67 protein-coding genes are annotated in these 53120 nt (G+C 66.0%); 37 read left to right on the forward strand and 30 right to left on the reverse strand.

Features of this window, described 5'->3' with window-relative positions; translation table 11 throughout:
* Positions 1 to 330 precede the first annotated feature (330 nt).
* From HOV77_RS11415 to HOV77_RS11425, 3 genes are all read left to right on the forward strand, one after another.
* Positions 331 to 1074 (forward strand): uridine monophosphate kinase, encoded by a 744-nt coding sequence (locus tag HOV77_RS11415; protein ID WP_290861172.1) that lies wholly within the window; start codon positions 331 to 333, stop codon positions 1072 to 1074.
* A gap of 74 nt (positions 1075 to 1148) precedes the next feature.
* Complete coding sequence (locus tag HOV77_RS11420; protein ID WP_290861174.1) at positions 1149 to 2000, forward strand: NAD(P)-dependent oxidoreductase; 852 nt, start codon at positions 1149 to 1151, stop codon at positions 1998 to 2000.
* A 6-nt stretch (positions 2001 to 2006) separates the two neighbouring features.
* The gene (locus HOV77_RS11425) at positions 2007 to 3416 is read left to right on the forward strand and encodes a hypothetical protein (RefSeq protein ID WP_290861176.1); all 1410 of its coding nucleotides are present in this window, start codon (positions 2007 to 2009) and stop codon (positions 3414 to 3416) included.
* On the opposite strand, the gene HOV77_RS11430 is transcribed toward HOV77_RS11425, so the two are convergent.
* Together HOV77_RS11430 and HOV77_RS11435 are read right to left on the reverse strand one after the other, a co-directional pair.
* Positions 3397 to 5073 (reverse strand): carbamoyltransferase N-terminal domain-containing protein, encoded by a 1677-nt coding sequence (locus HOV77_RS11430; protein ID WP_290861177.1) that lies wholly within the window; start codon positions 5071 to 5073, stop codon positions 3397 to 3399. The genes HOV77_RS11425 and HOV77_RS11430 overlap by 20 nt on opposite strands.
* Positions 5067 to 6365: an ATP-grasp domain-containing protein gene (locus HOV77_RS11435; RefSeq protein WP_290861179.1), complete on the reverse strand. Its 1299-nt coding sequence runs from the start codon at positions 6363 to 6365 to the stop codon at positions 5067 to 5069. Before HOV77_RS11435 ends, HOV77_RS11430 begins: the two co-directional genes overlap by 7 nt.
* Before the next feature lie 143 nt (positions 6366 to 6508).
* On the opposite strand from HOV77_RS11435, the gene HOV77_RS11440 reads away from it, so the two are divergent.
* The gene (locus HOV77_RS11440) at positions 6509 to 7432 is read left to right on the forward strand and encodes a phosphotransferase (protein WP_290861181.1); all 924 of its coding nucleotides are present in this window, start codon (positions 6509 to 6511) and stop codon (positions 7430 to 7432) included.
* A 6-nt stretch (positions 7433 to 7438) separates the two neighbouring features.
* Here the strand turns inward: HOV77_RS11440 and HOV77_RS11445 are convergent, their stop codons facing one another.
* Entirely contained in the window at positions 7439 to 9064 is a 1626-nt protein-coding gene (locus HOV77_RS11445; RefSeq protein WP_290861183.1) for a carbamoyltransferase C-terminal domain-containing protein, read from the reverse strand.
* A gap of 252 nt (positions 9065 to 9316) precedes the next feature.
* Here HOV77_RS11445 and HOV77_RS11450 point away from each other — a divergent pair, with 252 nt between their 5' ends.
* From HOV77_RS11450 to HOV77_RS11470, 5 genes are read left to right on the forward strand one after another with little or no spacing between them, the layout of a single operon-like run.
* Positions 9317 to 10459 (forward strand): nucleotidyltransferase family protein, encoded by a 1143-nt coding sequence (locus HOV77_RS11450; RefSeq protein WP_290861185.1) that lies wholly within the window; start codon positions 9317 to 9319, stop codon positions 10457 to 10459.
* The gene (locus tag HOV77_RS11455) at positions 10426 to 12012 is read left to right on the forward strand and encodes a nucleoside monophosphate kinase (protein ID WP_290861187.1); all 1587 of its coding nucleotides are present in this window, start codon (positions 10426 to 10428) and stop codon (positions 12010 to 12012) included. Before HOV77_RS11450 ends, HOV77_RS11455 begins: the two co-directional genes overlap by 34 nt.
* 1 nt (position 12013) lies before the next feature.
* Positions 12014 to 13633: a class I adenylate-forming enzyme family protein gene (locus HOV77_RS11460; RefSeq protein ID WP_290861189.1), complete on the forward strand. Its 1620-nt coding sequence runs from the start codon at positions 12014 to 12016 to the stop codon at positions 13631 to 13633.
* On the forward strand, positions 13626 to 14813 hold the full coding sequence (locus HOV77_RS11465) for a glycosyltransferase (protein WP_290861191.1): 1188 nt from the start codon (positions 13626 to 13628) through the stop codon (positions 14811 to 14813). The genes HOV77_RS11460 and HOV77_RS11465 overlap by 8 nt, the downstream gene beginning before the upstream one ends.
* Positions 14810 to 15535, forward strand: coding sequence for a hypothetical protein (locus tag HOV77_RS11470; protein ID WP_290861193.1), 726 nt, complete (start codon positions 14810 to 14812; stop codon positions 15533 to 15535). The genes HOV77_RS11465 and HOV77_RS11470 overlap by 4 nt, the downstream gene beginning before the upstream one ends.
* Positions 15536 to 15538: 3 nt before the next feature.
* On the opposite strand, the gene HOV77_RS11475 is transcribed toward HOV77_RS11470, so the two are convergent.
* Genes HOV77_RS11475 through HOV77_RS11485 form a run of 3 tightly spaced genes read right to left on the reverse strand, consistent with a single transcriptional unit; the run spans position 15539 to position 17456 of the window.
* Complete coding sequence (locus HOV77_RS11475) at positions 15539 to 15802, reverse strand: acyl carrier protein (protein WP_290861195.1); 264 nt, start codon at positions 15800 to 15802, stop codon at positions 15539 to 15541.
* Positions 15799 to 16542 carry an SDR family oxidoreductase gene (locus tag HOV77_RS11480; RefSeq protein WP_290861197.1) on the reverse strand — a complete coding sequence of 248 codons (744 nt, stop codon included), beginning with the start codon at positions 16540 to 16542 and terminating at the stop codon, positions 15799 to 15801. Before HOV77_RS11480 ends, HOV77_RS11475 begins: the two co-directional genes overlap by 4 nt.
* Positions 16539 to 17456, reverse strand: a complete 918-nt coding sequence (locus tag HOV77_RS11485) for an alpha/beta fold hydrolase (protein ID WP_290861199.1) — start codon at positions 17454 to 17456, stop codon at positions 16539 to 16541. The genes HOV77_RS11480 and HOV77_RS11485 overlap by 4 nt, the downstream gene beginning before the upstream one ends.
* Positions 17457 to 17561: 105 nt before the next feature.
* Here HOV77_RS11485 and HOV77_RS11490 point away from each other — a divergent pair, with 105 nt between their 5' ends.
* The 4 genes from HOV77_RS11490 to HOV77_RS11505 all read left to right on the forward strand — a co-directional run bounded on the left by HOV77_RS11490 (position 17562) and on the right by HOV77_RS11505 (position 20160).
* On the forward strand, positions 17562 to 17801 hold the full coding sequence (locus tag HOV77_RS11490; protein WP_290861201.1) for a phosphopantetheine-binding protein: 240 nt from the start codon (positions 17562 to 17564) through the stop codon (positions 17799 to 17801).
* Positions 17802 to 17987: 186 nt separating this feature from the next.
* Positions 17988 to 18173, forward strand: a complete 186-nt coding sequence (locus tag HOV77_RS11495; protein ID WP_290861203.1) for a hypothetical protein — start codon at positions 17988 to 17990, stop codon at positions 18171 to 18173.
* 515 nt (positions 18174 to 18688) lie between these two features.
* The gene (locus tag HOV77_RS11500; RefSeq protein ID WP_290861205.1) at positions 18689 to 19327 is read left to right on the forward strand and encodes a type IV toxin-antitoxin system AbiEi family antitoxin; all 639 of its coding nucleotides are present in this window, start codon (positions 18689 to 18691) and stop codon (positions 19325 to 19327) included.
* Positions 19324 to 20160 (forward strand): nucleotidyl transferase AbiEii/AbiGii toxin family protein, encoded by an 837-nt coding sequence (locus tag HOV77_RS11505; RefSeq protein WP_290861207.1) that lies wholly within the window; start codon positions 19324 to 19326, stop codon positions 20158 to 20160. The genes HOV77_RS11500 and HOV77_RS11505 overlap by 4 nt, the downstream gene beginning before the upstream one ends.
* Positions 20161 to 20189: 29 nt before the next feature.
* Here the strand turns inward: HOV77_RS11505 and HOV77_RS11510 are convergent, their stop codons facing one another.
* From HOV77_RS11510 to HOV77_RS11530, 5 genes are all read right to left on the reverse strand, one after another.
* Positions 20190 to 20585, reverse strand: coding sequence for a Fic family protein (locus tag HOV77_RS11510; RefSeq protein ID WP_290861217.1), 396 nt, complete (start codon positions 20583 to 20585; stop codon positions 20190 to 20192).
* The gene (locus tag HOV77_RS11515; protein ID WP_290861219.1) at positions 20582 to 20800 is read right to left on the reverse strand and encodes an Arc family DNA-binding protein; all 219 of its coding nucleotides are present in this window, start codon (positions 20798 to 20800) and stop codon (positions 20582 to 20584) included. The genes HOV77_RS11510 and HOV77_RS11515 overlap by 4 nt, the downstream gene beginning before the upstream one ends.
* A gap of 296 nt (positions 20801 to 21096) precedes the next feature.
* Positions 21097 to 21939, reverse strand: coding sequence for an NAD(P)H-binding protein (locus HOV77_RS11520; RefSeq protein WP_290861221.1), 843 nt, complete (start codon positions 21937 to 21939; stop codon positions 21097 to 21099).
* Between the two features lie 84 nt (positions 21940 to 22023).
* A complete protein-coding gene (locus HOV77_RS11525) occupies positions 22024 to 22494 on the reverse strand; it encodes an SAM-dependent methyltransferase (protein WP_290861223.1) in 471 nt (156 codons plus the stop codon).
* 23 nt (positions 22495 to 22517) lie between these two features.
* Positions 22518 to 22895, reverse strand: coding sequence for a DUF4267 domain-containing protein (locus HOV77_RS11530; protein ID WP_290861225.1), 378 nt, complete (start codon positions 22893 to 22895; stop codon positions 22518 to 22520).
* 95 nt (positions 22896 to 22990) lie between these two features.
* On the opposite strand from HOV77_RS11530, the gene HOV77_RS11535 reads away from it, so the two are divergent.
* Positions 22991 to 23566 (forward strand): TetR/AcrR family transcriptional regulator, encoded by a 576-nt coding sequence (locus HOV77_RS11535; protein ID WP_290861227.1) that lies wholly within the window; start codon positions 22991 to 22993, stop codon positions 23564 to 23566.
* 18 nt (positions 23567 to 23584) lie between these two features.
* On the opposite strand, the gene HOV77_RS11540 is transcribed toward HOV77_RS11535, so the two are convergent.
* The 3 genes from HOV77_RS11540 to HOV77_RS11550 form a co-directional block, all read right to left on the reverse strand.
* Positions 23585 to 24061 carry a hypothetical protein gene (locus HOV77_RS11540; RefSeq protein ID WP_290861229.1) on the reverse strand — a complete coding sequence of 159 codons (477 nt, stop codon included), beginning with the start codon at positions 24059 to 24061 and terminating at the stop codon, positions 23585 to 23587.
* Positions 24062 to 24123: 62 nt separating this feature from the next.
* On the reverse strand, positions 24124 to 24693 hold the full coding sequence (locus HOV77_RS11545) for a GNAT family N-acetyltransferase (RefSeq protein ID WP_290861231.1): 570 nt from the start codon (positions 24691 to 24693) through the stop codon (positions 24124 to 24126).
* A gap of 125 nt (positions 24694 to 24818) precedes the next feature.
* Positions 24819 to 25628, reverse strand: coding sequence for a C39 family peptidase (locus tag HOV77_RS11550; RefSeq protein WP_290861233.1), 810 nt, complete (start codon positions 25626 to 25628; stop codon positions 24819 to 24821).
* Between the two features lie 490 nt (positions 25629 to 26118).
* Here HOV77_RS11550 and HOV77_RS11555 point away from each other — a divergent pair, with 490 nt between their 5' ends.
* Entirely contained in the window at positions 26119 to 26271 is a 153-nt protein-coding gene (locus HOV77_RS11555) for a hypothetical protein (protein ID WP_290861235.1), read from the forward strand.
* Between the two features lie 40 nt (positions 26272 to 26311).
* Positions 26312 to 26632: a DUF6596 domain-containing protein gene (locus tag HOV77_RS34760; RefSeq protein WP_363260055.1), complete on the forward strand. Its 321-nt coding sequence runs from the start codon at positions 26312 to 26314 to the stop codon at positions 26630 to 26632.
* A gap of 1 nt (position 26633) precedes the next feature.
* On the opposite strand, the gene HOV77_RS11560 is transcribed toward HOV77_RS34760, so the two are convergent.
* Complete coding sequence (locus HOV77_RS11560) at positions 26634 to 27953, reverse strand: MFS transporter (protein WP_290861237.1); 1320 nt, start codon at positions 27951 to 27953, stop codon at positions 26634 to 26636.
* 108 nt (positions 27954 to 28061) lie between these two features.
* On the opposite strand from HOV77_RS11560, the gene HOV77_RS11565 reads away from it, so the two are divergent.
* Both HOV77_RS11565 and HOV77_RS11570 read left to right on the forward strand, forming a co-directional pair.
* Complete coding sequence (locus tag HOV77_RS11565) at positions 28062 to 28889, forward strand: PIG-L family deacetylase (protein WP_290861239.1); 828 nt, start codon at positions 28062 to 28064, stop codon at positions 28887 to 28889.
* Positions 28890 to 28952: 63 nt separating this feature from the next.
* Positions 28953 to 29534: a dihydrofolate reductase family protein gene (locus HOV77_RS11570; protein ID WP_290861241.1), complete on the forward strand. Its 582-nt coding sequence runs from the start codon at positions 28953 to 28955 to the stop codon at positions 29532 to 29534.
* A gap of 33 nt (positions 29535 to 29567) precedes the next feature.
* Here the strand turns inward: HOV77_RS11570 and HOV77_RS11575 are convergent, their stop codons facing one another.
* From HOV77_RS11575 to HOV77_RS11605, 7 genes are all read right to left on the reverse strand, one after another.
* Positions 29568 to 29909, reverse strand: coding sequence for a nucleoside triphosphate pyrophosphohydrolase family protein (locus HOV77_RS11575; RefSeq protein WP_290861243.1), 342 nt, complete (start codon positions 29907 to 29909; stop codon positions 29568 to 29570).
* A 25-nt stretch (positions 29910 to 29934) separates the two neighbouring features.
* A complete protein-coding gene (locus HOV77_RS11580; protein WP_290861245.1) occupies positions 29935 to 30720 on the reverse strand; it encodes a class I SAM-dependent methyltransferase in 786 nt (261 codons plus the stop codon).
* Between the two features lie 108 nt (positions 30721 to 30828).
* Positions 30829 to 31578, reverse strand: a complete 750-nt coding sequence (locus HOV77_RS11585; protein ID WP_290861247.1) for an ABC transporter permease — start codon at positions 31576 to 31578, stop codon at positions 30829 to 30831.
* The gene (locus HOV77_RS11590; protein ID WP_290861249.1) at positions 31575 to 32513 is read right to left on the reverse strand and encodes an ATP-binding cassette domain-containing protein; all 939 of its coding nucleotides are present in this window, start codon (positions 32511 to 32513) and stop codon (positions 31575 to 31577) included. Before HOV77_RS11590 ends, HOV77_RS11585 begins: the two co-directional genes overlap by 4 nt.
* Positions 32514 to 32748: 235 nt before the next feature.
* Positions 32749 to 33174 carry a hypothetical protein gene (locus HOV77_RS11595; protein ID WP_290861251.1) on the reverse strand — a complete coding sequence of 142 codons (426 nt, stop codon included), beginning with the start codon at positions 33172 to 33174 and terminating at the stop codon, positions 32749 to 32751.
* A 33-nt stretch (positions 33175 to 33207) separates the two neighbouring features.
* On the reverse strand, positions 33208 to 33468 hold the full coding sequence (locus HOV77_RS11600) for a hypothetical protein (RefSeq protein ID WP_290861253.1): 261 nt from the start codon (positions 33466 to 33468) through the stop codon (positions 33208 to 33210).
* Positions 33465 to 33839 (reverse strand): DUF2089 domain-containing protein, encoded by a 375-nt coding sequence (locus HOV77_RS11605; RefSeq protein ID WP_290861255.1) that lies wholly within the window; start codon positions 33837 to 33839, stop codon positions 33465 to 33467. The genes HOV77_RS11600 and HOV77_RS11605 overlap by 4 nt, the downstream gene beginning before the upstream one ends.
* Positions 33840 to 33989: 150 nt before the next feature.
* Between HOV77_RS11605 and HOV77_RS11610 the strand changes: the two genes are divergently transcribed.
* On the forward strand, positions 33990 to 34454 hold the full coding sequence (locus HOV77_RS11610; protein WP_290861257.1) for a GNAT family N-acetyltransferase: 465 nt from the start codon (positions 33990 to 33992) through the stop codon (positions 34452 to 34454).
* Here the strand turns inward: HOV77_RS11610 and lepB are convergent.
* The gene (gene lepB, locus HOV77_RS11615) at positions 34451 to 35041 is read right to left on the reverse strand and encodes a signal peptidase I (RefSeq protein ID WP_290861259.1); all 591 of its coding nucleotides are present in this window, start codon (positions 35039 to 35041) and stop codon (positions 34451 to 34453) included. The genes HOV77_RS11610 and lepB overlap by 4 nt on opposite strands.
* Before the next feature lie 47 nt (positions 35042 to 35088).
* Here lepB and HOV77_RS11620 point away from each other — a divergent pair, with 47 nt between their 5' ends.
* The 7 genes from HOV77_RS11620 to HOV77_RS11650 all read left to right on the forward strand — a co-directional run bounded on the left by HOV77_RS11620 (position 35089) and on the right by HOV77_RS11650 (position 39478).
* Complete coding sequence (locus tag HOV77_RS11620; RefSeq protein ID WP_290861261.1) at positions 35089 to 35265, forward strand: hypothetical protein; 177 nt, start codon at positions 35089 to 35091, stop codon at positions 35263 to 35265.
* A 66-nt stretch (positions 35266 to 35331) separates the two neighbouring features.
* Positions 35332 to 35466, forward strand: a complete 135-nt coding sequence (locus tag HOV77_RS11625) for a hypothetical protein (RefSeq protein WP_290861262.1) — start codon at positions 35332 to 35334, stop codon at positions 35464 to 35466.
* Positions 35467 to 35518: 52 nt separating this feature from the next.
* Positions 35519 to 36253: a class I SAM-dependent methyltransferase gene (locus HOV77_RS11630; RefSeq protein WP_290861264.1), complete on the forward strand. Its 735-nt coding sequence runs from the start codon at positions 35519 to 35521 to the stop codon at positions 36251 to 36253.
* Between the two features lie 29 nt (positions 36254 to 36282).
* A complete protein-coding gene (locus tag HOV77_RS11635; protein WP_290861266.1) occupies positions 36283 to 36639 on the forward strand; it encodes a VOC family protein in 357 nt (118 codons plus the stop codon).
* Positions 36640 to 36804: 165 nt separating this feature from the next.
* Entirely contained in the window at positions 36805 to 37902 is a 1098-nt protein-coding gene (locus HOV77_RS11640) for a histidine kinase (protein WP_290861268.1), read from the forward strand.
* Entirely contained in the window at positions 37899 to 38564 is a 666-nt protein-coding gene (locus HOV77_RS11645) for a response regulator transcription factor (protein ID WP_290861270.1), read from the forward strand. Before HOV77_RS11640 ends, HOV77_RS11645 begins: the two co-directional genes overlap by 4 nt.
* A 161-nt stretch (positions 38565 to 38725) precedes the next feature.
* The gene (locus tag HOV77_RS11650) at positions 38726 to 39478 is read left to right on the forward strand and encodes a DUF2306 domain-containing protein (protein WP_290861272.1); all 753 of its coding nucleotides are present in this window, start codon (positions 38726 to 38728) and stop codon (positions 39476 to 39478) included.
* On the opposite strand, the gene HOV77_RS11655 is transcribed toward HOV77_RS11650, so the two are convergent.
* Positions 39420 to 40070, reverse strand: coding sequence for a DUF998 domain-containing protein (locus HOV77_RS11655; protein WP_290861274.1), 651 nt, complete (start codon positions 40068 to 40070; stop codon positions 39420 to 39422). The two genes, HOV77_RS11650 and HOV77_RS11655, sit on opposite strands and share 59 nt — an antisense overlap.
* Positions 40071 to 40212: 142 nt before the next feature.
* On the opposite strand from HOV77_RS11655, the gene HOV77_RS11660 reads away from it, so the two are divergent.
* A complete protein-coding gene (locus HOV77_RS11660) occupies positions 40213 to 40542 on the forward strand; it encodes a YciI family protein (protein WP_290861276.1) in 330 nt (109 codons plus the stop codon).
* Positions 40543 to 40552: 10 nt separating this feature from the next.
* On the forward strand, positions 40553 to 42463 hold the full coding sequence (locus tag HOV77_RS34765; protein WP_363260064.1) for a sigma-70 family RNA polymerase sigma factor: 1911 nt from the start codon (positions 40553 to 40555) through the stop codon (positions 42461 to 42463).
* A gap of 109 nt (positions 42464 to 42572) precedes the next feature.
* On the opposite strand, the gene HOV77_RS11675 is transcribed toward HOV77_RS34765, so the two are convergent.
* The gene (locus tag HOV77_RS11675; protein ID WP_290861278.1) at positions 42573 to 43682 is read right to left on the reverse strand and encodes a lytic polysaccharide monooxygenase; all 1110 of its coding nucleotides are present in this window, start codon (positions 43680 to 43682) and stop codon (positions 42573 to 42575) included.
* A 165-nt stretch (positions 43683 to 43847) separates the two neighbouring features.
* Here HOV77_RS11675 and HOV77_RS11680 point away from each other — a divergent pair, with 165 nt between their 5' ends.
* Both HOV77_RS11680 and HOV77_RS11685 read left to right on the forward strand, forming a co-directional pair.
* A complete protein-coding gene (locus HOV77_RS11680) occupies positions 43848 to 44471 on the forward strand; it encodes a transcriptional regulator (RefSeq protein WP_290861280.1) in 624 nt (207 codons plus the stop codon).
* A gap of 32 nt (positions 44472 to 44503) precedes the next feature.
* On the forward strand, positions 44504 to 44950 hold the full coding sequence (locus tag HOV77_RS11685) for a DUF3291 domain-containing protein (RefSeq protein ID WP_290861282.1): 447 nt from the start codon (positions 44504 to 44506) through the stop codon (positions 44948 to 44950).
* On the opposite strand, the gene HOV77_RS11690 is transcribed toward HOV77_RS11685, so the two are convergent.
* On the reverse strand, positions 44947 to 45513 hold the full coding sequence (locus HOV77_RS11690; protein ID WP_290861284.1) for a DUF664 domain-containing protein: 567 nt from the start codon (positions 45511 to 45513) through the stop codon (positions 44947 to 44949). The genes HOV77_RS11685 and HOV77_RS11690 overlap by 4 nt on opposite strands.
* 62 nt (positions 45514 to 45575) lie before the next feature.
* Between HOV77_RS11690 and HOV77_RS11695 the strand changes: the two genes are divergently transcribed.
* Entirely contained in the window at positions 45576 to 45866 is a 291-nt protein-coding gene (locus tag HOV77_RS11695) for a DUF1905 domain-containing protein (protein ID WP_290861286.1), read from the forward strand.
* Complete coding sequence (locus HOV77_RS11700; RefSeq protein ID WP_290861288.1) at positions 45856 to 46326, forward strand: GNAT family N-acetyltransferase; 471 nt, start codon at positions 45856 to 45858, stop codon at positions 46324 to 46326. The genes HOV77_RS11695 and HOV77_RS11700 overlap by 11 nt, the downstream gene beginning before the upstream one ends.
* Here HOV77_RS11700 and HOV77_RS11705 read toward each other — a convergent pair.
* Positions 46305 to 47267 (reverse strand): WYL domain-containing protein, encoded by a 963-nt coding sequence (locus HOV77_RS11705; protein ID WP_290861290.1) that lies wholly within the window; start codon positions 47265 to 47267, stop codon positions 46305 to 46307. The two genes, HOV77_RS11700 and HOV77_RS11705, sit on opposite strands and share 22 nt — an antisense overlap.
* 52 nt (positions 47268 to 47319) lie before the next feature.
* Between HOV77_RS11705 and HOV77_RS11710 the strand changes: the two genes are divergently transcribed.
* Positions 47320 to 48177 (forward strand): hypothetical protein, encoded by an 858-nt coding sequence (locus HOV77_RS11710; RefSeq protein ID WP_290861292.1) that lies wholly within the window; start codon positions 47320 to 47322, stop codon positions 48175 to 48177.
* 60 nt (positions 48178 to 48237) lie between these two features.
* Here HOV77_RS11710 and HOV77_RS11715 read toward each other — a convergent pair whose 3' ends face one another.
* A complete protein-coding gene (locus HOV77_RS11715) occupies positions 48238 to 48432 on the reverse strand; it encodes a hypothetical protein (protein WP_290861294.1) in 195 nt (64 codons plus the stop codon).
* A 299-nt stretch (positions 48433 to 48731) separates the two neighbouring features.
* On the opposite strand from HOV77_RS11715, the gene HOV77_RS11720 reads away from it, so the two are divergent.
* The gene (locus HOV77_RS11720) at positions 48732 to 49439 is read left to right on the forward strand and encodes a class I SAM-dependent methyltransferase (protein WP_290861296.1); all 708 of its coding nucleotides are present in this window, start codon (positions 48732 to 48734) and stop codon (positions 49437 to 49439) included.
* Here HOV77_RS11720 and HOV77_RS11725 read toward each other — a convergent pair.
* Positions 49436 to 49936, reverse strand: a complete 501-nt coding sequence (locus tag HOV77_RS11725) for a GNAT family N-acetyltransferase (RefSeq protein WP_290861298.1) — start codon at positions 49934 to 49936, stop codon at positions 49436 to 49438. The genes HOV77_RS11720 and HOV77_RS11725 overlap by 4 nt on opposite strands.
* Positions 49937 to 50010: 74 nt before the next feature.
* On the opposite strand from HOV77_RS11725, the gene ligD reads away from it, so the two are divergent.
* Positions 50011 to 51603: a non-homologous end-joining DNA ligase gene (gene ligD / locus HOV77_RS11730; protein ID WP_290861300.1), complete on the forward strand. Its 1593-nt coding sequence runs from the start codon at positions 50011 to 50013 to the stop codon at positions 51601 to 51603.
* Here the strand turns inward: ligD and HOV77_RS11735 are convergent.
* Positions 51575 to 52081 carry a GNAT family N-acetyltransferase gene (locus tag HOV77_RS11735; protein ID WP_290861302.1) on the reverse strand — a complete coding sequence of 169 codons (507 nt, stop codon included), beginning with the start codon at positions 52079 to 52081 and terminating at the stop codon, positions 51575 to 51577. The genes ligD and HOV77_RS11735 overlap by 29 nt on opposite strands.
* A gap of 49 nt (positions 52082 to 52130) precedes the next feature.
* On the opposite strand from HOV77_RS11735, the gene HOV77_RS11740 reads away from it, so the two are divergent.
* Positions 52131 to 52508: an MmcQ/YjbR family DNA-binding protein gene (locus HOV77_RS11740; RefSeq protein ID WP_290861304.1), complete on the forward strand. Its 378-nt coding sequence runs from the start codon at positions 52131 to 52133 to the stop codon at positions 52506 to 52508.
* Positions 52509 to 52543: 35 nt separating this feature from the next.
* A complete protein-coding gene (locus HOV77_RS11745; protein ID WP_290861306.1) occupies positions 52544 to 52729 on the forward strand; it encodes a hypothetical protein in 186 nt (61 codons plus the stop codon).
* Positions 52730 to 53120: the final 391 nt, after the last annotated feature.

Consider the following 53120-nt stretch of genomic DNA (forward strand, 5'->3'; position numbering starts at 1 on the left):
ACTCATCGGGTGCCGTGGGCATTCTTCGTTTGGCGCAGAGCGGTGAAGTCGCCCAGTGAGATGACGCTGATAGACGTTCCCGTAGGTCAGCTCGTGTCGGTCCGACCCGGCGTTTCCCTGGTGGCCACCGCCGAGCCGCTGGGCACCCGACTGACCCTTCGAGCTCAGTACACCGAGGCAAACGTCGTAGCTCTTAGCCAGTTCAGTGATCATCTACGTCGTGCGATCGCCTCAGTACACCGGTAGCGATCATGTGTAGACTGCGTTCGCGGTTTGTGAGCCCAACGCCACCCGCCTTCGAATCCTGTGAACCCCGGTTTACCTGAATGAATGGCGAAGGTCTTGAGAAGATTCATCCCGAAACGATTCGTCCTTAAGGTCAGCGGCGAGGCGCTGAGCGGCAAGAAGGGGTTCGGCAGCGACCCTGAAGTGATCACCCATCTTGCATCTTGTCTGGCCGAAGCTCGTGGTGCCGGCTATCAGCTTGCCGTGGTTGTCGGTGGCGGCAACTACTTCCGGGGCGGCGACGAAAGCGGCTGGACCATTCCGCGCACTGAGCGAGACAACGTCGGGATACTCGGCACCGTAATGAACGGGATCTTCCTTCGTGGCGCGCTGCTCAATTGTGGCGTTGACGATGCTCGGCTTATGACGGCGATACCCATCCCGTCGATAGCCGAGCCGTATATCCGGCTTCGAGCCGACCACCACCTCAATAAGGGAAAGGTGCTCATCCTCGCGGGCGGTAACGGTCAGCCGTTCGTCACAACCGATTACCCTTCGGTTCAGCGTGCGATTGAACTGGACGCAGAGGCCCTGCTGGTGGCCAAGAACGGTGTAAGCGGCATCATGACCGCCGACCCGAAAGTTGATGCATCCGCCCGCCTTCTGGACAAGCTTTCGCACGAGGATGTCATCGACCGGCGTATCCGGGTGATGGACCAGGCGGCGTTCGTCTTGGCGATGGAGAACTCACTGACTCTTAAGGTCTTCGATGTTGCGGTGCTGAATCAGCTCACCGAGATCTGCGGTGGTGAGCACATCGGGACACTTGTGGAGTCGCCGGATCGGTAGGCACAGGAAGCCGGCCGGACGTCACTTGTTGTTTGACACGTGAATGCGACCCGGGGTCGCAGCGGGGAGGATCTGTGAGATTCATCTGGTTCGGCCTGGGCAGGTTCGGTCTTCCTATGGCCAAGAATCTCATCGACCGAGGCCACGATATCTTGGTGCCGACCAACGGGGCTCACGGTGCGGCGGCGGCGAGAGAAGCGTTGGCCTGGGGAGCCCGTCCGACAGAACCGGCAACGGCGGTCGACGGATGGTTGACGTGCCTGCCGCGGCCGGAGGATGTTCGGGAGGTCCTCGCCAGCATCGACCGATCCCAAACGTCATTGGTTGTCGACTTCTCGACGGGGCATCCGACCGGAGCACGTGACATTGCGTCGTGGTTGCATGACAGAGATATTCGATATGTCGATTCACCAGTGTCCGGATCGCCGGCGCAAGCCGCGGAGGGAAGCCTGACCACTTGGGCCGGTGCACCTGAGCCCGAAAGAGGATCGGTTATTCGCGGGCTGCTGGAGGACGTCGCCGCGAACATCTTCTACATGGGCACGGTCGGCACAGGCAGCGCGATGAAGCTTGTCAATCAGGTCGTGCACATCACCAACATCGCCGCGCTGGGCGACGGCCTGGCCCTCGCACGTGCCCTCGGCGTTGACGAACAGCTCGCCGTTGCCAGCATGCAGACCTCCTCCGCGGATTCAGCCATGCTCAGAAGGTTTGGGCCCGCGATCGTCGCTCACGACTTCAGTCCTCGCTTTGCCCTCAAACTGGCTTCGAAGGACGTGCGTTTCGCGACGGCCGAGGCCGCCCAACATGACGTACAGCTGGACCTTCTGCGACTTGTCGCCGACCGGTTGATGAAGCTGGAGGCGGAAGGCTACGGCGAAAGCGACTTCAGCGTCCTCGCCAGCTCGCTCGCTCAGGAGGCATAGTCCGTCATGGAAGTGTCCACCGTCATTCCGTGTGGTGGGATCTCTGGCAGCGCCCTGGAGACAGACGCACGCTTCGAAAAGATCTGCCATCGTGCCGCGATGCTGGCCCTCGACGAGAGCTACGGGCTTCACCGTGAGCACATGACACTGCGCCTTACATCGACGGCTGGAGAGGCTCGCGTAATCATGGAGCCAAGCCTCGCCGACGTGGGGCAGCTCTTCACGGAGCTGCCACACCAGGTCGTCAACCTTGCAGCGTTCGGGCCGCCCGCGTTCACCGCGAGGATGAGGGAGGTCGGTGCCACGCTTCGCGAAATCCTGCTTCCGTTCTCCGGCTCGGAACTCGCAGTGATCCGGCGGCTCAATCCAAGCCTTCGAGAGGCGGCAAGGCGGGCGCATCGTCCGCCGGACTCCGCGCTCATCATCATCCGCGAGCACGCTCTGCTTGAGAAGCTCAACATGATCCAGTCATTGATCGACGGCGGCTTGCGGGCCGATCAGATCATCTTCGTTCCCAAGCCCGATGCCACCCGCTATCGCGAGCGCGTGATTGCGCACCTGCGGTCGATTGATTGCACGGTGATCGACTCCGACTGGACCCGCTCGTTGACCGATGAGCTCGCCAGCCGGCCCACGCCCGACCTCGACATCGTTCTCGTCGACGACGGGGGACGACTGATTCAGCTGGTCATGCGGGCCCAGGGCATTCATGCGCGCAGCGTCGTCGCGATCGAGACGAACTCGTCGGGCATGAAGAGGCTGACCGAAGCCGGTCTCACTGACGAGGTGGTCAATCTCTCCGACAGTCCAGCGAAGGAACGTGCGAACGCCTGGATAGCCGTCAGCGGCGTGCACGGGTTCAAGTCGTATCTCGCACATCGCAGACAGGCGGGCCAGTACTGCCATCTGATCGGGTACGGCAAAATCGGCTCGTTCGCTGCCGAGAGCCTTCGGGCGAGCGGTTTCCGTGTCACAGTGTCCGAGGTATCCGCCGATCGCCGCGCCCTGGCCGAGCGGCATGGCTTCGCTGTGTACGAGTCAGCCCAGAAGGCATTGAGGTCTGAGCAGCACCGCTATGTCTTCGGTTGTTCGGGAATGCCGGCACTCACCCTCTCCGACCTGGGCTTGCTTGCCCCGGACGCGGTCTTGGCCAGCCTGTCTTCGAACGACTTCGCCGCGGTCATCGCCGCCGCCGCTGAAGACAGCGGCTGGCGTTCGTGGAGTGATCCGAGCGGAACGCACCTCGAGCGCGAGGGCGCTCGCGTACTGCTACTTGCCGACGGTCATGCAATCAATCTTCACGGTGCCGAGGGTGTTCCGGAGCCTGACTTTGACGAGTTCGTAGCGACCGTGATCGGCGCGATCGACGACGAACTGGCAAGAATCGCCTCGCAACCTAAGCGCCTTGTTTGTTGACGTACAACATCCCGTCAGACCAGATGTGGCGGGTGCCGCCCCATGACGCGGCGCTCGCCACATCCGGGAAGAAGCCGTGCCCATTGTGGTTGGCACTCGTGTTGCAGAGCAGCGGGATCCCGCTGATCTTCTCGTACTCCAGCAGTATTCGTGCGGCGGCGGTGTTGCTTGAAGGTTCAATCGTCTGAAGACGTGCGGTCCGGTCGAGGTGCACGATCGCAGGAACCCGCGCCAGCCATTCCGACCGCACCTGATGATCAAAGATCATGTATGGGTCATTCCCTCCCGGCTCAAAGATCTGGGCTGAGCTGGTAGCCAGGCAAATAGGGGCGACCGGCCGATAAGACGCACGTCCCTTGATCAGATTTAGGTGGTCCTTCATCGCCGGATCCGTGGCAGGGGCCAAGATGCTGCGATTACCGAGTGCGCGCGGGCCGAGTTCGGCGCGCCCGGACAAGACAGTCACCGGTACGCCCTCGTGATGCAGGATCCAGGCCAACTCGCGCTCGTCGCACTGCCGCGCCAACCATCCGGACGGGACTTCGCTGCTCCGCAGCCGCGGACCGCTGTAGACGCTCCAGTCAAGCGCCGTCTGACCGCGCTCGCGGAACATCTCGCAAGCCGCGGTTCCGATCGCGGCACCTGAGTCGTTCGGAAACGGGGGAATCCACACTTCGCGAAACGCGCCGGACTTTCGCAATGCGCTGTTCCACTTGATGTTGAGCGCACAGCCGCCGCCTATCGCGAGGTTTACCTGAATTCCGGGGAAGACCTTCTGCGCGAGCGCTGTCAGCCGAGTCACCAAGGTGTTGCCGAGGAACGCTTGGAAGGTGGCGATGATGTCCGCATCGGACAGACCCGGGAGCAGCGCTGAACGATGCTCGGTCACGTTGTTGCCCAGATCGAAGGCCGTCTCGCGCGAAATCTGCCGAGATCCACGAAGTAGATCGTCGAATACGGAGAAGGCCGCTTCCTCGACCGTACCAAGGGCGGCGTAGGCCATCGCCTTGCCAGCAATCGAGAGATGGTAGTCCCGATACTCGGCCACCGTCATCTGCGTACGATCGCGATAGTAGGGCTCGAAGTTGGCGCAGAAGTCGGCAAAGATGTTGCCGACGAGGGGAAAGAGCGGCCCTAGCGAGCGGACTTGCCGCTCGGCTGCGGCCACGTGATAGGCCCGGGGCACCATCGCTCCGTCCCACACGACGACAAGCGCGTCCTCGCCTCGGGCTGGAAAAGGACTCGAACTGTAGGCGCCGATCAAGTGATTGCTGGCGTGGTGATAGCTGACGTAACCAGGCCGCCGGCCACCAAAATCGAAGGCGGTGAACTCATGGCGATGGAGCGGGTCCCGGGATCTCACACCCTCGACATAAGGAGCGACCGGCAGCTGCATAGGCTGCCCGCCCGTTGCCGTCGGTATCTGCGAGCCGTCTCCATCGCCCTCTGCCCACCAGCCGTCCACGACAAATTGGTCGACGTCTGCAGGTTCGATGCCTTCGCTCCGAAGGATCTCGCCGATGCGATCAAGGTCGCCCAGTGCTGAGTAGCGTCGGCCGTTGGCGAGCTTTTCGACCTCGATACTGAAGATAAGCTTGTTGCCGTCTATGACCGCGACACCGCCGTCGTGCGAGACCTTGACTCCGCAGATCAGCAAAGCTCGTCCCCTCCTTCGTGGTTCCGGTCGCTTGCCGGCTTCCCGTCTTCGAATTCGATCTTCAAGAGGTCGCCCGATGCCTTCCACAACATGGCCAGATCGTCGTGGGACGGCACCTGTCCAGCGACGACACCGAGGTAACTGAGGGTTCCGGTGTCCGAATCCACTACATCCCCTGCGCCGGCCTTGACCTCGATCCGTGTGATTCCCAGCGGCGTGCTCTCGGCTCGCCCGATACTGCGTATCCGCGAGGATCCCACCGGTGCGGGAATGAAGAATTGAAAGGTGACTCCCGCCAGGGTCACTGCTGGCAGCCTCGCGCGCCGGCCCAGGGCGGCCTCTAAGGCGATCCGGACTGGATCAAGCTGAGCGGATCGCCGGACGATGTCGGCGACGTAGCCCCCTAAGCGGCCGTTCACCTCGATGATCCGCGGTCCCTGCGCGGTCAACTTGAGCTCTGTCTGCACCACGCCGTGCGCTACCCCCAAAGCACGAAGCGTCTCGTCAGTCAGAATCAAGATCCGCTGGCGAGTCTCCGGTTCGATCGTTGCGGGAACGAACATGCCTGACTCTCGAAACGGCGGCGCCAGCGGAAGTTTGCCCAGCAACGCGAAGTGGTCGACGGCGCCGTGGTTCACTACCGACTCCACCGAGACGTAGTCACCCCACGCCGGTCCGGCCACGGTCGGATCGCCTTCAAGGTACTCCTCGAGTACGAGTGCCTCCGGCTGCGCGCAGCGGGGAAGCAACTGTGCCACCTGGGCATGAACCGCCGCTCGATCGCCCACGTATACTGTGTCTCGGCTGCCCGCCCCCGACTCCGGCTTGAGCACGGCGGGGAGGCCGACATGCGCCACGGCTTCTTGCACGTCGGTCACCGCCCGGATGACGTGGTAACGCAGGACATCAACTCCTGCCTCCGCGAGCACCCGACGCTGGCTGGGTTTGTGCGTAAGCCGATGAGCAGTTTCGGTCGAGTGAAAGGCCATCCCCATGCGCTGCGCGTAATCGGCCGTCTCGCGCACGTGTGGCTCGCTGAAGGTGGTGATGCCTGCTATTCCGCGTTGCTCCAGCACCGCCGCCACGTCGTACGATGACAGCCCATCGACATTGACGAATTCGCCGAGGCGGCGTAGAAGACGGTCGACCCCCTGTCGCTCGGCAGCTTTGCCGTCGGCAACGAAAACGAGATCGCAGACGCCCCTTGCCGCTCGCCAGATATCTGATGGACTCGCCGCGCCGACGTCATAGACCACAGCCACACGCGGCAACTGGTCAGCCGACTCGTTCATCGTCGCTGAATCCTTCCCTTGGCGCTACCACGGACTGCGGCATGATCCGAGCCTGGGGTGCACTCGCCGCAGATCCCATGAAGCGTACATAAGATCACCGACCCGCATTGTCCCGGAAGATCGACTGCCGTTATGGTGGCGCGATGACCTGGCCATCATGGAACGACGGCTCCTTCATCATCGACGGTGTTGGATACATAAGAGACGTCGTCGAGCTACCTGGCGGCTGGTCCAGCGGTCGGGCCATGCTGCTTGACGGCGACCGTGGACGGGCTGTAGTAAAACGGTGGCCTCAGCCGATGATGGCACGGGGTGCGGCCGAATCCGCCGCGCTGCTGGCGCTGGTCGGGTCGAGGGTCGCACCACGCCCGCTGACAATCAACGGTTCGCTCGATCCGCTGCACTTCGCCAGCCAGACGATCACCGCACAGGAATTCCTCGAAGGCCGTCCGCCCTTCATGCATCGGCCGATCGAGGAGACGACTCTTCGTGCCATCGGCGCACGGATCGCCGAGATGCACGCTACGTTCAGGCCGACCGAACGGGCACTGCCCGTCGCGAATCGGCTGTCTGATGCGTTTGAGCTGTTGCGGCTCCCGGCGATACGACGGGACGGGCTATTCGACCTGATCGCACAGGGGCTCAAAATGTGCGAGACGTCCCTCCCGGCACTCACGGAGTGCTCGACCGGTCACATCCATGGCGACCTCAACTTCGATAACATCCTCTGCGACGACGACGGCATCCGATTCATCGACTTTGAGTTCGCTCGTCATGACCTGCGGCTACTCGATCTTGCCATGATGCGCGCACCGTTACGCTCAGCTGAGGGCACCCTCGTGGTCCTACCACCTAGAATCCAGGTGGCCGTCCTCGACGGATACCAGGCCGCCGCCCAGACCCCGTTCGACGACCACGAGTTGGCACTCTTGCCGACCGTCTCTCTCATGTACTTTTTGATGATCTTGCGTGATCTGGTTGCGCTCGATTCACTACATTGGCGCAAGGTTTTGCCGGCGGTCGCTCAACTGATGAGGGAAAGCTCTGTCTCGCTGCGGATCGCTTGAGCCGGTTCACAACTCCAGAATCCAGTCGTCGCCGCACAGGGCGGTAAGTCCCAGCCGCTGAGCGGTGAGCAGCGCGTCGATAACGGAGTTCACGATCGGCTCACCCGCGCCGTTAAACGAGGTGCACAAGACGGCTGCGAGCCCGGATTCGGCTGCAACTGCGGACATAAGAGCAGCCAGGCCCAGTTCGTGAGGCTGGACGATCTTTGCCCTGGTCGTACCGTCAACATGCCGGACAGCCTCCATCCGCGGATCGTCCACCAAGTCTGCGGTTCGCAGCATGTAGGCGTCCGTTGGTCCCGTCAGTACCTGCTGCGCCGACGCCGCCGTCAGAATCGGGGCGAGTGGCCGCCACGACTCACGCCCCTTGAGCAGATTGATCCGGTCGCGAATCCGCACGCCGGCAGGGGTGGAAAGGATGGCTCTGTTTCCCAGGGCGCGCGGCCCGATCTCGGCCCGGCCGGCGATTCTGCCAATGATCGCGCCCTGAGCGAGACGATGGGCGATCTCATCCACGGTTGTACGTCGTGCAGCAAACCCGCGCCGCCGCAGCAGGTCGAGATCACTCATAGCGTCAATACCGAGGAAGGCGTCCTCGGCCGGCGCAACATCACCTCCGGACGACAATGCCAGGAAGGCAGCGGCACCCAGGGCCAGACCGGTGTCGCTCGCGCACGGCGGGACGAACAGCTCAATCCCGGCGTCATCTAGAACTGCTTGAACCTTGGAGTTGGCCGTACAGTTCAAGGCCACGCCTCCGGACATGACAACATTGCGAACGCCCGGATTTTCGCGCAGCAGACCTTGCAGGATCTCCAGAACCTCTTGCTCAAGCCACGCCTGCCCGGCCGCGGCCACAGCGGCCCGCCGGATGAAGGTGTCCCGGGGCGCGAACAGCTGGGCAGCTAGCTCTTGTTTGCGTCCTGCTCGCGTCGCGTTGAAAGCCGCTTTGATCGCGCCGCGATCGGCGCGGTGCTCAGTAAGCTCATCGGCGGTGAGCAACATCCCTGATGACTTCCGGCTGACTGCTTGGGCGAGGACGTCATCGAAGGCACCGTAGGATGCGAGGCCCATGGTCTTGCCCTCGTGTCCCCACGAAAATCCAATGGCCTGGGTGATCGCTTCGTACTGCAGGCCCATCGAGTCAAGAATAGGCAGATGCCAGATCGGGGCGATCTGGGAGCCGTGCGAACGATACGCGGCGCCAGAACAGATTTCACCGCGACCGTCAAGGACCAGGTGCAAGGTCGGCTCGTTACGACGTTGCTCGGGGAGGTAGACGAATCCTGAGTAGGCGTGCGCAAGGTGATGATCGACGAAGTGCAGGGGAGGGGCCTGCTCTAATCGCCCGAGAAGCCCTGATGCGCGCAGCGCCTGACTTACGAGACGGCGGTAGTCTTCTGGGTCCTCGTTCCAGTGAAGCGGATTACCTGCATAGCAGATTGCTTCTACCTTGGAGTCGCCAACGGTCGACGCCAGAGCTCGAAGGGCAGCGACGGGAAGGGACTTGCGCCCCTTCTTCTGCCGGCTGAATCGCTCCTCTTCGTATACAGCAGATACCTTGCCGTCGATGATCGCCGCCACGCCCGAGTCGTGGCCGAATTCAGGATGGCCATTGAACCCGATAATCATTGGACACCTGTCTATCGCTTGACCTTACGCGGCAGCCCGAGCGGTCGCCCTGCCGCGTGGGTTGAAGGACCCGAAACTGGTGGACGCACGGCGATCTTGCCGTCTGGGCTCGGTCTTGGCAACCCTGCCGCTCTCTGAAGGTGGCTCTCACGAGGCGTTTGCGCCCTTGAAATTTCGGTCACGAAGGTGGATCATGCATCGAGCACTAGGGCGGCACCGCGCGTAGAGGGTAAGGCCAGGGGGAGGGCTCACGTGCTTGATGAAGAATTGGACCTGCTAATCGCCCTATGCGATCCCGGGACCGACGACGCGGCAGCACGCGTCTCCATCATGGAACGTATGACCGCACAGCAAATCGACTGGAATCGATTATTTATCCTGGGTCTCTGGCACAAGGTTGCATTCCTCGCTCTCCAGCGACTGATGGACCTTGATCTGCTCGATGCGGCACTGGAATCCTGCGGGCTTCCGTTGTTGTTGCTCAATCATTGGAAGCAGCTCCACCGCGTGAACCTACGCCGCAATGAACTGCTTCAGACCGAGCTGGGGCGGATCGTTATGGCGTTCCAGCGGCGGGCCGTGCCGTACGCCGTCGGCAAAGGTGGTCCACTGCTGATCGGACCATGCTACCGACCCTCCGAGCGTAAGATGTACGACCTGGATTTTCTTGCACCTCGTGATGCGTTCGAAGCCGCGACCGCCGCAATGGCAGAAGGCGGCTATGTCATGGGACGGTATGGCCACTCGCAGTCGTCCATCATGGACTTACGTGAGGGCGAACTCCGTAAGTGGTTGCTCATCTCGCGAGGCCTGCCGAATTTCATACGGAAGATCGACGATGTCGCGTTGGACATCTCCATAGCACAAATCCAATTCAGGATCGGCTCCACCGGCCAGGGCGGCAGGTCGATCCCGGCCGACCCGCTCATCGCGAACGCCGCCGCGTGCGACGTCGGATGGTCGGGCACCAGCGACAATGTCATGGTCGCGCGTCCGTCCATGCCAGATACCTTCCTCCAGCTTGCGCTGCATATCGTGCGGGAAACCACCGATGCGGAGCATCGCGACTGGGGTATGAGCTGGAACTTGATCAAGTTGTGCGACCTGGATAGATTCGTGCGTACTCTCCAAGTTCCGACGCATGAGATCACAGACCGTGCCATCGAGTTGGGCTTCGCCACGCACTGCAGGTATGCGCTCGAGGCCACATTCGCGGTATTTCCGGGGTCAGCCCCTGTGGCGACCCTTCTGGCCCGATTCCGTGACCTCTTGCCAGCGGAGGACATTCCGACACCGACGATCGCAACGATCGGGCGGGAGATGGCGGCGCTGGCGCAGGTTTCGAAGCCCGCCGACAGCTCATGGACGGCATGGATGGGCGTGAAGACCACGTAATGGAAGCACCCATCGTCGTTGTCGGTCAGCCATGCACCGGTAAGAGCACTCTTGGCTCCTCGCTGCAGAACATGCTGAGTGGCTACAAGCACATCAGCGTGGGTGATCTCATCCGAGCTGATCGCGACAGTCGAGGATCCGTCTGGCCCTTGGACCTGCGCAACGCTTTCGACGGCCGCCGCGGCTTTCCGGCTGATTTCATCAGCAAGCTGGTGACGGAATCGTGGCGGGACTGTCAAGAACTGCAAGGCTGCATACTTGACGGTGGTCCGCCCCTGGGTGCGGCACTGCGCAAGATCGACGTGGCGCCTCTGCTCAGCATCGTGCTCGAGGCGTCCGATGCTGTGCGTGAGGACCGCTTTCAGGAACGCCGCCGCCATAACCTGCGGACCGATGATTCGCTCGACCTATTTCGACGTCGGTCAGCGCAGTATCGGCTCAATCTTGCCGAAACATTAGTCGAACTCGCAGACCTCGGGCCCCAACTGCACCTCGACGCGAACGCCGAGACCTCCGCCGTTCTGTATCAAGCGCTGTCCGCGACGCTCCTAAGCCGGGTGGTTCATCACCATCGGCGGCGACTCACCAACCCCAACAGCGCCACGGTCGCGTCCGCGGCAAAGCTGGCGCTGGACCGCCCCGGCCGCTCCGTGCGGGTTCCCGCAGTCGACGGGAGCACCCCAGTAAGTCCCATCATGATCATCAAGCCGGGCTTCGAGTACGGCCCCAACCTTGTGGCCGCAGTTGATGAGTGCCTGGCTCCCTTCGGCTATACCATCGGCGAGCTTGTGGTGTGGACCGACAGCGACCTCAAGCAGGCCGGCATGGTGGCGGCCCACTTCGACCGACAGTGGATCTATAGCCAATACGCCTCCGCACTTCTTGAGCCCGCCGTCCGAGGTGGCCAGGAGATTGCCGACGAATACACGCTCGACTCGCTGAACGCGTGGGAAGCGAGCCACCCGGCCAAAGTCGGCCCAGGTCGATGGCAGGCGGACCTGCGCCTGCCGGACGGCAGCTGGATTCGGGCTGTCAACGGCCATATGCCCGGAGTTGTTCGGGGATATCTCCAACCGGGAGCGTTCGTCACGGCCCTACGTCTCGTGGCTCGGCCTGGTGCATCCTGCGCACGCTGGCGAGAGCTGCGCCGCGATCTTCTCGGTACAACCGACCCAAGGTTGGCGACGCCGAGTTCGCTGCGAGGAAAGGCATATGGTGGTGCCCTGCCCCTGAGCGGCGAGGTCTCTTTTCAGAACAACGCATTCCATCTTTCGGCCGGCCCCTTGGAAGCCATCCGCGAGCGGTTGATCTGGTTCGGGCCTCCCGCCTGTTCCTCACGTGAACTCAGCTTGCTGTTGAACCTGGCGACCGAGAAGCCGGATCCGGCCGGTGAGGGCTCTTTCGCCAGCACCGAATGCATGGACTGGTACGAGATTCTGCCACGCCTCGCAGGGTGGACGTTGCTCCCGCCCGACCTGCTCCTCGGCGGTGAAGAGGACCCCGCACATCTCCTTGCCCGCCTTACCGGCTGGCACGCGACGAACGGTGAATGACATGAATACGAACCAGGGTGACGCGCCTCAACATCTCTACTTCGCCCGCCCCTGGCGTGATGCCCTGGTCCCGCAGACCAATATCTGCGATACCCTCCTGCACTGGGCGACAGTGATGCCTGATCGCCCGTACCTCACGGAACTCTTGGCTGATCAGGGCAATCCGCATACGACCACGTATGGTGAGCTGGCGCAACACGTAAGAGCCGCCGCGGCAGCACTACGCAACGTGCATGACGTCCGTCGGGGCGATCGCATCGCGGTAATGCCCAGGAACTCGATTGATTCAGTGATTCTGCTTCTTGCAACCGCCTACCTCGGTGCGGAAGCGGTCGTGCTCAACCCCCGTGATCCTGAGGCCCGCGTCACCGAGCAGATTCGGATGAGCGAGGCCGGCCTGGTGTTCGCCGAGGGTGGCGCGGGAAGGGAGAGCATCGAGATCGCCGAGTTCGCTAAGGCCGCCCGACAAACGGCGCCGCTGGCCGATCCGCCGAACCGGCATCCCTTCGACACCGCGTTCATCTTGTTCACCACAGGATCCACTGCAAGCTCGAAAGCCGTCCTGCTGACCCACTACAACCTCCTAGTCAACGGAACAGCACTTGCTCGGCATCACGGGCTCGTCGACGGTCGCCGCTTCTTAGGCGTTCTGCCGATCTCCTACGCCAACGGGCTCGGCTTGACGATCATCGCGAACTTGATCGGCGGCTCGCAGGTATACCTCCTCGATCGCTTCGACCCTCTCACCTACCTGTCGACGCTCGAAGCCATCCAGGCCAACGTAGCCAGCCTGGTTCCCAGCATGCTGACCGCGGCGGTACTCGCCCGTAGGATTCCCCCGTTGCCCGCGCTTCAATATTTCATCTCGGCGGCCGCACCGCTACGCACCAGCACTGCCCGTGAGGTGTACGACCGCCTCCGCATGCGAGTCGTTCAGGGCTACGGGTTGACGGAGACGACCAACTTCTCCACCACTATGCCGACCGATCTGTCGCCCAGCGCCTACGAGGAATGGATGCTCGGCAAGGACATACCACCCGTCGGAATCGCCCTGTTCGGGAATGAGGTGGCCGTACTCGATATCGACGGACGGCCACTAGCGAATGGGGCGGAGGGCGAGGTCTGTATGCGCGGGCACAGCATCATGGCCGGATACGACCGCAATCCCGACGCGAACGACGAAGCGTTTCGCGACGGCTGGTTCCACTCAGGTGACATCGGCTACATGACGTCACTCGACGCTGGCGAGCCCGACCGGCGGATCCTTACCTTGACCGGCCGAGCCAAGAATATTGTGAAGATCGGCGGGGCGGCCGTCTCATTGGACGAGGTCGACCGCGCCCTCTTATCACTGCCCCGGATCGAGGATGCCGTCGCGCTGGGAGTTGAGGATACCCATCTTGGCGAGCGCATCGTGATCCAGGTTGTTTCACGGGAGGCGGACGCCTCGACCACGACAGCCACGATTCGCGAGGCGCTATCACGCGTGCTCGCCGCCGGACTACCCCCGACTCGCATCGAGCTTGTCGCCGAGGTGCATCGCACAGCAAACGGTAAGGCACTTCGGCGCCTGGCAAGACCGGAGACGCCTCCGGCGATCGACGAAGAGCTCGATGGCTGAGATGACACGCGTCCTGGTGGGAATCCCCACCTACAACGAGAGCCACAATATCGAGCGCGTCACGCGGCTCGTCGACGATGCGCTGGTCGCTAATCGGAGCGCTACCTCTTTCGCAATTGCCAACCTGGACAACAACTCCCCGGACGGAACCGCCAAGATATTCGCGAACGTCACCACCCGCACGCCCAAAGTCGCACTGGCCACACAGCCGGGCGTTGTCGGGAAGGGCGCCAACATCCGGCTACTTATGACGCACGCTTTGGAACACGGATTCGACGCCGCCATCACCCTGGACGCCGATCTCCAGCATGTCCCGCCACAGTGGATCAGCGCATTCACGGATGCGATCGATCGGCCCTCACCGGTCCTCGCACTCCCGCTGTACGCCCGTCCCGCCAACGACGGAAGCCTGACCAATCACGTAATCGTCCCGCTGTTGGCCGCCGTAACCGGCCACCCGATACGGCAGCCGATCGGAGGCGATATGGGATTCAGCCGACGCTTTATGCAAGACGTCACCGCTGTCGACTGGCCCGACACCGCGTACCGGTTCGGAGTCGATCTCTTCTTCGCACTCTTCGCGATGCGCCACGGGGAATATACGCAGACGCCACTGGCGGTCGGGAAGCATCACCCGTGGCGCAACGCAGCACCGAACCAGGTCGAACCCGAATTCAGCGGCAAGTTCGACGACATCGTCTCCACACTTCTTGATCTCCTGACGCAGTCTCGGCCGCACAGCACCGGCGTGCCTGGTGTTGGCGCGTTCCCTGATTGTCCGCCGCTGGATGAAGCGACCGCTCGCAAGTGCGATCCGCGCTTCATGATCGCCGTTGCGCAATCGGAGCACGAACGGCAGAGCCGCGAACCCTGCTATCAGTACCTGCTGGGCGGGATCGAGGGGGCTGAGGCTCGGCCGCTGCTGCCAGACCACGCATGGGCCGGCGTGCTGTCGAGGGCCCTGCAGGCGTGGCCGTCGGAAGAACCATCGGCATTCCTCAAGGCTTTACGCGCATTGCTCTACTGCCGAATAGCAACCGACCAGGCCGAGTTTGTCGGCCTTAGCCAGGCTGAGGTCGACGGGAGGGTGCTTCGCGTGGCCTCGCTTATCAACATCGACGCCCACTCCGACCAAGGGACGCCGATACCGGGCCCAACCCCGAAGGAGGCAATAGCATGATCGATGCAATCAAGCACATACCCGACGCCGAGAACGAGATCCATGACCTGGCCGCGTTCAAAGACTTCGGCTACTGCGTCCTCACACCGATCGTTCGGTTCGACGCCGCCGTCGCGCTGGGTCTGGTGACCACGCTCGCCGGGGTGGTACGTACGGGTCACGCCACGCAGGCCGCGCATGTGCGCGACGGCGAAGGAATAGTACGCGCCCAAACCTTCGAGGAGGGCGCCGTCTACATGGTCGCCCCGCCGTTCGACGGTTTCGCCGCCGACCGATACCTCATGGACTTCTACGATGTGACGGATCGTGATCTTTGTTCCCGAATGCACATGCACACCGGAATGCGTTTCGTCCGCATGATGACCGGTCCCGAGACCAGCATTCGTGTTTCGGGTCTGTCGGAGTTTCGCTTCGGCCGCGCAACGTCATCCTTCGAGCTGGAGACGTTCGAGGACCAGTTGACGGATCCCGCCAGCGGTCGCGCCTATCGACGCTATAACGCTGTAGTACCCGAACGGTCGTGGGTGGACATGCAGATCCCGCGAGGAACGGCCCACCAGTTTAACGCCATCGGCCCGCACGCTGTGATCGACACGGTTCACCCCGAGGAGTCGATCGAGATCTTCCGGGAACGGGCATCTCGCATCAACATGATGGCGCAGACAGTCTTCCTCGAAGCGGAACCGTCCACAAGTGAGGCATGCCGCGACCTCACCGCGTGAACCTCAGCGACGATCCAGCGGTGTCAAAATGTCACGAATCATGGCTGATACGGCCCCGATTGTCGTGAAGTGTTCGGGCCGCAGGTCGTCATCGGGGATCTTCATGGCGAATCGGCCCTCCAGGTCACTCACGAAGACGAACAGAAGGAGCGACGAAACGCCTAGGTGCGCCAAATGATCGGTGGCTGTAACCGTCCCCGGATGTTGCCCGGCCACTGCCGCAATAGAATCCGCGATTCCCGCCTCGATCGCCTGCTCCGACATCATGTGACGCTCATCCCTCCATCGATCATGATCGCGGCCGCCGTAATGGATCTTGATTCGGTCAGAAGTTTAACCCACTGCGCCACTTCCGTGGGTTCGACCGTGTGGCCCAATGGCGTGACCGGCAATGGCCGACCGTCCATCACCTCCGCAAGCATCGGAGTCCGGACCGCACCGGGGACGATGGCGTTCACCCGCACGCCGTAGGGCGCACACTCCGCCGCCAACGCCTGAGTCGCAAAGTGCAGCGCAGACTTGCTGGTCCCGTACCCAACCCGCCCCGGCCGAGCGCTGGTTCCCTGCTCAGAGCCGATGTTGACGATATCTGCGGGCGCCGCCCGGCGTAGTTGCGGAAGGAACAAAGCAGCAAGCTTTATCGCCGCAGTCGAATTGACAGCAAACAGCTCGTCAATTCTCTCGCACGTGAGTTCATCCAAGCTGCCGAAGTCGGCATGCCCTGCGTTGTTGACCAGCAATTTGAGGCAGCAGAACCTACGCTCAACCTCGACGGAGAGGGCCCGGAGCTGCTCGTTGTCCCGCAGGTCGGCCGCGATGACCGTGGTGTCAGTCGAAGAATGAGCCTCGGCAACCTCGCGCAACCTCAGGATGTTTCGTCCGGTCAACACGACATGCCAGCCCGCCTGTATCAGAGTGGCGCTAATCGACCGTCCGATGCCTCCACCAGCCCCCGTGACCACTGCAACGCGATCGGGTCGAGAGCACAGATGCACGCCAAGATTCATCGCAGTACTACTCCTTCGATCCATTCAGCGATCTGATCCCACTGCGCATGAACCTCTGGATGGCTCACCACATCGATATGAGTCCAGTCCGCAGGGAGGGTATGCACCGTCCGGCTTGGACTTTCCACCATCGCCTGGATCGTGGCCGCGCAGCGGGTACCGCTCGACGAATCTTTTGACCGCACACCCAGTACGGGAATCCGGATGCCGCCGAGGATCTCTCCGCAGGCTTCGCTCTCGGCAAGATTTGCGATCTCCTCAATCTGGCGAGACGGCCACCATTCGTCATTACCGAACATCAGATATCGGAGCTGATCGAAGTCGCGTGCCAGGGACGTGATCAGCGGCGAAGCCACGGATTCCCAGCCATTTCGGGAATCGGCCAGACTCTCTTCTGCCTGCCGACGGAACCGCGGATTCCAACTCGGCGAACGCACCAGATCATGCCGACTGGCCAGTGGTTGCGCCGAACCGGACGGGGCGATGCCGCCGTCCAGCAGGATTAGCCCGTTAAGACCAGCATCCCGCGACGCGGCCAAACAAGCGAGTGACGCACCGAGGCTGTAGCCAGCCAGAATGACAGGTAGCTCGGGAAACGCGCGTCGTGTAACTAGCAAGGCCTGATCGATGTCATCCAACAGATCCGTCGTCCGGCAGTCGGCGAGATTGGCTAGGTCCATCTGCAAACGGCTTGTACGGAACGGCACCGCACCAACTGCGAATCCTCTTTGGGCAAGGCCGACACGGAAGTCACGACCGACGTCATCCCTCGTCCATGTCCGAACATTGTTCCATCGACCCGGTATGAAACAAATGACGGCGGCCGGGGGCCGGCCGGGACGAGGCACGACGACCACCGCTGGATCCCGCAGCTTACGAACTACCAGCGGATCAAGCCGTTCACTCTCCAGCACCCGTCCTCCCCTCGCGCATCAGGAAGCATGCCGCTCGAAATCTCGGAAGATCTTCTCACGAACGACCGGACGCCACAGGGTGCCAGTGCTGCTATCGTCCGAGCTGTGGAAGATCGCGATCGCCTGGCCGCAATCTGGTGCGCCCTCCTGGAGCTTGACTCTGTCTCAGATGACGACAACTTCTTTGCGTTCGGTGGAGACTCCCTCCTTGCGGTCGAACTTATCGAGGTCGTGGAGGCAGAGTTCGGTTGCGATCCGCCGGTTGATGCGCTCTTCGCCGATGGATCGTTCGGCGCCCTGGTAGAAGCCGTGACGCCGCGGCACAGTGACGCACGGACTCAGTAGCGCGAGCTGCCCCTCCGCGTCGGTGTCGCCCGGAGGCGGTGGGGTTCGCAGTCCCTACGGCCGGCGACGCGACCAGGCGCGCGCCGCAGCAGAACGCGAGCGGCGCGAGAACGCGCCGCAGCCGCTCGCGAAGCCCGGCTGCTCGCGCTGGCCGGTAGGCGGGAAGGGGCCTGGCAACAGGTAGAGGTGCTGATCGAGACGAAGCGGCCCAAGGAGTGCGACATCGCGGTCGAGTTGCTCGTCGACCTGCGTGCCGTGGCTGAGCGAGCCGGTGATCTGCTCGCGTTCCGCCAGCGGATGCGCGCTCTGCGGGAGCGCCATGTCAGGAAGGTGAGCCTGGTGGACCGCCGCGACCGCCAGCGGCTCGCCTGAAACGTCGTTCGTGCCACTCTGCTGCCGGGCCGGTCGTTGGACATCCAGCGGCAGAGAAACGGGGCAGCATGCCGGCGAAGAAGCGCCGAACGACTTCGGTGATGGCGCGCCCGCCACGTACCGCAACCTTGTCAGCTGAAGATCACCAGTAGGCTGTCACGGCGCTTGCGGCCATGATCCACGAATGGTGACAACGCCACCGGGGCGTGGCACTCGGAGAATCCTCACCGTGCGACCCCGCCCCGGCGACCGAGGGCGAAGCCGTCACCCCCGCCGACGTACCGCCGAAACGGTGACAGCAGGCCCGTGAACAGTGTGAATGCGGTTCGGGTTGTGCCACATCGGGTCCACCCCATCATCCTGAGCGCCGTACGAAGGTGGCGTTTGTATCGCTATGCGAAGTCCGCCGGTTGGGACACTCGTTGCTTCGATCGATTTGCCCCGTATTTTTGCGGCTAGCGTACCGTCAGGGGGTACGATAGCCGTAAGAATGATGGGGATCGAAGGAGTATCCGATGGTGGCGAGGCAGGCGGGGCTGCCGCGTGAGCTGACACGGGCACCGCTGGGGACGGTACGCCCGCGGGACGTCACGGTCTATGCCCATGCGCGCCCGCAGCTTGCCCGGCTAACTGAAAGCGGACTGCTCCACCGGCTCGCGCCTGGCTTCTATGCGATCGTTCCCCAAGACCGCGTCGGCGGCAATTGGCTTCCTTCGCTTGAAGGGGCTGCGGCCGGAATCGCCGCTGCGGAGTTCGGCGTCGGCCGCTACGCGTTGATGGGGATGACCGCAGCGCGGCTTCATCACGCCATCCCGCGTGCCCTCGCTGTCGCCCATGTGGCTGCTCCTCGGCGGAGGGAGTCGCTGAGGCTGACCGACCGTCCGGCGACGATCCGGTTCTACGTTCGCGACGTCGATGTGATGCAAGTGGAGAGGCTTCAGACGGACATGGGCGCGTGTCTGGTGACGACGCCGGAGCAGACGGTGCTCGATCTCGCGCATCTCGCCGTCGGCGAAGGGTCAGGGCAGGAGGCTGAGGCGGCGATCCAGATGCTGCTGCCGCGTTGTGATCGGGAGACGCTCGGTGAGATCGCTGCCGGTCAGCGGCTGAAGCGGGCGTTGGATCGCGTGCTGGCGCTGGAGGTGGCCGGATGAGGGATCAAACGGATCGAGCCGCCGCCTCGGACGGCGCCCGGCAGGGCGATGCCGCCTTGGGGCTGTCCATGGAGGACCTGGCGCGTGAGGCTGACCGGTTCGGTGTCTCGGATGAGCAGGTCCACCGCGACCACGCGATCTCTCACGTGCTGGCCGCACTCTCCGACGAGTTCGCGCGCGACGTGATCTTCTTCGGCGGGACGGCGCTGAGCCGCACCCACCTGCTTCATGCCCGTCTGAGCGAGGATATCGACCTTCTCGCCTTGACTTCGCGGGCCGACCTTGCCGACCGACTGACCAAGACGGTCAGCCGCCGAGTTCTGCGGACGCTTGGCCGAGTTTCCTGGGAGCCCGGCTTCAATGCTCGCGACGACGTGCAGCCGGCCGTCCTCATGACCGCCGAGGGCATTGCGATCAAGGTTCAGTTGCTGAGCGCCAGGGGCTACACGAGCTGGCCAGTCGAGATGAGACAGATAGAGCAGCGATACCTGGATGCGCGGCCGGCCACGCTGCAGGTGCCGACAATAAGCTCCTTTGCGGGCTGGAAGACTGACGCCTGGTTTGCCAGAAGAGCCTCCCGAGATCTTTACGATCTCTGGGCTCTCGCCGAGCGAGGAGCAATCGACGCGGATGCCGTCGCGGCTTACGTGAAGTTCGGATCTACCGGCGGTCCACCGCGCCCGTTCATGTTCAGCAAGGCGCCGACGGGTCGCGACTGGGAGGAATCCCTCGCAGGGCAGACCCGGCTGGAGATCGGACCTGAGGATGCACTGCTCGTGGTGCGGAACGCTTGGGCGAGTGCGCAAGGTGAGGTCTGGGACAAATCCGTCTGACGCCATCGTGATGAGGTCTGCTCCGGTCCTCAACGCCGGCCGTACAGCGCGAGCAGCCGCGCCTCGATTTGACTCACCTCCGTGAGCTCGCCCTTCGCCACTGACATCATGAAGTCCTCGGCCGCGTCAACGTCGACTTCGGGCACAGGTGTGCCATTGAGGGCGAGGAACGTCACCGCGGCGGCCCACGCCAGCCGCTTGTTTCCATCCAGCAGCGCTTGGTTCTGGCTGATCGACAACAGCAATGCGGCAGCCTTGCCGAAGAGAGTCGGATAGGCCGTCTGCCCGAACACGACGGCGCTCGGCCGGGCCGCCGCCGATGCCAGCAGCCCAGGATCACGAATCACGGGAGCCCGCTGCAGGACGGTCTCAGCCAAGACGACCAGATCCTCGACGGTTAGGTAATCCAGTGGTTCAGCCGTCACTGCGCAAGCCGTCGGAGCAATTCGCCATGGCGCTCGACGATCTCAGTGCCGATTTCGGTGACGCGCCGCGCTCGTTGGCGAGCGCGGACATGATCGCTGAGGGCGACGACGATGGCCGCGTTGATCGAGCGATGGTCGCTGGCCGCCTCCTCCTTGATCGCCTGGTAGATGTCGGCGGGAAGCTTGAGCGAGGTGGTGACCATGTCGGCCGTCATACCAAAACAGTACCAGATATGCACCTGAACGGTACCTGACGCGGGCCGCGCACCATCCGCATCCCCGGGGACGCGGACGGTGCGGACTCTGATCAGCGATAGCCGGCCGCGATCGGAGCATTAAAGCTATTCAGGTCAATATGAAGCGTTGTGGCGCGCCTGCCTGCACCCGGGCCGACTCCGGCTCCGGGTGCAGGGTAGACGTATCGGCGGTCGATTTAGGACGATGGAAAATCGAGTACGCCGCAGAGTCGGTGCTTGACCTGCTCTACCGTGCTGTCGAAGCGGTTCTCCGATCAGCCCTCGAAGTCCGCCCGGTGATCCGCGGCCCACTGGGCGTACGTGCGCGCGGGGTGCCCGGTGATCTGTTCGACGACGCCGTTGACCGGGGCCGGCTTGCCGACGGTCTGCGCCATGAGGCCGAACAGCGCCGCCACGAACTCCGGGTCCATGAACTGGCTCATCTGCTCCAGCACCGGCTGCGGGTCGAGGTCCTCGATCGTGAGCGGGCGCTCCAGGGCCGAACCGAGGATGCTGACCTGCTGGGTCTGAGTCAGCGACTCCGGGCCGGTCAGGTCGTAGGTCCGCCCGGCGTGTCCGCCTTCGGTCAGGATGCGTACGGCCACCTCGGCGACGTCTCGTTCGTGGACTGCGCTGAAGGCGGCGTCGGCGTACGGGGCGCGAATGACGTCACCGCCCTGGAGCTGCATGGCGAACGCCAACGAGTTGATGGCGGGGAAGAGCAGTCGCAGGAACGTCCACTCGATCCCGGACGCTTCGATGGCCCGCTCGACGTCGCGGTGATACTGCGCGATCACGTCGGGCTGTTGCTCGGCGTCCGGCACGACTGCGCCCGACGTCAGGAACACCAGCCGCTGCACGCCGGCCCGGATCGCGGCGTCCAGCAGCGGTGCGACATCCATGCCGTACTGCAGAACGAGAATGGCCGCCTCGACGTCGGTCAGCGCTGCGGGCAACGTCTCGGGCTTCGTGAGATCGGCGCGGACCACCTCTGCTTCCGCGGGGAGTCCGGCGCGTTCCGGCGTACGCGTGAGCGCCCGAACCGGCGCCCCGGTGGCGACGAGCTCCTCGACCGCCTGACGTCCGAAGTGAGCCGTGGCGCCGATGACGAGATACATGACAATTCCCCTTCACAGAACGACTGGCCGCCTTGCTCACGACCACTGCCATCAGCTTAGGAGCCTATTAGGCAAGGTTCGTTCCTAATGCACCCGGAAGTACTCGGACATCAGGCGACCGACCCAGTCTGGCTGCTTGACGTCGTCCGGAAGGAACTCCGCCATCACCGGCTTCAGGTCGATGACGGGCGTGCCGGCGACGGCGTCGAGGCCGACGACCGTCAGTTCGCGACCGCTGACGGACTCGATCGCGCACATCGTGACTCCGATGCGGTTCGGCCGGCGCGGGCCGCGGCCGGCGAACACGCCGACCGGTGGGAGATCGGCGCGGCCGCGATTCGGCTTGGGCTCGCGGAAATCGTCGTGAGCCGGGAACTGGTCGAAGACGAAGAGGACCTCGACATGGGAGAAGTCTTCCAGGCCCTGGAGACTGGCGTCGCCGAAGCGCTCGTCGACGACGATCGTGCTGCGTACGCCGCCCCAGTCGTCCGACTGCTGCACATCGGTCCGCTCGTTCCGGACGGTGCCGATCGGGGTGATCTCAAAGCTGAGCATGGTTTCTTCCACTTCTTCCGTAGTCATCCGAGGAACAGGAGCACACTGATCAGCAGCATCACCGCGGCGGTCGCCGCGTGGACGCCGTAGGCGATCGCCTTGGGTCCGTTGCTACGCAACACGATCAGTGCGTCGGCGACGGGCATTACGGTGGCCACCAGCATCAGCCAGCCGAGCAAGAGCGGGGTCGCACCCACGAGTGCAACCAGGATCATGAGGCCTGCGCCGATGTCACGCCCGGCCTTGACGCGGAGCCAGGAGCGGAAGGCCGGGTCGTCGGTCGGCGTGCCGGGGATGCCGAAGCCGGCTGCCGCTCGGGGCGCGCGTAAGCCGTTCAGCCCGATGAAGATGATGCCCATCCCGATCAGGCCCGTGAGGATGTTGGCGATGTTGATGAGCATGACTTCCCCCAGCGACGATGAATCTAGCAACGCTAGAACTTGTAGCCACGTTAGGCTAACAACGAAAACTTGTCTAGCGTTGCTAGAATCCGGTCATGTCCGCCGTCAGCGAGCGCCGCGAGCGTGAACGCGCCCAGCGTCACCAGATGATCATCACGGCCGCCCGTGAACTTGCGGAGGCCGAAGGCTGGGAGGCGGTGACGACTCGGCGCCTGGCCGACCGGGTCGAGTACAGCCAGCCCGTGCTGTACAGCCATTTCAACGGCAAGGACGCCATCGTGAGCGCCGTTGCGCTGGAGGGATTCGCCGAACTCGCCGACCACCTACGTCGTGCACGAGAGGCGGCCGATGATCTAGGGCAGGCCCTGCGGGCGGTCTGCGGCGCGTACCTGGATTTCGCTAGCGAGCGCCCTGCGCTCTACCAGGCCATGTTCGTCCTGCCCACCGAGCTGCGGTTTGCCAGCGACGAGACGCCGGCTCCGATGCGAGCTTGCTTCGAGGAGTTCGTCAGCTGCTTCCGGCCGGAGAACAAGCGGCGTGGATTGTTCGCCGAGGTTTTCTGGAGCGCCCTGCACGGCATCACCGTCCTGTCGGAAAGCGGCCGCATTCCCGCCGCATACCAGGACGAACGCGTGGACTTCCTCGTCAGCCAGTTCGCAGACGCTCGGTAGGTAGTCGGTCGAGCCGAGTCAGGCCGTGATGCGAGTGTCCGTGGCCACCCAGGTGAGTTCCCAGCTCGCGCCGCTGTCGGCGGAGTAGGACTGCTCGAAGCGCGCGGTGTCGTCGCTGAGCTTCAGGATGACGAAGCGGACGAGAATGGTCCGCCCGCGCAGGGTGTCGATGCCGAAGAACTCGCCTCGATCATCGGTGAACTCGCCGTAGGTCGGCGAGGTGAGCAGACCGTCGCCCATGTTGGCGAAATTCAGGCTCCACTGCTGCGCCTCGGGGTTGTAGAGCCGTAGCGAGACGCCCTGAATCCGGCCCGCCGCACCCGAGACGTCGAGCTCGACGAGATTGGAGGCGCCCTCGCAGAACGAGTGGACGACTGACGTTCCGTCGAACTCGATCCACGTGGCGTCCGGCGTGAACGCGCCCCGCAGCACCTTGACATGGGTGGCCCAAGTGCCGATCTCCCAGTCGAAATCCTTGCTTCCGTCGCGACTCATCGTCTACACCCATCAACATCGATCTCAGTAGGCCTACGCGGTCACCCTAGCGGACCGGACCGTTATTGGTGGACCTGCGCGGGCGTCGGGCGCCACTCTCGCCGGAGCAGCCCGTAGATCCAGGAGTCCGACACGTCGCCGTTCACGATGCAGTCCTCCCGCAGCGTCCCCTCGCGTACGAACCCGAGTTTCTCCAGCACCCGGGCCGATCCGAGGTTGCGGGTATCGGCCTCGGCCTGGACGCGGTTCAGGTCCAGGGTGTCGAACGCCCACCGCAGTAAGGCGTGGGCGGCTTCGGTCGCGTAGCCGTGGCCCCACGACGCCTCGGTGAAGCAGTAGCCCAGCGACGCGCTGCGGTACTCCGGATTCCATCTGGTCAGGCCGCACCAACCCAGGAACCTTCCGTCGGAGTCATGCTCGACGGCTAGCCGTGCTCCCGTGCCGTCCTCCGCCATCTGCCGGCACGCCGCGATGAACCGCCCAGCGCGCTCCGGCTCGCTCCACGGAGGCGAATCCCAGTAACGCAGCACGAAAGCGTTGCTGTGCATGGCGTACAGGTCGTCCGCGTCGGTGTCCTCGAAGGGACGAAGCTTCAGACGCGCGGTACGCAGAGTGGGAGCGGGCAGCGACATGTTTCCTCCGGTGCTCAGTGGCCGATCAACCACACATCCCGCGTCGCCCGTACGCAACGGGTTTTCCCGTGAAGAGCGCTAGGGCCGGTCTTCATTCCGAAGACCGGCCCTAGTGTGTTCATCGATCAGTGGCTGTAGCCACGGGTGGCGATCCAGTGAGCGAGATCGCTCGTCTTGATCCAGTAGTGCGCGGCGTTGGGGTCGGCCGAGTCGGCGATCTCGGCCTGACGGCCGTCGTCGCGGTAGCCGTGGACTGCGATGTAGTGGCCGCCTTCGTAGCTGTGGCTCGCTCCGGCGGTGTCGGTGCCGGTGCCGGCCACGTTGGCGACTACGGCGCGGTTGTCGTCGATGGTGGCGACGATGTCCCGCTTGAGGGTGTCGATCTGCTTGGTGGTGACCGCGTGCGTGGGGATCTCGGTCGTGCGGTACTTGTTGGTACCGGTCACCTTGTTCAGGGCTGCGGTGATTTCGTTGGCGCTGTTGGTGCCGGCTTCGGTGGTGCCCATCTTCTTCGCGAGGCTGGCCATGGTGACGTTGTGACCAGTTGCGCTCAGCGCGTTACGGGTGGCAGCGGGACCGCACCAGTAGTAATTGGGCTGAGCCTGGTACTTGATCCGAAGTTCCTTGCTGGTACTGCGGTGCTTGCTGGAGGTTACGGTGCTCTTACTCTTCGTGGCCGTCGGCTTGGTGGCCGTCGACTTCGCGGCCGGCTTGTCGGCCGACTTGACGGCGAGGGCGACCGCTGCGGCGGGGGTGGTGTTCTGCGCGGTCGCGGCGGTCGTGGGACCGGCGGCCAGCGCGAGGGTTCCGGCGCTGACGGCGGCAAGCAGGCCGTAGGTCATCACGCGCCGGGGGTTCGACAGGTGGGCACGGACGAGGTTGGCTGCCTTGGCACGGATGGTGGTCACGGCTTTGACGTCGTTGTCGTGTCGCATGACGACAACAGTAGGGAGCGATTCGGCCGTGCCAAGCAGGAAATATAGTCATGCATCGCTGTGACGTGGATCGGTTCCGGAATCCATGGGTCGCATAGGTGCGGGTGGCCGAGTACGCCGCAGACCTCGTGAACCTCTCGATCGCCGATAAGCCGCCAAAACGCCGCAAACGATCCGAACATTCGGGACGAAAAGGGGTATACAACATATCCATGATCATCACGGTTTGGCGGCTGTTCCCGGGGTGACCTGGGTAACATCCACCATGGACCGACGAGGGGCCGTTGAGCCGGCGATGAGGTTGCCTCACTGACCGTAGTTTGGTGCGTACTGAGCGTCGATTCCGTGGCCGCACAAGGAATCCGGACCGTTGACATTGGAATGACATTCTCGCTACGCAGAGTGACTCATCCGCCACGCTAAGACACAGGTGTGGCCGTGTCGATCCGGGCCGGCCCGTTCGACATCGACCCTGGGCGTGGTCGGCGGGTTGTCCAGCGAAGAAATCGCCAAGAAGACGATCGCGGCTGCCAAGGTTCCCTTCGAGCTGCCGCCCGCCGACGAGCGCCGGGAACGGCTCAGTGGCGTACTCAATGTCCTATATGTGATCTTCACCGAGGGGTCGACCCGCAACGTCGGGTAACCGCCTGGTCCGCCCCGAAGTCGCGTATGAGTCGATCCGAATGGCCCGCGCGCTGGCCGCCTTGCAGCCCGACGAGCCCGAGGCCCACGGCCTGGTCGCGCTGTTCGGACTCACGGCCGCGCGGTTCGCGGCCCGGACGGCCGACGACGGTTCGCCGATCCTCTTGGCGGATCAGTCTCCGCGATCGCCGCCACGCACGCCTCGGCGCGCTCGGTGGAGGCGACCGACTGGGACCGGACTCGGGCCCCGGCCCAGCTCTGTCCATCGTGGACGAGCTAGTCGCTTCGGATCGGCTCCGCGGTTCCCATTCACTTCCAACGGTACGCGGAGAGCTGCTGGCGAGGCGGCCGAGCTGGGCTGATTCAGGACGTCGCCGAGGCGACTTCCACCTTGTCGGTGGCGGATCCGTCGGCGATCCCCTCGCGCGCCAGGAAACGTTCGGCCATGCGTACCGACGGGTGGAAGCCCGCCACAGCCAGCAGCGAGATGCCCGCGATCACGAGCCAACCGGCACTGGGCAGGAAGGCGGGATGCCAGGACATCGCCAGGAACGTGTACAGCGCCGGGGCCCAGCGACCACCCAGCGTGCCGAAGATCTCGGAGACTCCGCCGTATTCGCCGCGCCGATCGGGGTCCATGAGCTTGGCTTGAAAAGCCCAGTTGGCTCCCGAGAAGTACAACTCCGCGCCCGTCACCGTGACGTGCCCCAGCCAGACCAGGAAGATCGTCAGCAGGCCGGCGGTGTTGTGCGTGGCCATGGTGATCAGACAGGAGGCGACGAAGAACGCCCCGGCGATACGCACCGAGCGCAGCGCGTCCGAGGTCGTCCTGACCCCCCGGGACGTGTACGCGGGCAGGAAGATGCACAGCACCGTGTTGGTGCCGAACAACCAGGCGAGCAGCCAGTGCGGCGCGTCCGTCGCCTGCACCAGCCAGAGCGGGATCACGACGTTCAGCAGGACCTGATTCGTCCACATGGTGCCGCTGAAGAAGCTGCTCAGCATCCAGCCGATGTTGCGCAGCGGCCCCCGGCCCGCCCGCTTGACGCCGGCGGCCTTCCGCTCGGCCGCCGACCGGGCGATGTCGTGCGGCGCTCGCGGCAGACGTGCGATGAACACGGCGTTCAGCAGCCCGATGGCCAGCGTGAACAGCGGCATGAAGCGGATCAACGTCAAGTTGTCGATGGCCAGCGCGACCCCGCCGATGATCGCGCCGAGCGTGAACCCGACGTTGAGCGCCGAATACATGTACGCCTGAGTGGCCACCCGCTCCTCTTCGGGCATCACGTCGAGGATGTACGCGTTCCGCCCGGCTCCGGCGGCGTTCTCGATGATCTCGAACAGCACCACCATCGCGAGGTAGCCGGCGAAGCTGGAGATGAACGGCCAAGCGCCGAACAGCATCGCGGCCAGGAGAGCGCCGACGGCCCACATCCGCTTCGGCCCGATCCGGTCGGTGAGCTTGCCGGCGGGGTACGCCAGCAGGAACGACACGACACCGGCGGCAGTGAGACCGAGACCGACCTGTGCCGCCTTCAGGCCGACCACCTGAGTGAAGAAGACCGCCGATCCGGTGAGGAAGGTGCCTTCGGCTGTCGCGAAAAGCAACGACTGCGTCGCCAGCCGCCGGGACAACGGCGTCGGGGGGATCAGCCTGCGGAGGGATGCGCGGAGGGGGGCCACGGGTCCATCTGACCAGGAATGGCCGCGGTCTTCATCCCATTATTCGCGCTGACGGGCGAACGCCGGCTTCGGGGATTTACGTCGGACCGCCGACGTAGGGTGGGAATCGTGCTCACCTTGATGGCGGTTCACGCCCATCCCGACGACGAAGCAAGCTCCACCGGCGGCGTACTCGCCCGCTATGCCGCGGAAGGCGTCCGCACGGTGGTCGTCACCTGCACCGACGGCAGGTGCGGCGACGGACCCGGCGGAGTGAAACCCGGTGACCCGGGACATGACCCGGACGCGGTGGCCGCCGTCCGGCGGGCCGAACTCGACGCCGCGACGAAGGTGCTCGGCGTCGACCACGTGGAACTGCTCGGCTATCACGACTCGGGAATGATGGGCTGGGCGACCAACGAAGCGCCGGGCTCGTTCTGGACCACGCCGGTTGACGAAGCGGCGGCTCGCCTGGCCGAGCTGATCCGGCAATATGAGCCGGACGTCATCGTGACCTACGACGAGCAGGGCGGCTACGGCCACCCCGATCACATTCAGGCGCACCGGATCACCATGGCCGCGGTCGAGAAAGCGCCGGTCGCCAAGGTCTACTGGTCGGCGATGCCCCGATCCTGGATGGCCGGGTTCGAGGCGCGGATGAAGGAACTCGGCGTCGAGTGGGAAGAGCAGCCGACGCGCGAGGACGAGCCGGAGATCGACTGGTCCCAGATGGGCACTCCGGACGAGGAGATCACTTCGTGGGTCGACACCTCGGCCTACGGGGGACAGAAGTTCGACGCGCTCGCCGCGCACGGCAGCCAAGGTGACAGCGCGTTCTTCCTCCAGATGGGCAAGGAGAAGTTCACCGAACTGATGGGGACGGAAGCGTTCGTCCGCGTAGGCGACACGACCGGCGCGCCGACTCCGGAGGACGATTTGTTCGCCGGTCTCCGATGAGTTTCGAGGTCGCCTCCGGTCTTACCTGACAGATTCGGAAAAGCTGCGACGAAGGAGAACATCATGACCGCGACCTACACGTTCGACGTCTTTTCCAGCCTCGACGGCTACGGCACCGTCAGCGGCGGCGATTGGGGCGGCTATTGGGGTAAGCAGGGCCCGGAGCTGCTCGAACATCGCCTCGGTCTGTACACCGACGAGCAGCGCATGGTCTTCGGCGCCAACACCTACCGCGCCTTCGTGCAACTGCTGGCGGCCAGCACCGAGGAGTCCGACGTACGCGACCCGTGGGTGACGCGGATGGTCGGGTTGCCCGCGACGATCGTGTCCACCACGCTGGACGACGCGAAGGATTGGCCGGACGCGACGGTCGTCAGCGGAGACGCGGTGGACGTCGTCGCCCGGCTCAAGAAGGAATCCGACGTGCCGTTGCGGTCGCACGGCAGCCTGGCGATGAATCGAGCGTTGATGGCGGCCGGCCTGGTCGACCGGGTCCAAGTGACGATCTTCCCGGTGATCACCGGTCAGACCGGAGCCGACCCGATCTTCCGCGGCGCGGCCGACTTCGACCTGGAGCTGATCGAAAGCCGGACGCTGGACCGCAACATCCAGGAGCTCGTCTACCGTCCCAGCCTGCACGGCTGAGCTCGCCGTCGCGAGGACGGCGATGCCGGGGGCTCACCGCGTATCGCCGTCACCGTGGAGGACACCGCGTGCGGCCCGGTCGGCGAGCTTCGCGACATTGCGCGCGGCGACGTCTTCCAGCCGGATGTCGAGCCGGGTGCACAGCTCGGACAAGTACCAGAGGACGTCACCGAGTTCCATGGTCAGAGCTTCCCGGTCGGAATCGGTGAGGATTCCCTGCCGGTCCCGGAAGATCTTCTTGACCTTCCCGGCGACTTCGCCGGCCTCGTTGACCAGGCCCAGAGTGGGATAGACGATCGGATGGTCGGTCGTTATCACGGCACCGGTACGCGCGGCTGCTTCTTGGTAGGCGCTGAAGTCGAATGCGGCTGTCACGATCTTCAGTCTGATCCATGGGCCGTCAGGGTTTGCGACCGGACCAGATACCCGTCACCCGGCGCAGGATTCGGTCGTCGTCCGGAAGCTCCAGCACGCGCTGGTGGAACTCGCGGCGGTATGCGTCGGGCAGATCCTCGATGAACGCGCGGTATCCGTGAGTCATGGCCCACCGCCAAAGGGTTTCGTTGTCGGGGAACTCGATCGCGACGGACGCGTACTCCCCGCGGAGGTCGACGAAGCCCGCCTCTTCCAGCAGGTCGGCGGCGTCGACCGGGTTGCCGATGCTGCCGCCCGGCGGGAGATGAACGGTGTACTCCGCGAACAGGCCGTCGAGGCGGCTGCCCAACGTCGGACCCGCGGGTTGTTCCGGACGAGGCGAGGTGCTCGGACGGTCGCTGCCGCCGGTGAACCCGAATCGGCCGCCCGGAGCGAGAACCCGGTACGCCTCGGCCACTCCAGCCGCGGGTTCGTCCAGTAGATGAATGACGAAGGCGGACGCGACGAAGTCGAAGCTGCCGGACGGAAACTCCAGGGCCTGCGCGTTCATCACCGAGACCGCGGCCTCCGGATAGGCCTTGGCCAGCCGGTCGCACATCGCGGGCGACGCGTCGATCGACGTGACCGAGCAACCCCGGGCCAAGGCCGGTCCGGTGAGCGCGCCGCGTCCCGCGCCCAGGTCGAGGAACCGGCAGCCCGCGGGCGGGTCCAGCGTCGCGACGATCTCCGCCCCGAATTCGGCGAAGAACGGAACGACTTCGTCATAGTCGGGCGCGAGCCGATCGAACAGCTTCCACGTGGCCACATTCACGAGGCAGATGGTGATCGCGTATGCACCGATGCGGCAAGCCGATTTCCGTACAGCAGAAAGCGCTCCCGGGTCCGTGGTGGACCCGGGAGCTCCTGCCGATCATGTCGGTCACGCGCGCTTCGTGAAGGTCGACCGCGCCCACAGGTAGCCGATGAGGGCGATGACGACGCACCAGGCCAGGGCCGGGATGACATCGCCGGTGGCCGGAGTGCCGTTGATGAGACCGCGCAGAGTCTCGATGATCGGGGTGAAGGGCTGGTACTCCGCGAACTGCCGGAGGCCGGGGCCCATCTTCTCGGCCGGGACGATCGCGCTGCTGAAGAACGGCAGCATGACCAGCGGCACGGCGGCCAGCCCGGCGGTTTCAGGGGACTTCGCCGACAGGCCCAGTGCGACGGTGAACCAGCCCGCCGCGAACGCCAGCAGGACGACGACGCCGACCACGCCGAACCACTGAGCAGCGCTCGCGTGAGGATCGAAGCCCAGCAGGAAGGCCACCCCGACCAGGGCCGCGATGGCGACCAGGTTGGTCAGTACGCTCGCCACGACGTGTCCGGTGAGCACGGCTCCCCGGGAGACGTCCATGACCTTGAACCGGTTGATGATGCCCTTGGTCATGTCGGCGTTCACCGCGGTGGCGGTGGAGCCGAGTCCATAGCAGATGGCCAGCAGCATCAGGCCGGGCGTCGCGTAATCGATGTAGTCGACGCCGACGTCGAACGCGTCACCGAACATGTAGACGAACATCAACATGATCACGATCGGCATGAGGACGGCGTTGAAGACGGACGTCGGATTGCGGGTGATGTGCTTGGTGTTGCGTCGCAGCATGACCAGCGAGTGGGACTTGGCGCTCATTTGGCGGCCTCCGTAGTGTGGCCCGTCAGGGCGAGGAAAACGTCGTCGAGGTCGGGGGTGTGCACCGAGCACTCCTCGGCGCTGAGGGAGTACTCGTCGAGCCGGTCGAGCAGCGCGCGCAGGGACTTCGTACCGCCGTCGCTGGGCACCCGCAGGGCCAGTGCCTCCGGCTCCCGGGTGGCGTCGGGGAGAACCCGGGCGGCTGCGTCCAGCTCGGCGGCGGAGGTGAACCGCAGGCGGATGTGCGTACCGGGGATCTGGCGCTTGAGGTCGTCGGGGGTTCCGTTGGCCACCAGACGGCCGCCGTCGAGCACCGCCACCTGATCGGCGAGCTGATCGGCTTCTTCGAGGTATTGAGTGGTGAGGAAGATGGTGACGCCGTCGGCGACCAGGTCACGGATGATCGCCCACATCGTGTGCCGGCTACGGGGGTCCAGCCCGGTCGTCGGCTCGTCCAGGAAGATGATCTTCGGGTTGCCCACGAGGGTCATCGCCAGGTCGAGCTTGCGGCGCATGCCGCCGGAGTAGGTGGACGCCGGCTTCTGTGCGGCCTCGGTCAGCTCGAACCGCTCCAGCAGCCCGCCGACGATCTGCTTACCGTCCTTGGCGCGTACGCGGCTGAGATCCACCATCAGCTGGAGGTTCTCCTGCCCGGTCAGCAGCTCGTCCACCGCCGCGAACTGCCCGGTCACGCCGATCGCCGCGCGTACCGCCTTGGCCTCGGTGGCGAGGTCGTGCCCGGCGACCCGGACCGTCCCGCCGTCGGCCTTCATGAGGGTGGTCAGCACGTTCACCGTCGTCGTCTTGCCGGCACCGTTCGGGCCGAGCATCGAGAACACCGATCCCGCACGGACCTCGAAGTCGATGCCGTCGAGCACGACCTTGTCCTTGTACGCCTTTCGCAGTCCCGAGACCACGATCGCTGAATTCGTCATGCGGCAACTATCGGGAGCCGCCCTGTCACCGCACTGACACGCCTCTGTCACGGCGGCTGACACGCGCGCCAGGGGCCACCGCGACGCGGTGACCCCTGGTCAGGACGTTCGATTCGGTTAGAATTCGGTTCGGCAGTTCCATCGTGCTCTGCTAGTGCGGGCGCGAACCTCGGGAAGGTGTTCGAGCACCTTCTCGGGGGCCCGTCCGATCATCGGGACGGCTACCGCTCGCCGGCTACTCGCAGAAGATGCGGACCTTGGCGTCCGGCTGGTCGACGTCCACGGTCAGCTCGTCGAGATGCTCGATGAGCGTTTCGAGCTGGTCGGGCTTGAGCTGGGTCAGGTCGAACGGGACACCCGACTTCGAGAGCTCCCGGTTCGCCTCGCCGAGCGCCTGCGGGGGGATCAGCGCCGCGAGGCGTACGCCCGCCCGCAGCAGTTGCAGCGGAACCCGGATGTTGACGCGGCTGGGTGTGCCGTCGTCGGTCCCGTCCACGACCACCCGCAGATACTTCGGCTTGGCCTTCGGCCGCCCGTCTGAGCTGGGGGCCGCCGCGGCCGGCTCGTCGCGGTCGAGGGCGGCCAGGAGCTGGTCGGCCTCCTCCGCCGTGAGCTTGCCCTCGGCGAGCATCTGCAGGATGTCCCTGCGCTGTTCGTTCACTGTGCTTCTCCTTTCACTTTCAACCGATGGCCGTCAGGTGACGACCACGAGGACTGCGGTACGCCCGTGCTCCACGTCGACCCGGGTGCCGGGCAGAGCGGACATGATCCGCCAGCCGGTGCCGAACGCCCGCAGCAGACTGACGCGGTACACCACGCAGGCGACCGCCGCGATGCCGGCCGCCAGAATCAGCAACGGCGACAGGACGAGCAGGACGGGGAGCACCGGAATCCAGATCCGGATGGGGCGGCCGTTCGGGCGCGTGGCTCGAACGGTCAGGGACTGCGGCATCATGAGCGACCCTCCAACTCGCGTAATGCCTGCTGGGCATCGATCTCGCCGCGGCGCAGCCGGTCGATGACGTCCGCCCGGGACGGCGCCGGATCGGTCTCGACGAAGGCGAGCGTCTCGGTGATCCGGTTGAGCCGGGATTTGATCGTCGGGTAGCTCACCCCGAAGATCCGCTCCATCTCCTTGATGGAACCGTGGCACCGGACGAACGCGGTGACGAACACCTGATCTTCCAGGCTGAGCTGGCCCAGTTGCGGTGGCTCGAACTCCCCTTCGATCGCCACGCCGTTGCCGAGGCGTACCCGCTCGACGACGAAGGAGTGACCCCGGGTGAGGTTGGTGAGCTCTTGCCAGTCCATCGGCCGCGCTGTCATAACTCAAGTTGTACCTTGATGATTTTGAACTATCAAGGCTGAGGCCTTAATTTTCTTAAACCTGACGTGCATCCGACGGCGCGGGCGCGCGGCCCGGCCTCCGGCGGACGCCGGCCGCATCGGTGCGCGAGTGTGTGGTAGCCATTGCGCATGGAGATCATCGAGGTACGCCCCGCCGCCCCGGCCGACCTCCCGGCGGCGGCTCGATTGCGCTGGCAGTGGTTGCTGGAGTACGACGAGACGCCGGAGGGCACCGAGGCCGAGTTCGTCGAGTACTTCACGACTTGGGCGCAGACCGCGACCCAGCACACCTGTCATGTCGCCGTACGCGGAGACACGATCGTCGGCATGGCCTGGCTCGCCGTGACCGACCGGGTTCCGTCCGCCCAGTCGTTCGTCCGGCGCTCCGGAGACCTGCAGAGCGTGTACGTCGTAGCCGCCGAACGGAACCGGGGCATCGCCGGGCGGCTGGTCGACGCCGTCCTCGATCAGGCCCGCAGCCTCGGATTACGCCACGTCACCGTGCACTCCAGCAGCAAGGCGATCTCGGTGTACGAGGGGCGGGGATTCGAGATGGTACGCAAGCTGATGCTCCACGAGGGCGTACGGTCCTAGAACTTCACGACCGCAGTGACAGCGGACAGCGGAATCGTCGCGAGCTCGATGTCGCGCGTGATGGCGTACATCGATCGCGAGTCGTTGGACGCGCCGCGGTTGTCGCCCATGACCCAGAGGCGACCGGCGGGAACGACGATCACATCGGTCGGCGTATGCCCGCCGGGCTTCTGCACGTAGGGCTCGGCCAGCGGCTTGTCGTCGATGAGCCACTGTCCCTTGGCATCGCAGCAGGACACTCGCTCGCCGGGCAATCCGATCACCCGTTTCACCAGGGACCGGTCGCCGCCTGCGGCCACCCAGGCCTTCGGCGTCGAGAAGACCACCACGTCGCTGCGATTCGGCTGGTAATCGCCGGCGTCGACCTTCGTGGCCGAGAACGTCTGCCCCGCCCGGATCGTGGGCTCCATGCCGGCGCCGGTCGCCTTGAGCCGGACCGTGTCGGTGTCGAGCACGGTGACCGCGACCAGGATTCCCGCCGCCAGCAGGAAAAGCGTGACGGCACCGGCGACGATCCCGACGATCGCACCGGTCGACAGGCCGCGCTTGGGCGGACGTGGAGTCGCAGTCGTCGGAGTGTAGGTCACGGCCATCTCCCGTCCCACGGGTCGATATCCGGGGCACCGTACCGCAGGTGGCCGCGAGGCCGCAGACCGCCATTGACAGCGAACTCACCACCGGCATCGCGACTTGCGGCGATCATGCCGGCTGTCTGTCGTTCACCGACCAGTTCTGCACGGACCACCAGTCCGTCTACTTCGGACTGCTGCTCGTCGGGGCGAGTTTCCAAGGGGTACGCCGTCTCGCCTGACGGCACTCCCCGCCACGCTGGGAAATCGGACCGCGGTGGCGGGACTTCGCCGGTAGGGTGCCGCAGATGCGGATGCCAACCTTGCCGAAGTCGTCGCCCGGGTTCACCGAGGAGTGGCTGCGTGAACGCAATGTAGGCGCCCTCGGCCGATCCGTGCTGACGATCGAGCAGGTCGTCTCGACGTCGAATCCGGCGTCGTGATCGACATCTTGCGGCGGGCCGGGCTCCGCCCAGCGAACGAGGGGAACGGTAAGTGACCAGCAGCGACCTGTGGGACCGGGAGACGGCGGAGCGCTACGAGGAGACCTCGGCCGAGATGTACGCCCCCGACGTTCTCGACCCAGCCGTGGAGTTCCTGGCGCGCCTCGCCGGATCGGGGCCGGCGCTGGAGTTCGCGATCGGCACCGGCCGCGTCGCTGTGCCGCTCGCTGCTCGCGGCGTACGCGTGGCGGGGATCGAGCTGTCCGAGCCGATGGTGGACCAACTCCGGCGTCAAGCGTCGGCCGAGGAGATCCCGGTGGTCGTCGGCGACATGGCGACTGCGACCGTCCCCGGTGAGTTCTCGCTGGTCTACATCGTGTGGAACAGCATCGGCAATCTGCGTACGCAGGACGAACAGGTCGACTGCTTCCGCAACGCGTCCCGGCATCTCGCCCCGGGCGGGCATTTCGTCATCGAGCTGTGGGTGCCGGGCATCCGCCGGTTCCCGCCGGGGCAGACGGCGGTGCCGTTCGACGTGTCGGACGAGCATGTCGGGTTCGACACCTACGACATGGTCACCCAACAGGGGACCTCGCACCACTTCCACCGGTATGCCGATGGCAGCGCCCGTTATGGGGCCAGCAACTTCCGCTACATCTGGCCGGCGGAGTGCGACCTCATGGCGCGGATCGCCGGCCTGGAACGAGTCCAGCGGGTGGCTGACTGGCACGGTGCGCCGTTCACCTCAGACAGCGAGAGTCACGTCTCCGTCTGGCGAAAGCCCTGATTGTCGGGGTGGGCGAGTACCGTCCCGGCATGGCCATCGCAAGTTACCCCAGCCTCGTGATCGACTGTCCGGACGCGGCCGCGCTCGCGGCGTTCTACGGGAAGATGCTCGACTGGAAGATCGAGTCTCGCGAGGACTGGTACGAGATCCGTGCCGATTACGGTCAATGCATCTGCTTCCAGCAGGTCGAGGACTATGTCGCGCCGACGTGGCCCACTCAGGGCGTGCCGCAGCAGATGCATCTCGACGTCGTGGTGGCGGACCTCGATGCGGCTGAGGCGGCGGTGATCGAGCTGGGCGCCACCAAGCCCGAGCACCAGCCGGGGACGACCTTCCGGGTGATGCTCGATCCGGCCGGGCACCCGTTCTGCCTCTGCCTCAGCTGATGCCGACGCTGATGCCGACGCGGGCGCCATGATCATGGTCATGTCCGGGCTGTGATAGCGACCCCGGAAATGACCATGATCATGGGAGCCGGACAAAACGCAAGCCCAAGCCCGGTCGTACTTTGGGCGGATACGCCACCCGCCTGCCGCTCGTAGCATCGAGCCGTGATCTGGCACGAGCCGAGGCCCGCCGACGTTCCACTGAGGAATCGGCGTGATTGGGTGCTCGTCGGCGTCATCGTGGTGCTGGCGATCGTCGAGTACGCCCTGCGCCCCGTGCTTCACGCGTACCCGTTGGCTTTGGCGGTGACGATCGGCCTGGCGCCGACGCTGCTGTGGCGGAGGCAGCGGCCGCTGGTCGCGCTGGCTGTCGCGTTCGTCGTGTCCGGCCTGGTGGCGGGCCTGGCCGCGGACGTGCCGGACACGTACGTGATGGTCTACGTGCTGATGTTGCCGTATGCCCTGTTTCGCTGGGGTTCCGGCCGGGAGATGGTCGCGGGCATCCTGCTGGTGGCCGCGAATCTGGCGGTCTCGGTCGCCGTCGACCGGCTGACTCTGACCGACGCGGTCGGCGGCGCTGCGATCTTGTGCGCGACGATCACGTTAGGCGCGGCGCAACGCTTCCGGATTCGTGCCCGTTCGCGGGAGTTTGAGCAGGTCAGGCTGATGGAACGGGAACGGCTCGCGCGCGATCTGCATGACACGGTCGCCCACCATTTCTCCGCGATCGCCGTGCGCGCGCAGGCTGGGATCGCCGTCGCGGAGGTGCGGCCGGACGCTCCGCTGGAAGCGTTGCGAATCATCGAAACCGAGGCGACTCGGGCATTGGCCGAGATGCGTACCATAGTGCGCGTGCTGCGCCGGGACGAAGCGGCGGAGTTATCGCCGAACCCTGGCATCGCGGACATTCCCGGGCTCGCGGATCATCCCGGGCCGCGGGTCGCGATCACAATGCGGGGTGATCTGCGCGAAGTGCCCACGCCCGTGGGCACGGCGCTCTATCGGCTGGCTCAGGAATCGGTGACCAACGCCCGCCGGCACGCGCGGCATGCCAGCCTCATCGAGGTCGAGGTCCACGCCGACGACCAGGCGGTACGCCTGAAGGTGCGAGACGACGGGGAGATAGCCGGCACGGTGTCACCGGGATTCGGCGTACTGGGCATGATCGAACGGGCCGAACTGCTGGGCGGCGAATGTCAGGCGGGACCGGACGAGCACCGGGGGTGGCTGGTGACGGCGGTTCTGCCGTGGCGGGCGCGATGAGCGTACGCGTCATCGTGGCCGACGATCAGGAGATCGTCCGCACCGGACTCGTGATGATCCTCAACGCGCAGCCCGATATCGAGGTCGTCGGTGAGGCGGCCGACGGCGTCTCCGCGGTACGCCTGGCCCGCCACTTGCGTCCGGACGTGTGCCTGTTCGACATCCGGATGCCGGAGCTGGACGGCATCTCCGCCACCCGGGCGCTGGCCGGTCCGGAGGTCGCCGATCCGCTCGCCGTCGTCGTGATCACGACGTTCGACCTGGACGAGTACGTCTACTCGGCGCTGCGCGCGGGAGCGAAGGGCTTCCTGCTCAAGGACGCCGGAGCGGTGCTGCTGGCGCAAGCCGTGCACGCGGCGGCCAACGGGGACGCGCTGATCGCTCCGGCCGTCACCGCACGGCTGTTGAAGGCGTTCGCTGACACCGGCCCCAACGGCCCGCCCGCTCAGCCGATCGATCCGCTGACCGACCGGGAGGAACAGGTGCTCGCTTCTGTCGCCAGTGGACGGACGAACGCCGAAATCGCCGCCGAGCTGCGGATCACCCTCAGCACGGTGAAGAGCCACATCGCGAGCCTGATGACCAAGCTCGGCGTACGCAATCGAGTGGAGATCGCGATGTGGGCGTATGAGACGAGACGAAACCGTCGTTCGCCGCGTTGATCATGAACCTAGGGTTCCGCTCTGGCGTTCCGCGCAACCCTAGGTTCATGATCAACGCGAGGCGGTAGCCGGAAGTACTACGCCCGACCCCTTCCCCGGTACGCCGATCCCGCGACCCGATTGCCGATGAGTCACCGGCACTCCCACCCGACCATCGATACGTGACTACATCGCGGAAACGTCAGTGGCCGGTGCCGGCCGGGTTGATCCTGCTCAGTCTCGTGCCCGTGATCGCCGCGTTCGTGCGGGGAGCCGAGTTGGCGTCCCGGCCGGACGTGACGCCGGACAACGCGCGGTTCGTGACCGCGCCGGTGCCGATCGTGCTGCACATCGTCGGCAGCGTTCTGTTCGCTCTCCTGGGGGCGCTGCAGTTCGTGCCGAGTCTGCGTCGCCGTCGTTGGCACCGGTACGCCGGCCGGCTCGTCCTGCCGAGCGGCATCGCGGTTGCCGGATCGGGACTGTGGATGACGCTCACGTACGCCCTGCCACCGATCGAGGACTCCGGCCTGAGTGTGATCCGAGTCTTCGTGTCCACCGGGATGCTGCTCTGCCTCGTGCTCGGCTTCGTAGCCGTCCGTCGGCGGCACTACGCGACCCATCGCGCCTGGATGATGCGCGCGTACGCGCTCGGCCTGGGTGCTGGAACGCAGGCGTTCACCTTCGCCTTCTGGACGGTGGCCGTCGGTGAGCCCGGAGTTCTCGCGTACGCCCTCCTGATGCTGGCCGCTTGGCTGATCAACCTCGGCGTGGCCGAATACTTCATCCGCCGGAACGACCGAAAGCCCCGCCCTGGGGCGGGGCTTTCCGAAGGCTCAGTGCCCCGCCCGAAGGCGGGGCTTTCCGAGTCGCGGGATTTCAGCGGCGACGCAGGTTCCGAGCCGCAATTGCCGAGATCCACAGCATGGACGGGATGACCCCGGCGGCCAGCGTCAGCGAACCGGCCTTGCCGCCGGTCATCGCCCAGAGGTTGCCGACGAGCGTGGCGGTTCCCGTGATCCGGGAGATGACCGCCAGGGTCCAGCGGCCGTCGCGGCTGAACTCCCGGCCGAGGACATAGCAGGCGGCGATCAACGCGGCGAACGCGATCGTGCCGGACAGGAAGTGCCCGTACGCGTGCCAGCTGAGCGCGGCGGGCGCGCCGGCCGGCGTACCGACCGGGAAGCCGTCGGCGGGGTCCATCACGAAGACGCCGGCGGCCATCATCCCGAGTCCGTTGATCCGCACCAGGCGGGGCGCCCATTTGCTCCGGACGACCCGGCCCAGCCCGGCCGCGCCGACGACGGTCAGCAGGCCCGCCACCAGGAAGTTGGTGATCTGCAGCCAGCCGAGCGAGCCGGTGCTCAGCTCGCTGAGCGGGTGGCGGGTCAGGTCGAAGCCCTCCCGGGTGGCGGCCTGGATCAGGCTCACCGCCGCCCACAGCGGTGCGCTGACAGCGGCACAGGTCAGCAGCGCCCGAGTGCTGATCGAAACGGTGGGCGAGACAGTGGCGGTCGCGGTGGTGGTCATGTCGGTTCTCCTAAGTTTGAGGACTTGTGTTCGCTGACGCGTCGAACCGAAGATGTGACAGGGAACGCGCTCGGGTTCCCTGTCACATACGCCGGTTCGACGTCTCGGCGAACACCCCCTTCACCTGGATGGAGACCACGTCATGCGGTTCCTGATGACGGCATTGGCCGACGACGCCAAGCCCGACGAGAAGCTGTTCACCGAGATGGCGAAGTTCATCGACGAGATGACGGCAGCCGGCATCCTGCTGGCGACCGGCGGACTCGAACCGGGCGGCGTACGGCTGACCTCGGCCGGCGACGAGATCACGGTCACCGACGGCCCGTTCGCCGAGGCGCGGGAGGCCGTGGCCGGCTTCGCCCTGATCGAAGTGCGGTCTAGGGAGGAGGCGATCGAGCTCGGTCGCCGGTTCCGGGCGATCGTCGGCGACGGGGTCAGCGTGATCCAGCAGGTCTACGGACCGCAGGGCTGATCGCCGACCAGTGACCGCCGTGCGCCGGACGGTCGACGCCGTCTGGAAACTCGAGTCGGCCCGGATCATCGCCGGGCTGACCCGGCTCGTCCGGGACGTCGGCCTCGCCGAGGAGTTCGCCCAAGACGCCCTGGTCGCGGCGTTGGAGCAGTGGCCGAGTGCCGGGGTGCCCGACAACCCCGGCGCTTGGCTCATGACGATCGCCAAGCGCCGGGCGATCGACCACATTCGACGGTCGCAGTTGCTCGACCGCAAGCGCGAGGAACTGGCCCGCGACCTTGATGAACAACCGGACCGGGAGCCCGACGACGTCCTGCGGCTGATGTTCGTCAGCTGCCACCCGGTGCTGCCCACCGCCGCCCGGGTGGCGTTGACGCTGCGGCTCATCGGCGGCCTGACGGCGGCCGAGATCGGCCGGGCCTTCCTCACCACCGAGGCGCGGATCACCCAGCGGATCGCGGCGGCCAAACAGACCCTGGCCGAGCAGCGCGTCCCGTTCGAGCTGCCGGCCGGTCCGGAGCTGGCCGCGCGGCTGTCGTCCGTCCTCGAAGTGATCTACCTCGTCTTCAACGAGGGATACGCCGCCAGCGCCGGTGCCGACCTGATCCGGGCCGACCTGTGTCTGGAAGCCCTACGCCTGGGGCGTCAGCTCGCCGAGCTGGCCCCGGACGAGCCGGAGGTCCACGGGCTCGTGGCGTTGATGGAGATCCAGGCGTCGCGCAGCGCTGCTCGTACCGGTCCGTCGGGCGAGCCCGTCCAACTGCACGAGCAGAATCGCGCGCGCTGGGATCAGCTGCTCATCCGGCGCGGCTTCACCGCGATGCTGCGGGCTCGCGATCTCGGCCGCCCGCCCGGCCCGTACGTCCTGCAAGCAGCGATCGCCGTCTGCCACGCGCAGGCCCGGACGGCGGCGGAGACCGACTGGACGCAGATCGCGGCGCTCTATGGGGCGTTGGCGAGGCAGCTGCCGACCCCGGTCGTCCAGCTCAATCGGGCGGTGGCGGTGGGCCTGGCGGCCGGTCCGCAGGCCGGACTGGACCTCGTCGACTCGCTCCTGAGCGATCCGGTGCTGCAGAACTACCACCTGCTGCCCGGCGTACGCGGAGACCTGCTGGCCAAGCTCGATCGGCCGGCCGAGGCGCGCCGGGAGTTCGAGCGCGCCGCCGAGTTGGCTGCAAACTCCGCCGAACGCGACTTCCTGCGTCGCCGCGCCGCACAGCTTCCCGCTGAGCCGATCGGGCGGACGCTCGGCCAGGTCGCCGGGGAGTTCTTGCGCCGCGACGACTTGGATGCGCAAACCCTCCGGTCGTACGCCCAAACGCTGAAACGGCTGCGCCTGACGCTCGGTGAGAACCTGCCACTGGCAGAGGTGACCCCGGATCGGATCGCGCAGACCTTCGCGACGGCTTGGGGCAGTGCGGCTGCGCGTACGTGGAACCGGCATCGGTCGGCCGTCCGGTCTTTCGGCGCGTTCGCCGACCTTCCGGATCTCGCCGGTACGCTCGACCGCCGAACCGAGCCGTCGACCACCCGCCCAACGGTCGACCTGGCCGAGCTCTGGGCTCGCGACCTGCCCCTCCGGGAACGCGTCCTCTGGCGGCTGCTGGCCGACTCGGCGGCCGGGCCAGGCAGCGTACTGGGTTTGAACGTCGAGGATCTCGATCTCGCCGAGCGCCGGGCGTGGACCGGCACGACCTGGATCACCTGGCGATCGGAGACCGCCCCGCTGCTGACCGAGTTGGTCGCAGGCCGGGAGCGGGGACCGGTGTTCCTCGCCGACCGGCGGCGCGGCCCGGGCCGGCCTCCGATGGCGGCCGACGTCTGCCCGCATACCGGTCGGACGAGGTTGTCCTACGAACGGGCCGAGTACCTGTTCAAGCAGGCCACCGGCCACACCCTGAGCGCACTCCGCCCCCGCTGAACGCGCGCCGACCCCCCGTTGATCATGAACCTAAGGTCCGGCTCCGGGTCGGAGTGGAACCTTAGGTTCATGATCAACGGAACGGGGGCAACGGGGGCAACGGGGGGGGTTAGGTGGCGGAGCAGGTGAGCACGGGGGGTGCGTTGGTGGCCCCGGAGTTCGCGAGGAACCCGAAGGTCGTGCCGGCACCGGCGCCCAGCGCCCCGTTCCAGCTGGTGTTGGTAACCGTCGTCACCGCGCCGGCGGTAGTCGCAGTGCCGTTCCACGCACTGGTCACGACTTGGCCGTTGGGCCAGGTCATGGTCACCTTCCAGGAGCTGATGGCCGAACCGCCCGCGGTGACGGCCACCTGACCTTGGAAGCCCCCGGACCACTGGTTCACCACGGAGTACGCCGTCGAGCAGGACTTGGTCCCGTTCGAAGCGGACGAGGACGGCGACGATGACGGCGACGATGACGGCGACGAAGAGGGTGACGAAGACGGCGAGGACGACGCCGACGTGGACGGTGACGGCGAAGAACCGCCGAAGTTCACATCAGCGCAGAAGTAGTAGGACTGGTCGAGGTGGCTGGCCTGCCAAATCGTGTAGACGATGTGCCGCCCCGAACGCCCGGGGGCGCTCGCGCCGATCAGGGTCGACCAGCCACCGGCCGACTCCGTGGTCCACTGCCCGACCGGCCGGTTGCCGATCTGGCCGACGAGTTCGAGATCGGACCACTTCAAGGCTTGCGTGATCGGGTTGAAGCCCTGCTTGGTCACGTACACGTAGACGTAGTCGGCACCGTGGCCGGCCTGGTCGTAGAGCTTGACGTTGAACGTGTTGGCGATGGACTGGGCTTTCCAATCACCGACCGTGTCCATTGCGTTGTACCGGCCGCTCGACGTGTGCCCGGCGCTGCACAGCTGGCCGTCCGGGATGGCGGCTTGATGGTTGCCCGCGACGCCCTCACGGAACAGGCCGTTCCAGTTCCACATGGCGTTCGGGTCGTACTGCCATGCCTGCCAGCACATCGGGTCCTCGGTGGCCATCACCGGGTCCTGGAACCGCGAGCCCCAGCGGGACCAGCAGCTGTAGTTGCGGGAGGCGGGGTCGACGGTGGTGCCATGGGCGTCAGCGACCTTGGCGAGGTTGGTGGTCAGGAGCACGACTGCGACGGCGGCGACGATCGCCAGGGATAAGGCGATGGACAGCCACCGCCGGTAGGTAGGGGCGGTCATGCGATGACTCCTTGTCCGTGGAGTGCCCGGCGCGACACTTGGGCGAGTGGGAGCTGCGACCACTTCGGTCGCGCCCGACGCCGGGCGTATTCATCTATGGGAAACGATTCAACCGTCCGCCGCCCGTTTTGGGAAGAGGTGGCGGGACTGAGGCACACTACGAGGGTGAACGACCTGGATGCGGTGGCTGCGCTGCACGACCCGGTGCGCCGGGCGCTCTACGAGTTCGTCGCCGCCTCGGGTCGCGACGTCGGGCGCAACGAGGCAGCCGAAGGGGTCGGCGTCTCGCGTACTCTGGCCGCGTTTCACCTGGACAAACTCGCCGAGGTCGGGCTTCTGGAGACCGGCTTCGCGCGCCTTTCCGCCACCCGGCCCGGTCCGGGCGCAGGGCGACCGGCCAAGGTCTACCGCCGTGGGCGTACAAGTCGATATGTCGCGGTGCCGGAGCGCGACTTCCGAGAGCTGGCGTCGCTGCTCGCGGAGGTGGTCGGGGACCTGGACGCCGCCGACGGCGCGATCGCCGCGGCGGCTCGCGCGGGCAAGAAGCTGCACGAGCCTGGTGGGTGGCTGGCCACGCTGCGTGACCGCGGCTACGAGCCCTATCGCCAAGATGATGTGGTACGCCTTAGGAACTGCCCGTTTCAGCAGGTCGCCGACGAGCAGCCGCTGCTGGTCTGTTCGATGAATCTGGCGCTGTGTCAAGGCATCGCGGGCGACGACGCGACCGCGGAACTGGACCCGAAGCCAGGGGAGTGCTGCGTCTCGTTCTCTAAAAATAAGAATCGTTGACATAGAAGCGCCCGGTCGGCCATGCTCATGCCATGCATCTCGCCCAACTGAACGTCGCGCGTCTCCTCGCCCCGATCGACGCGCCTGAGCTGGCCGAGTTCGTCGCTTTGCTGGAGCCGATCAACGCGGTGGCCGACGCCGCGCCCGGATTCGTGTGGCGGCTCAAGGAATCGGAGACCGATCCGACCCTCACCTACCAGCACGATTTCGGCGACGAACTGCTGATCAACATGTCGGTGTGGCAGACGCGCGACGATCTCTGGAACTACGTCTATCGGACTCGGCACCTTGGTGTGCTGCAACGGCGGCGGGAATGGTTCCAGCGGACGCTGGAAATCGCCAGCGTGATGTGGTGGATTCCGGAAGGGCACCTCCCGACGGCTGCGGAGGGGATGGCCCGGCTCGCGGCTCTCCGTGACCGGGGAGCCGGGCCGGAAGCCTTCACCTTCAAGGAGTTCCACGAGCCGGTGTCTATTTAGGAGACTGGCCGCCAGTCGTGCGGCGGGTCCTCGCCGACCCGCCCGTCGACGGCCTCGCGCAACAGGTCGGCGTGGCCGGTGTGGCGGCCGTACTCCTCGACCAGGTCGCACAGCAGACGGCGGAGGCTCATCTTGCGCCCGTCCGGCCAGCCGGTGTGCACGAGCTGGTCGAGACCCCCGTCCTTCAGCGCCTCGGCCAACTTCACCCGCGCGCGTTCGACCGCCCCGTCCCAGTACGCGTAAAGCACTTCGGGGGCGTCGTCAGCGGCCGACGAGAACTCCCAGTCGTTGCTGCCGTCCCAGCCCAATGCGGTCCACGGCCCGCTGATCGGCTCGCCGGTGAGCTTGACGGTGAACGTGTAGTCCTCCTGGGCGGCGAGGTGCTTCAGCAGCCCGCCCAGGGTCAGGTCGGACTTGCCGATCTTGGCGGTCAGCCCGGCGGAGTCGAGGCCGTCGGCCTTGAACCGGAAGGTCCATCGCATCCGGTCCAGTGCGCCGACCAGGTGTTCGGCCTCGGTCCCGGCCACCGGCGGCTCCCACGGAGGATCAGTTCTCTCAGTCATGCGACCCAAGGTAGCGGCTATTCCCGACATCCTTTGTCGGGTACGTCTTCTATTGTTGCCGGATGGAATTGGAGTTCAGCGGCGAGATCTTCCACTGGCGTGGGCCGGCCCCGCACCACTTCGTCACCGTGCCGGACGAGGAGTGCCAGGAGATCCAGGACGTGGCCGCCCGGCTCACCTACGGCTGGGGCGTCATCCCGGTTGGCGTACGCGTCGGCCGGACCGAGTGGACGACGTCGTTGTTTCCGAAGAACGGCCGGTACCTGGTGCCGTTGCGGGCCGACGTCCGGCGGGCCGAAAAGCTGGAGCTCGGTGACACCGTGACGATTAAGCTGACCCTCGATGCCGACTGAATCCCCCGTACGCCGGGCCGCTGTCTCGGACGCGGCCGTCGTCGCCGTCCTGCTCGACGACTTCAACCGCGAGTTCGACAGCCCGACGCCTGGCCCGGACTGGCTGACTGCCCGCCTGACCGTGTTGCTCGCCGGGGACGACCTCGTCGTGTTGCTCGCCGGAGAACCCGCGGCCGGACTCGCCGCGATCTCGTTCCGGCCCGGCATCTGGTGGGACGGCCCGGCGGCCTTGCTCGACGAGCTCTATGTACGCCCGGAGCTGCGCAATCAGCGGCTCGGCCACGCGCTGTTGGAGGCCGCGTGCGACCTGGCCGCCCAGCGGGGCGCGGAGTATCTGGAGGTCAATGTGGACGGCGTGGACACCGACGCCCGGCGGTTCTACGAGGCACACGGGTTCAGCCACACCGAACCGGGCCAGTCCGAACCGATGTACTTCTACTACCGGGAACTGGCTCCGTAGTAGGCCGCTGCTGCCTTGATCTCGGCGGCGATCCTATCCCGGACGGACGGCGGGGCGAGCACCTCGACCGCCGAACCGAAGCTGAGCAGCCCCTCGACAGCCCACCACTCTTCGTCGAAGGGCACCGTCAGCTCGACCGGCTCGGTGGTCGCCACCGGGACCTTGTGCTGGCCGCGTACGGGAATCATGCGGCGCAGGCGCGGCAGCGCCCGCGGCGCGGCGCGCAGCGTCACCTCGACCTCGACGTGTTCGGCCTCCAACTCGGCTCGGGCTTCGGCCCACGCCTTGGCCAGGTCGAAGTCGGCGGGCCGGCTTGCCGCATCGGCGAGGATCTCGACCGAACGCACCCGCGAAACCCGATAAGTGCGGCGTACGCCGTCGCGCAGCGCCACGAGATACCAGTCACCCGCCGCCAAGACCAGGCCCAACGGGTCGACGACGCGATGCGACGGCTTGCCGTCCCGGACGTACTCCAGGCGTACCTTGCGATCGCGCCAGGCCGCCTCGGCGAGCTGAGTCAAGCAGGGAACCGGCTCCGGAGTGCCGAAGAACCGCACCGGGTCGAGATGGAACCGTTCCGCCGTATGCCCCGCCCGTTGCCGGGCGTCACCGGTCAGACTCGCCCACACCTTGATCCGCGCGCCTTCGAGCAGTTCACCGAGGCCCAACTGCTCGGCCGGACCGGCGAGCCCGAGGAAGGCCAGCGCGCCCGCCTCGTCCAGGCCCATCCCGGTGAGCCTCGTCCGATAGCCGCCGTCCAGGCGGTAGCCCCCGGCCGGACCGCGCGTCGAGCGTACGGGGACGCCGGCGGCGGCCAGCGCCTCCACGTCCCGCTGGACCGTACGCTCACTGACCTCCAGCAGGCCGGCCAGGTCCTGACCGGTGGCCTGTCCGCGTACCTGGAGGTGCAGGAGCAGGGTCATCATCCGGGAGGCGCGCATGCTCCCATCATCTCGCGGGCTTCTGTCGGTGGGTGCTGCGAGACTCCGGGGTATGACTGTCCTTGAATCCGCCCGTGCGTTCCTCGACCGGGAAGGGCGGCTGGTCGAACGCCGTCTCGCCGCCGTCCTGCTCGACGGCGAGGACCCGGCCGGAGTCGTGGCCGCCGTCGAGGCGTACCGCAACGCGGACGGCGGCTTCGGACACGGCTTCGAACCCGACAAACGCTGCCCGGCCAGCCTGCCGATCGATGTCGAGTGCGCCCTCGACGTCCTGGTCGTCGCGGGAGCGCCCGCGCCCGGCTGGGTGGGCTCGGCCGGTGACTGGCTCGCCTCGGTCGCGACCCCCGAAGGCGCGGTGCCGCTGGCCTTCCCGGTCATCGAGCGCTATCCCCGCGCCGACCACTGGTCCCACTGGACCTACGCACCCGGCCTCAACCCGACCGCGGGTCTGACCGGACGGCTGCACCACCTCGGCGTGGTCCATCCGTGGCTCGACCGGGCCACCGAGTGGACGTTCAGCCGGCTCGAATCCGAGTTCACCGAAGACGCGCACGCGCTGAGCGAAGTGCTCGTCTTCCTCGCCGCCGCACCGGATCGAGCCCGCGCCGATGCCCTTGCTACGCAGGTCGAGGGCTGGCTGGCCAGGCTGCAATGGTTCCGGGCCGACCCGGACGACGCCGGCTACGGGTTGACGCCGTTGCACTTCGCGCCGACGCCGGACAGCCCGTGGCGGGCGTTGTTCACCGACGCCGCCATCGACGGGCACCTCGACCGCCTCGCCCGGGACCAGCAGACCGACGGCGGCTGGCCGATCACCTGGGAGCCGCCGAGTCAGGCCTCCACTTTGGAGTGGCGCGGCATCGAGACGCTCCGCGCTCTGCGCGTGCTTCGGGCGTACGACCGCCTCTGACCAGTTCCGTAAACGCAGCGGCGCCGCCCACCTGTGGACGGCGCCGCTATTCGGTAATGCTCAGATGTTGTTGTCCCACCCTCGCTTGATCGCACCGGCCGGCTGCGGGGAGCCGACGCGCAGCACGTCCCACCGGCGCGCGGGCTCCTCCGAAGACTTCAGAGTCACCTGGTCGCCGACGCGGACGCGCGGCTCCACCCAGCAGGTGAGGTAGCGAGAGTCCGACCGAAGATCGACTTGAACCAGCATCGTCATGCCGATCAAGGTAGGCGATGGCCGCTGCCTCGTCATCCGACTTTCGCGCGACCCCGCTTTCGCGCATGCGGTGGCAGCGCGCGCACGACGCAAGATCGTCGGCTTCCGACGATCAGTGCACGAAAAGGCCCACGAATGTCGGCTTCCGACGATCAAGGAAGCGCGAACCGCCAAGAATGTCGGAAGCCGACGATCTTGCGTACGGGGCGGGGCAGCGCGCCCGGTGGGAAGCGGGGCGGAGTGCGTCGGCGGAGTCCTTTCGCGCCGCGGGGGTGGCACTGGGCTGGGAAGATCGAGGGGTGGGGGATTCCTACGCCGTCACGGCCGAGTTCTACGACCTGTTGCAGGCCGACGAGTTCCGCCGGCTCGCGGAGCGGCTGATCCGGCGCTGGCTGGGGACGCCGGAGGTCGGCGTACTGGATGTCGGCGCGGGAACCGGGCTGGCCACTGCGTTGCTGGCGGAGCAGGCCGGGGTCGTCGTGCACGCCGTCGAGCCCGCCGGGGCCATGCGGGCCGTTCTGCTCAGCCGGTTGGCCGGGCAGCCCCACTTGCTCAACAGAGTCCGGGTCCATGCTGTCGGCGTACAACATGTCGGCTTGAAGGCGGTGGCTGATTTCGCGTGGTGCGTTAACACGATGGCGTGCCTGGACCCGCTGGAGCGGGCCGAGGGGCTGGCGGCGATGCGTGCGGCGCTGGTGCTCGGCGGGCGGCTGGTCGTGCAGCGGCCGCCGCACCGGCTGGAGCCGCCCTGGGAGCTGCCGTCGCGACGACTCGGCGATGATCTTTACACCGGGCAGGTGACCTGCGCGGACGCTGGACCGGGCAAGGCGCTGTGGCGGTTCGTCTATCGGGTGACCCGCGACGATCATGTCGTACGCGAGGCGCGTGAGAGCTTTGAGGTGCACCTCGCCGAGCCGTGGGCGTTCGCCGATGAGTTGCGCGCGGCCGGATTCGACCCCATCGCGCAGGACGAGAAGGAGATCGTGGTCGCGCTCGCCCGGCGCTAGATACCCGCTACTCGGCTACGACGTTCGAGGAGCAGCACGTCGCGCCAGCCGTGGTCGCCGTGCCGCCCGACTCGCTCGCGCGTGCCGATCACCCGGAAGCCGGTGCGTTCGTGCAACCGCAGGCTGGCGGTGTTCTCGGGGAAGACGCCGGACTGGATGGTCCAGATCCCGGCCGCCTCGGTGGACACGAACAGCGCCCTGAGCAGCGCCACCCCGACGCCTTTGCCCCGTACGCCGGGATCGACGTAGACGGAGTGCTCTACGACCCCGGCGTACACCGGGCGGGGAGACACGGCGGAGACGGCGACCCAGCCGACCACGCGGCCGTCCAGCTCAGCCACGTGCCGGTGTCCGGGCAGCCGCCCGGTGTTGAACTTCTCCCAGGACGGCGCGTCGATCTCGAAACTGGCCTGCCCAGTGTCCAGCCCCGCCTGGTAGATGCGCAGGACGTCGTCGGCGTCGGCCTCCGTCATGGCCCGGATGCTCACCTCACCCATGATCATTAACTTGCCGTGTGCGCGGTCGCGCTGTCAACGCGTTTGGCGGAAGGATCACCGGGTAGTCTCGAAACGTGCCGTCTGCTCAGCGGAAGTTGGCGCCGTATCGCCGGAAGCGGGACTTCGCGAAGACTCCGGAACCGTCGGGTTCGTCGCGCAGGCGTGACCGCTCGGCCGGCCTACGGTTCGTCGTGCAGCGGCATCGCGCTCGCAATCTGCACTACGACTTCCGGCTGGAGATCGACGGCGTCGGCGTGAGCTGGGCCGTCCCCAAGGGACCGACGCAGGACCCGGGCGTACGCCGGGCGGCCTTCCACGTCGAGGATCACCCGTTGGAGTACTTCGACTTCGAGGGCGTCATCCCGCGTGGGGAGTACGGCGGCGGTGACGTCATCGTCTGGGACGCCGGCATCTGGGAGCCCGCCAAGGAGGAGGACCCGGGGCGCGCTGTGGCCGACGGAGAGCTGCACGTCGACCTCCACGGCGAGAAGCTGCACGGCCTGTTCGTCCTGGTACGCACGAAGACCGACGCCTCCGGCAAGGAGCAGTGGCTGCTCCTGAAGAAGCGGGACGACGACGCAGTCGAGGGCTGGAATCCCGAAGACCACCCGGAGTCCGTCCGCTCTGGACGGACGAACGATCAGGTCAAGGCCGATCCGGATCGAGTGTGGCGATCCGGTGAACCGGCCGCCCGGGCGGCGGTGTCGTTGAAGGCTTCGCCCGTGTCCTCCGACGAACTGGCCGCGCTGGATGCGCTGGGCAGCGGCGGCCAGTGGGACGTCTTCGGGCGTACGCTCAAAGTCACGAACTTGGACAAGGTCCTGTTCCCCGCGTTGGGCCGGCAGAAGCCGGTGACGAAGCGGGATCTGCTGCGCTACGCCGCCGAGATCGCCCCGACCGTGTTGCCCTACCTGACCCGGCGGGCGATGAACCTGCATCGCTATCCCAACGGCGCGGACAGCAAAGGCTTCTGGCACAAGCAATTGCCCGACCACGCGCCGGAATGGCTGCCGCGCTGGGACAATCCCGACGCCGATCCGGGCGAGACCACCACCTACTTGGTGGTGGACGAAGCGGCCGCACTGGTCTGGGCGGCCAACTACGGCGGGCTCGAATGGCACCCCTGGACCTCCCGCGTCGACAAGCCCGATCGCCCCACGTACGCCCTCATCGACCTCGACCCCGGTGAGAAGACGAAGTGGGCCGACCTCGTCATGCTGGCCAAGCTCCACCGCGACGCGCTCGAGCATCTCGGCGTGAGCGCCCGCCCGAAGCTCAGCGGACGCCGGGGCATCCAGATCTGGGTGCCGATCCGGACCGGCCCGACCTTCGACGACACCCGGGCCTGGGTGGAGAAGCTCTCGAAGACCGTCGGCGCGCTCGTGCCCGACCTGGTCAGCTTCAAATGGCAGAAGGACGAGCGGGCCGGGTTCGCCCGGCTCGACTACACCCAGAACGCGATCAACAAGACGCTCGTCGCGCCGTACAGCCCACGCCCGGCGGCGGGAGCGCCCGTGTCTACCCCGATCGACTGGGACGAACTGGACGACAAGCAGCTGCGGCCGGACAAATTCACCATTCGTACGCTTCCGAAGCGGCTGGCCGAGCGGGGTGACCTGTTCGCCGAGGTGCTCGACGTCAAGCAGAAGCTGCCTGTGTTCCGCTGACCGGCTTGACGTACCGGTGGCAGGGGACCGACAGCGTGCCGCTCGCGGCCTCCGCCTGATAGGTGAACATGCCGTCGTCGGTCCAGCCGCAGCGCTCGTAGAAACGGCGCGCCCGGTGATTGCCGTCCACCACGGCGAGCCAGGCCTGGCCGTGGCCGCCCGCGGCCACCTGCCGCTCGGCTTCGGCCAGCAGGTTCGCCGCGACTCCGCCGCCGCGGTGGTCCGAGGCGACGTAGACCTGTTCGACCTCGTCGCCGACGACCATCACGAACCCGGCGATCTGCTCGGATTCACTCACCGCCACCGTCGTCTGCAGCACTCGTTCGGCCGCGCGCTGCCGGAACGATTCTGGAGTGCGTACGGCGACGAGGTCGTCGGGGACGTTGCCCAGGTGGCCGTCGGCCCACCCCTTGGTCCAGATCTCCGCCACCGCGGCGGCGTCCTCGGCTCGGGCGGGTCGGATCGCGTACGCCGGCATCGGCCGACCATAACAAGGAATGTCAGGGGTGGCCGGTAGCTTCGGCCGGGTGAGCGCGCCTGGTGACGTCCCGGAGGAGATCCTGGTCCGGCTGCGAGCCGTCTGCCTCGCCTTGCCCGAGGCCTACGAGGAGCCCGCCTGGATCGGCGTCCGATGGCGGATCCGGCAGCGGACCGTCGCGCACGCGTACATCCGGGATCCGGGGGACGAGTGCGTCATGACCTTCCGGGCACCGGGCGAGGAGATCATCGCTTTGGTCCAGAGTGGACACGTCTTCGAGCGCGCCGATTGGGGCGACAACGTCGTACGCATGACGTTCACCGACGACGTCGACTGGGCCGAGGTCGCCGAGCTGCTCACCGAGAGTTACCTGATCCAGGCGCCGAAGCGGCTCGCCGCCCTGGTCGACCGGCCCCCGCTGCCCTGACGATTACGCCGGGCGAGCCTGGGAAAGGGTGGCGCATGGACACCATCGCCACCCTCGCCCATGACCTCGACGTCACCACTGAAGACGTTCAGGCGTACGTGCAGGAACTGATCCGCCGCGACGGCGAGCAGGCCGTCATCGCGGCGAAACGCGATCTGGCCACCGAGACCGCGTTGACCGACGCCGCCGCCCACCAGGTACGCGTCCAGCTCACCCACTGACGGCTCGGCGCTCCAGCGCTCTTGCAAGCTCGTCGGGTTCCGACGATCTGTGCACGATTCGGCCCACGATTGTCGGCTTCCGACGATCATGGGGGCCAGGAGCGCCACGATTGTCGGCTTCCGACGATCATGGAGGGCTCGGCGCGAGGGCCGCACGGCGCGGACCTTGATCGTGTGCCCCTGGTCAGCGTTGAGAGCCCGTTTTCGTTGATCAAGTGCCCGCTATCAGCGCTGAGAACTCGTTTTCCGCTGACCACGGGCACTCGATCTACGAAACGGGCCGCAGATCGCAGATGCAGGGCACTTGATCACGATGACGGCCGTTTCCGGTCGCCGAGGATCGCTCGATCTCCACCGTTCCGCGCTCCTGCAAGATCGTCGTTGGGCAAGA

Origin of the sequence: Hamadaea sp., assembly GCF_013362815.1 — a bacterium.
In the GTDB taxonomy this organism is placed as follows: domain Bacteria; phylum Actinomycetota; class Actinomycetes; order Mycobacteriales; family Micromonosporaceae; genus Hamadaea.

What these genes read in the sequence shown, in the direction of transcription:
- HOV77_RS11585 (WP_290861247.1), bottom strand. Translation starts at nt 31,578, where the DNA reads ATGAGCGCCAAGTCCCACTCGCTGGTCATGCTGCGACGCAACACCAAG.
- HOV77_RS11440 (WP_290861181.1), top strand. Translation starts at nt 6,509, where the DNA reads ATGACCTGGCCATCATGGAACGACGGCTCCTTCATCATCGACGGTGTT.
- HOV77_RS11690 (WP_290861284.1), bottom strand. Translation starts at nt 45,513, where the DNA reads ATGACTGAGAGAACTGATCCTCCGTGGGAGCCGCCGGTGGCCGGGACC.
- HOV77_RS11470 (WP_290861193.1), top strand. Translation starts at nt 14,810, where the DNA reads ATGATCGATGCAATCAAGCACATACCCGACGCCGAGAACGAGATCCAT.
- HOV77_RS11715 (WP_290861294.1), bottom strand. Translation starts at nt 48,432, where the DNA reads ATGACGATGCTGGTTCAAGTCGATCTTCGGTCGGACTCTCGCTACCTC.
- HOV77_RS11525 (WP_290861223.1), bottom strand. Translation starts at nt 22,494, where the DNA reads ATGCTCAGCTTTGAGATCACCCCGATCGGCACCGTCCGGAACGAGCGG.
- HOV77_RS11505 (WP_290861207.1), top strand. Translation starts at nt 19,324, where the DNA reads ATGAGGGATCAAACGGATCGAGCCGCCGCCTCGGACGGCGCCCGGCAG.
- HOV77_RS11745 (WP_290861306.1), top strand. Translation starts at nt 52,544, where the DNA reads ATGGACACCATCGCCACCCTCGCCCATGACCTCGACGTCACCACTGAA.
- HOV77_RS11625 (WP_290861262.1), top strand. Translation starts at nt 35,332, where the DNA reads ATGCGGATGCCAACCTTGCCGAAGTCGTCGCCCGGGTTCACCGAGGAG.
- HOV77_RS11735 (WP_290861302.1), bottom strand. Translation starts at nt 52,081, where the DNA reads ATGCCGGCGTACGCGATCCGACCCGCCCGAGCCGAGGACGCCGCCGCG.
- HOV77_RS11655 (WP_290861274.1), bottom strand. Translation starts at nt 40,070, where the DNA reads ATGACCACCACCGCGACCGCCACTGTCTCGCCCACCGTTTCGATCAGC.
- HOV77_RS11435 (WP_290861179.1), bottom strand. Translation starts at nt 6,365, where the DNA reads ATGAACGAGTCGGCTGACCAGTTGCCGCGTGTGGCTGTGGTCTATGAC.
- HOV77_RS11590 (WP_290861249.1), bottom strand. Translation starts at nt 32,513, where the DNA reads ATGACGAATTCAGCGATCGTGGTCTCGGGACTGCGAAAGGCGTACAAG.
- HOV77_RS11550 (WP_290861233.1), bottom strand. Translation starts at nt 25,628, where the DNA reads ATGCGACACGACAACGACGTCAAAGCCGTGACCACCATCCGTGCCAAG.
- HOV77_RS11445 (WP_290861183.1), bottom strand. Translation starts at nt 9,064, where the DNA reads ATGATTATCGGGTTCAATGGCCATCCTGAATTCGGCCACGACTCGGGC.
- HOV77_RS11480 (WP_290861197.1), bottom strand. Translation starts at nt 16,542, where the DNA reads ATGAATCTTGGCGTGCATCTGTGCTCTCGACCCGATCGCGTTGCAGTG.
- HOV77_RS11515 (WP_290861219.1), bottom strand. Translation starts at nt 20,800, where the DNA reads ATGACGGCCGACATGGTCACCACCTCGCTCAAGCTTCCCGCCGACATC.
- HOV77_RS11530 (WP_290861225.1), bottom strand. Translation starts at nt 22,895, where the DNA reads ATGCTCATCAACATCGCCAACATCCTCACGGGCCTGATCGGGATGGGC.
- HOV77_RS11520 (WP_290861221.1), bottom strand. Translation starts at nt 21,939, where the DNA reads ATGTATCTCGTCATCGGCGCCACGGCTCACTTCGGACGTCAGGCGGTC.
- HOV77_RS11705 (WP_290861290.1), bottom strand. Translation starts at nt 47,267, where the DNA reads ATGCGCGCCTCCCGGATGATGACCCTGCTCCTGCACCTCCAGGTACGC.
- HOV77_RS11535 (WP_290861227.1), top strand. Translation starts at nt 22,991, where the DNA reads ATGTCCGCCGTCAGCGAGCGCCGCGAGCGTGAACGCGCCCAGCGTCAC.
- HOV77_RS34760 (WP_363260055.1), top strand. Translation starts at nt 26,312, where the DNA reads ATGGCCCGCGCGCTGGCCGCCTTGCAGCCCGACGAGCCCGAGGCCCAC.
- HOV77_RS11600 (WP_290861253.1), bottom strand. Translation starts at nt 33,468, where the DNA reads ATGATGCCGCAGTCCCTGACCGTTCGAGCCACGCGCCCGAACGGCCGC.
- HOV77_RS11645 (WP_290861270.1), top strand. Translation starts at nt 37,899, where the DNA reads ATGAGCGTACGCGTCATCGTGGCCGACGATCAGGAGATCGTCCGCACC.
- HOV77_RS11415 (WP_290861172.1), top strand. Translation starts at nt 331, where the DNA reads ATGGCGAAGGTCTTGAGAAGATTCATCCCGAAACGATTCGTCCTTAAG.
- HOV77_RS11465 (WP_290861191.1), top strand. Translation starts at nt 13,626, where the DNA reads ATGGCTGAGATGACACGCGTCCTGGTGGGAATCCCCACCTACAACGAG.
- HOV77_RS11460 (WP_290861189.1), top strand. Translation starts at nt 12,014, where the DNA reads ATGAATACGAACCAGGGTGACGCGCCTCAACATCTCTACTTCGCCCGC.
- HOV77_RS11635 (WP_290861266.1), top strand. Translation starts at nt 36,283, where the DNA reads ATGGCCATCGCAAGTTACCCCAGCCTCGTGATCGACTGTCCGGACGCG.
- HOV77_RS11685 (WP_290861282.1), top strand. Translation starts at nt 44,504, where the DNA reads ATGCATCTCGCCCAACTGAACGTCGCGCGTCTCCTCGCCCCGATCGAC.
- HOV77_RS11570 (WP_290861241.1), top strand. Translation starts at nt 28,953, where the DNA reads ATGACCGCGACCTACACGTTCGACGTCTTTTCCAGCCTCGACGGCTAC.
- HOV77_RS11605 (WP_290861255.1), bottom strand. Translation starts at nt 33,839, where the DNA reads ATGACAGCGCGGCCGATGGACTGGCAAGAGCTCACCAACCTCACCCGG.
- HOV77_RS11475 (WP_290861195.1), bottom strand. Translation starts at nt 15,802, where the DNA reads ATGATGTCGGAGCAGGCGATCGAGGCGGGAATCGCGGATTCTATTGCG.
- HOV77_RS11425 (WP_290861176.1), top strand. Translation starts at nt 2,007, where the DNA reads ATGGAAGTGTCCACCGTCATTCCGTGTGGTGGGATCTCTGGCAGCGCC.
- HOV77_RS11455 (WP_290861187.1), top strand. Translation starts at nt 10,426, where the DNA reads ATGGACGGCATGGATGGGCGTGAAGACCACGTAATGGAAGCACCCATC.
- HOV77_RS11540 (WP_290861229.1), bottom strand. Translation starts at nt 24,061, where the DNA reads ATGAGTCGCGACGGAAGCAAGGATTTCGACTGGGAGATCGGCACTTGG.
- HOV77_RS11500 (WP_290861205.1), top strand. Translation starts at nt 18,689, where the DNA reads ATGGTGGCGAGGCAGGCGGGGCTGCCGCGTGAGCTGACACGGGCACCG.
- HOV77_RS11695 (WP_290861286.1), top strand. Translation starts at nt 45,576, where the DNA reads ATGGAATTGGAGTTCAGCGGCGAGATCTTCCACTGGCGTGGGCCGGCC.
- HOV77_RS11660 (WP_290861276.1), top strand. Translation starts at nt 40,213, where the DNA reads ATGCGGTTCCTGATGACGGCATTGGCCGACGACGCCAAGCCCGACGAG.
- HOV77_RS11610 (WP_290861257.1), top strand. Translation starts at nt 33,990, where the DNA reads ATGGAGATCATCGAGGTACGCCCCGCCGCCCCGGCCGACCTCCCGGCG.
- HOV77_RS11725 (WP_290861298.1), bottom strand. Translation starts at nt 49,936, where the DNA reads ATGGGTGAGGTGAGCATCCGGGCCATGACGGAGGCCGACGCCGACGAC.
- HOV77_RS11675 (WP_290861278.1), bottom strand. Translation starts at nt 43,682, where the DNA reads ATGACCGCCCCTACCTACCGGCGGTGGCTGTCCATCGCCTTATCCCTG.
- HOV77_RS11545 (WP_290861231.1), bottom strand. Translation starts at nt 24,693, where the DNA reads ATGTCGCTGCCCGCTCCCACTCTGCGTACCGCGCGTCTGAAGCTTCGT.
- HOV77_RS11700 (WP_290861288.1), top strand. Translation starts at nt 45,856, where the DNA reads ATGCCGACTGAATCCCCCGTACGCCGGGCCGCTGTCTCGGACGCGGCC.
- HOV77_RS11710 (WP_290861292.1), top strand. Translation starts at nt 47,320, where the DNA reads ATGACTGTCCTTGAATCCGCCCGTGCGTTCCTCGACCGGGAAGGGCGG.